Annotated in this window: 62 protein-coding genes, 1 tRNA gene and 1 other RNA gene (1 of these 64 only partly in view); 24 read left to right on the top strand and 40 right to left on the bottom strand. The window is 63.8% G+C overall.

Translation table 11 applies throughout. From position 1 onward, the window contains the following. From N5A93_RS11530 to N5A93_RS11520, 3 genes are all read left to right on the top strand, one after another. Positions 1 to 456: the final stretch of a DMT family transporter gene (locus N5A93_RS11530; protein WP_268955244.1), read on the top strand. Its footprint begins 573 nt before the window's first position; the window shows 456 of its 1,029 coding nt (coding positions 574-1,029); its start codon lies beyond the left edge, outside the window; it ends in the stop codon at positions 454 to 456. Between the two features lie 47 nt (positions 457 to 503). After that, on the top strand, positions 504 to 1,361 hold the full coding sequence (locus tag N5A93_RS11525) for a DMT family transporter (RefSeq protein ID WP_268955283.1): 858 nt from the start codon (positions 504 to 506) through the stop codon (positions 1,359 to 1,361). 82 nt (positions 1,362 to 1,443) lie between these two features. Continuing rightward, positions 1,444 to 1,716 carry a YMGG-like glycine zipper-containing protein gene (locus N5A93_RS11520; RefSeq protein WP_268955243.1) on the top strand — a complete coding sequence of 91 codons (273 nt, stop codon included), beginning with the start codon at positions 1,444 to 1,446 and terminating at the stop codon, positions 1,714 to 1,716. Between the two features lie 54 nt (positions 1,717 to 1,770). Here N5A93_RS11520 and queF read toward each other — a convergent pair whose 3' ends face one another. From queF to queC, 4 genes are read right to left on the bottom strand one after another with little or no spacing between them, the layout of a single operon-like run. Next, complete coding sequence (gene queF, locus N5A93_RS11515) at positions 1,771 to 2,235, bottom strand: preQ(1) synthase (protein WP_268955242.1); 465 nt, start codon at positions 2,233 to 2,235, stop codon at positions 1,771 to 1,773. 13 nt (positions 2,236 to 2,248) lie between these two features. After that, positions 2,249 to 2,995, bottom strand: coding sequence for a 7-carboxy-7-deazaguanine synthase QueE (gene queE, locus N5A93_RS11510; RefSeq protein ID WP_268955241.1), 747 nt, complete (start codon positions 2,993 to 2,995; stop codon positions 2,249 to 2,251). Then, positions 2,974 to 3,330 carry a 6-carboxytetrahydropterin synthase QueD gene (gene queD / locus N5A93_RS11505; protein ID WP_268955240.1) on the bottom strand — a complete coding sequence of 119 codons (357 nt, stop codon included), beginning with the start codon at positions 3,328 to 3,330 and terminating at the stop codon, positions 2,974 to 2,976. Before queD ends, queE begins: the two co-directional genes overlap by 22 nt. Then, positions 3,330 to 4,022 carry a 7-cyano-7-deazaguanine synthase QueC gene (queC, locus tag N5A93_RS11500; protein WP_268955239.1) on the bottom strand — a complete coding sequence of 231 codons (693 nt, stop codon included), beginning with the start codon at positions 4,020 to 4,022 and terminating at the stop codon, positions 3,330 to 3,332. Before queC ends, queD begins: the two co-directional genes overlap by 1 nt. Positions 4,023 to 4,179: 157 nt before the next feature. Here queC and N5A93_RS11495 point away from each other — a divergent pair, with 157 nt between their 5' ends. The 3 genes from N5A93_RS11495 (at position 4,180) to accC (ending at position 6,767) form a co-directional block, all read left to right on the top strand. Beyond that, positions 4,180 to 4,722: a LuxR C-terminal-related transcriptional regulator gene (locus N5A93_RS11495; RefSeq protein WP_268955238.1), complete on the top strand. Its 543-nt coding sequence runs from the start codon at positions 4,180 to 4,182 to the stop codon at positions 4,720 to 4,722. Between the two features lie 170 nt (positions 4,723 to 4,892). Beyond that, on the top strand, positions 4,893 to 5,405 hold the full coding sequence (gene accB, locus N5A93_RS11490; RefSeq protein ID WP_268955237.1) for an acetyl-CoA carboxylase biotin carboxyl carrier protein: 513 nt from the start codon (positions 4,893 to 4,895) through the stop codon (positions 5,403 to 5,405). Between the two features lie 12 nt (positions 5,406 to 5,417). Further along, positions 5,418 to 6,767 (top strand): acetyl-CoA carboxylase biotin carboxylase subunit, encoded by a 1,350-nt coding sequence (gene accC, locus N5A93_RS11485; protein WP_268955236.1) that lies wholly within the window; start codon positions 5,418 to 5,420, stop codon positions 6,765 to 6,767. Positions 6,768 to 6,777: 10 nt separating this feature from the next. Here the strand turns inward: accC and N5A93_RS11480 are convergent, their stop codons facing one another. Beyond that, the gene (locus N5A93_RS11480; protein WP_268955235.1) at positions 6,778 to 7,458 is read right to left on the bottom strand and encodes a class I SAM-dependent methyltransferase; all 681 of its coding nucleotides are present in this window, start codon (positions 7,456 to 7,458) and stop codon (positions 6,778 to 6,780) included. A gap of 104 nt (positions 7,459 to 7,562) precedes the next feature. On the opposite strand from N5A93_RS11480, the gene aat reads away from it, so the two are divergent. Further along, positions 7,563 to 8,213: a leucyl/phenylalanyl-tRNA--protein transferase gene (gene aat / locus N5A93_RS11475; RefSeq protein ID WP_268955234.1), complete on the top strand. Its 651-nt coding sequence runs from the start codon at positions 7,563 to 7,565 to the stop codon at positions 8,211 to 8,213. On the opposite strand, the gene N5A93_RS11470 is transcribed toward aat, so the two are convergent. The 18 genes from N5A93_RS11470 to N5A93_RS11385 all read right to left on the bottom strand — a co-directional run bounded on the left by N5A93_RS11470 (position 8,177) and on the right by N5A93_RS11385 (position 23,229). Beyond that, positions 8,177 to 8,551, bottom strand: coding sequence for a DUF2155 domain-containing protein (locus N5A93_RS11470; protein WP_268955233.1), 375 nt, complete (start codon positions 8,549 to 8,551; stop codon positions 8,177 to 8,179). The two genes, aat and N5A93_RS11470, sit on opposite strands and share 37 nt — an antisense overlap. Beyond that, positions 8,548 to 9,006, bottom strand: a complete 459-nt coding sequence (gene mlaD, locus N5A93_RS11465) for an outer membrane lipid asymmetry maintenance protein MlaD (protein ID WP_268955232.1) — start codon at positions 9,004 to 9,006, stop codon at positions 8,548 to 8,550. The genes N5A93_RS11470 and mlaD overlap by 4 nt, the downstream gene beginning before the upstream one ends. A 13-nt stretch (positions 9,007 to 9,019) precedes the next feature. Then, a complete protein-coding gene (locus N5A93_RS11460; protein ID WP_268955231.1) occupies positions 9,020 to 9,403 on the bottom strand; it encodes an NADH:ubiquinone oxidoreductase subunit NDUFA12 in 384 nt (127 codons plus the stop codon). 104 nt (positions 9,404 to 9,507) lie between these two features. After that, the gene (locus tag N5A93_RS11455; RefSeq protein WP_268955230.1) at positions 9,508 to 10,047 is read right to left on the bottom strand and encodes a GNAT family N-acetyltransferase; all 540 of its coding nucleotides are present in this window, start codon (positions 10,045 to 10,047) and stop codon (positions 9,508 to 9,510) included. Positions 10,048 to 10,189: 142 nt separating this feature from the next. Continuing rightward, the gene (gene clpX / locus N5A93_RS11450) at positions 10,190 to 11,452 is read right to left on the bottom strand and encodes an ATP-dependent Clp protease ATP-binding subunit ClpX (RefSeq protein ID WP_268955229.1); all 1,263 of its coding nucleotides are present in this window, start codon (positions 11,450 to 11,452) and stop codon (positions 10,190 to 10,192) included. 144 nt (positions 11,453 to 11,596) lie between these two features. Further along, positions 11,597 to 12,229 (bottom strand): ATP-dependent Clp protease proteolytic subunit, encoded by a 633-nt coding sequence (locus tag N5A93_RS11445; RefSeq protein ID WP_268955228.1) that lies wholly within the window; start codon positions 12,227 to 12,229, stop codon positions 11,597 to 11,599. A gap of 199 nt (positions 12,230 to 12,428) precedes the next feature. Beyond that, positions 12,429 to 13,691 (bottom strand): NAD(P)/FAD-dependent oxidoreductase, encoded by a 1,263-nt coding sequence (locus tag N5A93_RS11440; RefSeq protein WP_268955227.1) that lies wholly within the window; start codon positions 13,689 to 13,691, stop codon positions 12,429 to 12,431. Positions 13,692 to 13,728: 37 nt separating this feature from the next. Then, on the bottom strand, positions 13,729 to 14,397 hold the full coding sequence (locus tag N5A93_RS11435) for a c-type cytochrome (RefSeq protein WP_268955226.1): 669 nt from the start codon (positions 14,395 to 14,397) through the stop codon (positions 13,729 to 13,731). A 25-nt stretch (positions 14,398 to 14,422) separates the two neighbouring features. Beyond that, complete coding sequence (locus N5A93_RS11430; RefSeq protein ID WP_268955225.1) at positions 14,423 to 15,016, bottom strand: thioredoxin family protein; 594 nt, start codon at positions 15,014 to 15,016, stop codon at positions 14,423 to 14,425. Positions 15,017 to 15,117: 101 nt separating this feature from the next. Then, positions 15,118 to 16,341 (bottom strand): c-type cytochrome, encoded by a 1,224-nt coding sequence (locus N5A93_RS11425; protein WP_268955224.1) that lies wholly within the window; start codon positions 16,339 to 16,341, stop codon positions 15,118 to 15,120. Beyond that, on the bottom strand, positions 16,325 to 17,608 hold the full coding sequence (gene soxC, locus N5A93_RS11420) for a sulfite dehydrogenase (RefSeq protein WP_268955222.1): 1,284 nt from the start codon (positions 17,606 to 17,608) through the stop codon (positions 16,325 to 16,327). Before soxC ends, N5A93_RS11425 begins: the two co-directional genes overlap by 17 nt. A 96-nt stretch (positions 17,609 to 17,704) precedes the next feature. Continuing rightward, complete coding sequence (gene soxB / locus N5A93_RS11415; protein ID WP_268955220.1) at positions 17,705 to 19,402, bottom strand: thiosulfohydrolase SoxB; 1,698 nt, start codon at positions 19,400 to 19,402, stop codon at positions 17,705 to 17,707. 142 nt (positions 19,403 to 19,544) lie between these two features. Beyond that, positions 19,545 to 20,399 (bottom strand): sulfur oxidation c-type cytochrome SoxA, encoded by an 855-nt coding sequence (gene soxA, locus N5A93_RS11410; protein WP_268955219.1) that lies wholly within the window; start codon positions 20,397 to 20,399, stop codon positions 19,545 to 19,547. A 72-nt stretch (positions 20,400 to 20,471) separates the two neighbouring features. Beyond that, positions 20,472 to 20,801 carry a thiosulfate oxidation carrier complex protein SoxZ gene (soxZ, locus tag N5A93_RS11405; RefSeq protein WP_268955218.1) on the bottom strand — a complete coding sequence of 110 codons (330 nt, stop codon included), beginning with the start codon at positions 20,799 to 20,801 and terminating at the stop codon, positions 20,472 to 20,474. Positions 20,802 to 20,821: 20 nt separating this feature from the next. Continuing rightward, positions 20,822 to 21,241: a thiosulfate oxidation carrier protein SoxY gene (gene soxY, locus N5A93_RS11400; protein ID WP_268955217.1), complete on the bottom strand. Its 420-nt coding sequence runs from the start codon at positions 21,239 to 21,241 to the stop codon at positions 20,822 to 20,824. Positions 21,242 to 21,269: 28 nt separating this feature from the next. Next, positions 21,270 to 21,749, bottom strand: a complete 480-nt coding sequence (gene soxX / locus N5A93_RS11395) for a sulfur oxidation c-type cytochrome SoxX (RefSeq protein WP_268955216.1) — start codon at positions 21,747 to 21,749, stop codon at positions 21,270 to 21,272. A 133-nt stretch (positions 21,750 to 21,882) separates the two neighbouring features. Further along, positions 21,883 to 22,464 (bottom strand): thioredoxin family protein, encoded by a 582-nt coding sequence (locus N5A93_RS11390; protein ID WP_268955215.1) that lies wholly within the window; start codon positions 22,462 to 22,464, stop codon positions 21,883 to 21,885. Positions 22,465 to 22,491: 27 nt separating this feature from the next. Continuing rightward, entirely contained in the window at positions 22,492 to 23,229 is a 738-nt protein-coding gene (locus N5A93_RS11385) for a cytochrome c biogenesis CcdA family protein (protein WP_268955214.1), read from the bottom strand. 72 nt (positions 23,230 to 23,301) lie between these two features. Here N5A93_RS11385 and N5A93_RS11380 point away from each other — a divergent pair, with 72 nt between their 5' ends. From N5A93_RS11380 to N5A93_RS11360, 5 genes are all read left to right on the top strand, one after another. Continuing rightward, positions 23,302 to 23,682, top strand: a complete 381-nt coding sequence (locus tag N5A93_RS11380; RefSeq protein ID WP_268955213.1) for a thioredoxin family protein — start codon at positions 23,302 to 23,304, stop codon at positions 23,680 to 23,682. 66 nt (positions 23,683 to 23,748) lie between these two features. Next, positions 23,749 to 24,102 (top strand): ArsR/SmtB family transcription factor, encoded by a 354-nt coding sequence (locus tag N5A93_RS11375; protein ID WP_268955212.1) that lies wholly within the window; start codon positions 23,749 to 23,751, stop codon positions 24,100 to 24,102. A gap of 32 nt (positions 24,103 to 24,134) precedes the next feature. Continuing rightward, entirely contained in the window at positions 24,135 to 25,190 is a 1,056-nt protein-coding gene (locus N5A93_RS11370; protein ID WP_268955211.1) for a YeeE/YedE family protein, read from the top strand. Positions 25,191 to 25,271: 81 nt separating this feature from the next. Beyond that, positions 25,272 to 26,681, top strand: coding sequence for a pyridoxal phosphate-dependent decarboxylase family protein (locus tag N5A93_RS11365; RefSeq protein ID WP_268955210.1), 1,410 nt, complete (start codon positions 25,272 to 25,274; stop codon positions 26,679 to 26,681). A 126-nt stretch (positions 26,682 to 26,807) separates the two neighbouring features. Next, the gene (locus N5A93_RS11360; protein WP_268955209.1) at positions 26,808 to 27,161 is read left to right on the top strand and encodes a hypothetical protein; all 354 of its coding nucleotides are present in this window, start codon (positions 26,808 to 26,810) and stop codon (positions 27,159 to 27,161) included. A 52-nt stretch (positions 27,162 to 27,213) separates the two neighbouring features. Here the strand turns inward: N5A93_RS11360 and N5A93_RS11355 are convergent. Continuing rightward, a tRNA-Leu gene (locus N5A93_RS11355) sits at positions 27,214 to 27,300 on the bottom strand. Positions 27,301 to 27,861: 561 nt separating this feature from the next. Between N5A93_RS11355 and lipB the strand changes: the two genes are divergently transcribed. From lipB to folP, 5 genes are all read left to right on the top strand, one after another. Next, entirely contained in the window at positions 27,862 to 28,578 is a 717-nt protein-coding gene (gene lipB / locus N5A93_RS11350) for a lipoyl(octanoyl) transferase LipB (RefSeq protein WP_268955208.1), read from the top strand. A gap of 190 nt (positions 28,579 to 28,768) precedes the next feature. Then, positions 28,769 to 29,185, top strand: a complete 417-nt coding sequence (locus tag N5A93_RS11345; protein ID WP_268955207.1) for a c-type cytochrome — start codon at positions 28,769 to 28,771, stop codon at positions 29,183 to 29,185. A 240-nt stretch (positions 29,186 to 29,425) separates the two neighbouring features. After that, positions 29,426 to 31,099, top strand: a complete 1,674-nt coding sequence (ctaD, locus tag N5A93_RS11340) for a cytochrome c oxidase subunit I (protein WP_268955206.1) — start codon at positions 29,426 to 29,428, stop codon at positions 31,097 to 31,099. A gap of 154 nt (positions 31,100 to 31,253) precedes the next feature. Then, a complete protein-coding gene (locus N5A93_RS11335) occupies positions 31,254 to 32,183 on the top strand; it encodes a dihydroneopterin aldolase (RefSeq protein WP_268955205.1) in 930 nt (309 codons plus the stop codon). 58 nt (positions 32,184 to 32,241) lie between these two features. Then, the gene (folP, locus tag N5A93_RS11330) at positions 32,242 to 33,258 is read left to right on the top strand and encodes a dihydropteroate synthase (protein WP_268955204.1); all 1,017 of its coding nucleotides are present in this window, start codon (positions 32,242 to 32,244) and stop codon (positions 33,256 to 33,258) included. Positions 33,259 to 33,374: 116 nt separating this feature from the next. On the opposite strand, the gene N5A93_RS11325 is transcribed toward folP, so the two are convergent. Both N5A93_RS11325 and ilvC read right to left on the bottom strand, forming a co-directional pair. Then, positions 33,375 to 34,286: a DMT family transporter gene (locus N5A93_RS11325; RefSeq protein ID WP_268955203.1), complete on the bottom strand. Its 912-nt coding sequence runs from the start codon at positions 34,284 to 34,286 to the stop codon at positions 33,375 to 33,377. Between the two features lie 92 nt (positions 34,287 to 34,378). Continuing rightward, positions 34,379 to 35,401 carry a ketol-acid reductoisomerase gene (gene ilvC, locus N5A93_RS11320; protein WP_268955202.1) on the bottom strand — a complete coding sequence of 341 codons (1,023 nt, stop codon included), beginning with the start codon at positions 35,399 to 35,401 and terminating at the stop codon, positions 34,379 to 34,381. Between the two features lie 134 nt (positions 35,402 to 35,535). On the opposite strand from ilvC, the gene N5A93_RS11315 reads away from it, so the two are divergent. From N5A93_RS11315 to N5A93_RS11305, 3 genes are all read left to right on the top strand, one after another. Continuing rightward, positions 35,536 to 35,991, top strand: a complete 456-nt coding sequence (locus tag N5A93_RS11315; protein WP_268955201.1) for an Lrp/AsnC family transcriptional regulator — start codon at positions 35,536 to 35,538, stop codon at positions 35,989 to 35,991. Further along, positions 35,988 to 36,446 carry an Lrp/AsnC family transcriptional regulator gene (locus N5A93_RS11310; RefSeq protein WP_268955200.1) on the top strand — a complete coding sequence of 153 codons (459 nt, stop codon included), beginning with the start codon at positions 35,988 to 35,990 and terminating at the stop codon, positions 36,444 to 36,446. The genes N5A93_RS11315 and N5A93_RS11310 overlap by 4 nt, the downstream gene beginning before the upstream one ends. Before the next feature lie 89 nt (positions 36,447 to 36,535). Then, positions 36,536 to 37,663 carry an aminotransferase class V-fold PLP-dependent enzyme gene (locus N5A93_RS11305; protein WP_268955199.1) on the top strand — a complete coding sequence of 376 codons (1,128 nt, stop codon included), beginning with the start codon at positions 36,536 to 36,538 and terminating at the stop codon, positions 37,661 to 37,663. Between the two features lie 6 nt (positions 37,664 to 37,669). Here N5A93_RS11305 and N5A93_RS11300 read toward each other — a convergent pair whose 3' ends face one another. The 3 genes from N5A93_RS11300 to N5A93_RS11290 all read right to left on the bottom strand — a co-directional run bounded on the left by N5A93_RS11300 (position 37,670) and on the right by N5A93_RS11290 (position 39,910). Then, positions 37,670 to 38,872, bottom strand: a complete 1,203-nt coding sequence (locus tag N5A93_RS11300; protein ID WP_268955198.1) for a UbiH/UbiF family hydroxylase — start codon at positions 38,870 to 38,872, stop codon at positions 37,670 to 37,672. A 50-nt stretch (positions 38,873 to 38,922) separates the two neighbouring features. Then, positions 38,923 to 39,165 carry a hypothetical protein gene (locus N5A93_RS11295; protein WP_268955197.1) on the bottom strand — a complete coding sequence of 81 codons (243 nt, stop codon included), beginning with the start codon at positions 39,163 to 39,165 and terminating at the stop codon, positions 38,923 to 38,925. A gap of 100 nt (positions 39,166 to 39,265) precedes the next feature. Beyond that, entirely contained in the window at positions 39,266 to 39,910 is a 645-nt protein-coding gene (locus tag N5A93_RS11290) for a pyrimidine 5'-nucleotidase (protein ID WP_268955196.1), read from the bottom strand. Between the two features lie 112 nt (positions 39,911 to 40,022). On the opposite strand from N5A93_RS11290, the gene N5A93_RS11285 reads away from it, so the two are divergent. Next, positions 40,023 to 40,667 carry a GntR family transcriptional regulator gene (locus N5A93_RS11285; RefSeq protein WP_268955195.1) on the top strand — a complete coding sequence of 215 codons (645 nt, stop codon included), beginning with the start codon at positions 40,023 to 40,025 and terminating at the stop codon, positions 40,665 to 40,667. Here the strand turns inward: N5A93_RS11285 and N5A93_RS11280 are convergent. Together N5A93_RS11280 and carA are read right to left on the bottom strand one after the other, a co-directional pair. Further along, the gene (locus tag N5A93_RS11280) at positions 40,641 to 42,521 is read right to left on the bottom strand and encodes a glycosyltransferase (RefSeq protein ID WP_268955194.1); all 1,881 of its coding nucleotides are present in this window, start codon (positions 42,519 to 42,521) and stop codon (positions 40,641 to 40,643) included. The genes N5A93_RS11285 and N5A93_RS11280 overlap by 27 nt on opposite strands. A gap of 94 nt (positions 42,522 to 42,615) precedes the next feature. Beyond that, positions 42,616 to 43,764, bottom strand: coding sequence for a glutamine-hydrolyzing carbamoyl-phosphate synthase small subunit (gene carA / locus N5A93_RS11275; RefSeq protein ID WP_268955193.1), 1,149 nt, complete (start codon positions 43,762 to 43,764; stop codon positions 42,616 to 42,618). Positions 43,765 to 43,951: 187 nt separating this feature from the next. On the opposite strand from carA, the gene N5A93_RS11270 reads away from it, so the two are divergent. Continuing rightward, a complete protein-coding gene (locus N5A93_RS11270; protein ID WP_268955192.1) occupies positions 43,952 to 44,410 on the top strand; it encodes a GatB/YqeY domain-containing protein in 459 nt (152 codons plus the stop codon). Positions 44,411 to 44,419: 9 nt separating this feature from the next. On the opposite strand, the gene N5A93_RS11265 is transcribed toward N5A93_RS11270, so the two are convergent. The 7 genes from N5A93_RS11265 to N5A93_RS11235 all read right to left on the bottom strand — a co-directional run bounded on the left by N5A93_RS11265 (position 44,420) and on the right by N5A93_RS11235 (position 49,351). Next, positions 44,420 to 44,950, bottom strand: coding sequence for a DUF2244 domain-containing protein (locus N5A93_RS11265; protein ID WP_268955191.1), 531 nt, complete (start codon positions 44,948 to 44,950; stop codon positions 44,420 to 44,422). 76 nt (positions 44,951 to 45,026) lie between these two features. Beyond that, positions 45,027 to 45,418: RNase P RNA component class A (gene rnpB / locus N5A93_RS11260), an RNA gene on the bottom strand. 11 nt (positions 45,419 to 45,429) lie between these two features. Further along, positions 45,430 to 46,173 carry an N-acetylmuramoyl-L-alanine amidase gene (locus N5A93_RS11255; RefSeq protein WP_440590575.1) on the bottom strand — a complete coding sequence of 248 codons (744 nt, stop codon included), beginning with the start codon at positions 46,171 to 46,173 and terminating at the stop codon, positions 45,430 to 45,432. Continuing rightward, positions 46,124 to 46,849: a hypothetical protein gene (locus N5A93_RS11250; protein WP_268955190.1), complete on the bottom strand. Its 726-nt coding sequence runs from the start codon at positions 46,847 to 46,849 to the stop codon at positions 46,124 to 46,126. Before N5A93_RS11250 ends, N5A93_RS11255 begins: the two co-directional genes overlap by 50 nt. Before the next feature lie 37 nt (positions 46,850 to 46,886). Beyond that, the gene (gatA, locus tag N5A93_RS11245; RefSeq protein ID WP_268955189.1) at positions 46,887 to 48,368 is read right to left on the bottom strand and encodes an Asp-tRNA(Asn)/Glu-tRNA(Gln) amidotransferase subunit GatA; all 1,482 of its coding nucleotides are present in this window, start codon (positions 48,366 to 48,368) and stop codon (positions 46,887 to 46,889) included. After that, positions 48,368 to 48,655, bottom strand: a complete 288-nt coding sequence (gene gatC, locus N5A93_RS11240; protein WP_268955188.1) for an Asp-tRNA(Asn)/Glu-tRNA(Gln) amidotransferase subunit GatC — start codon at positions 48,653 to 48,655, stop codon at positions 48,368 to 48,370. Before gatC ends, gatA begins: the two co-directional genes overlap by 1 nt. A gap of 33 nt (positions 48,656 to 48,688) precedes the next feature. Continuing rightward, the gene (locus N5A93_RS11235; RefSeq protein WP_268955187.1) at positions 48,689 to 49,351 is read right to left on the bottom strand and encodes a ceramidase domain-containing protein; all 663 of its coding nucleotides are present in this window, start codon (positions 49,349 to 49,351) and stop codon (positions 48,689 to 48,691) included. A 58-nt stretch (positions 49,352 to 49,409) separates the two neighbouring features. Between N5A93_RS11235 and N5A93_RS11230 the strand changes: the two genes are divergently transcribed. Then, positions 49,410 to 50,102, top strand: a complete 693-nt coding sequence (locus N5A93_RS11230; RefSeq protein WP_268955186.1) for a metal-dependent hydrolase — start codon at positions 49,410 to 49,412, stop codon at positions 50,100 to 50,102. Here N5A93_RS11230 and N5A93_RS11225 read toward each other — a convergent pair. Next, on the bottom strand, positions 50,099 to 50,554 hold the full coding sequence (locus tag N5A93_RS11225) for a nucleoside deaminase (RefSeq protein WP_268955185.1): 456 nt from the start codon (positions 50,552 to 50,554) through the stop codon (positions 50,099 to 50,101). The genes N5A93_RS11230 and N5A93_RS11225 overlap by 4 nt on opposite strands. Positions 50,555 to 50,619: 65 nt before the next feature. Between N5A93_RS11225 and N5A93_RS11220 the strand changes: the two genes are divergently transcribed. Beyond that, the gene (locus tag N5A93_RS11220; protein ID WP_268955184.1) at positions 50,620 to 51,444 is read left to right on the top strand and encodes a pseudouridine synthase; all 825 of its coding nucleotides are present in this window, start codon (positions 50,620 to 50,622) and stop codon (positions 51,442 to 51,444) included. Between the two features lie 243 nt (positions 51,445 to 51,687). Here N5A93_RS11220 and N5A93_RS11215 read toward each other — a convergent pair whose 3' ends face one another. After that, positions 51,688 to 52,704 (bottom strand): GlxA family transcriptional regulator, encoded by a 1,017-nt coding sequence (locus N5A93_RS11215; protein WP_268955183.1) that lies wholly within the window; start codon positions 52,702 to 52,704, stop codon positions 51,688 to 51,690. Between the last annotated feature and the right edge of the window lie 186 nt (positions 52,705 to 52,890).

Below are 52,890 nucleotides of genomic sequence, written 5' to 3'. Positions count from 1 at the left end.
TACACGCTGGGTTTCTCGGGCCTGATGATCCTGCCGATGGGCTGGGCCTTCAACCAGATCGTCCCGTCGGCAGCGGGCTTCCCGCATCTTGCCTGGCCGCCCGTGCCGGTGTCGCTCGCCGATCTGCCGGGGCTCGCGTTGCTGGGGCTTCTGGGAATGGCGGGCTACATGCTCCTGTCGCGCGCCTATCAGGTGGCCAATGCCAGCCTGGTGGCGCCATTCGACTATACCTACCTTCCATTCGCGGGGCTTCTGGGCTATGCGCTCTGGGATGAACTTCCGCCCGTCAACACGCTGATCGGCATGGCGCTGATCGTCGGCAGCGGGCTTTACCTTGGCTATCGCGAATTGCGCGCCGGGCGCGACACGTCCGACCCCGCCATCGTCGCCGAAGGGGTGTTCGTTCCCGGCAGCCCCCTGCCCCAGCAAATCCCCGAGGAGGAAGACGCCCTTTGACCCATGCCGCCCTGATCCTGCCGCAGCGCGATCTGCGTGGCATCGCCATGGTCTTCTGCGCAGGGGTGCTGTGGTCGACCGTGGGCTTGGGTATCCGCCTGATGGAAGAGGCGCTCGTCTGGCAGATCCTGTTTTATCGCTCGATCAGCCTGGCGCTGCTGCTTTATGTGGTGATCCGCCTGCGCACCGGCCGCTGCCCCTTTGCGCTGGCGCGCGCAACCGGTCTGCCCGGCGTGATCGCCGGGCTTGCGCTGGTCGCGGCCTATACCGGCGGGATCTACGCGGTTCAGACCACCTCGGTCGCCAACGCGATGCTGCTCTTCGCCAGCGCGCCCTTGCTGGCAGCGGTGCTTGGCCGGGTGATCCTGCGCGAATCCGTGCGCCCCCAGACATGGGTGGCGATCGCCGTGGCCTGCGCCGGGATCGTGGTGATGGTCTGGGACAAGACCGGTGATTCGGCGCTCAGGGGGAATCTGGCCGCGCTTGGCTCGGCGACGGGCTTCGCGGTCTTCACCGTGGCGCTCAGATGGGGGCGGGCAGGCGAAATGATGCCGGCGGTTTTCCTGTCGGGACTGTTCGCCGTGCCGATCATGGGGGCGATCTGCCTCGGCGCGGGCTTGCCTCTGGTGCTTTCGCCCCATGATACCGGGCTGTCGCTGGGCATGGGGGTGTTTCAGGTCGGCGCCGGGCTTATCCTTTATACCATCGGCTCAAAGACGGTGCCGGCGGTGGAACTGACGCTGCTTTCGCTGGCCGAAGTGGTGCTTGGCCCGATCTGGGTCTGGCTGGTGCTGGGCGAAACCGCCACCACGCATACACTTCTGGGCGGTGCGATCCTGCTTGCCGCCATCGCCGGCAACGCCCTGTCGGGCGCCAAGCGCAAGCCGCCGCCACCCATTGTCTGAGCCGTCAGGGCTGCACGACCCGCGCCAGCGTGCTAAGCTGCAGTGGCCTTCGACCAAACCAATTCAAAGAGAGGTTCATGGAATGCAAAAGATTCTTCTTGCCACCGCTTGCGCCGCCAGCCTTGTGCTGACCGGCTGCATGACAGCAGAACAGGAACGCCAGGCCGCAGGCGCGGCGATCGGCGGCAGCCTGGGGCTGATCACCGCCAAGGCGCTTGGCGCAAGTGACAATTGGACAGTGGTTTCCACACTGGCAGGCGCCGGCGCGGGCGCGCTGGTGGCGCGCAACCGCGACAACAACACCTGCGCCTATGCGCGTGGCGACGGCACCTATTACCGTGCCCGCTGCCCCTGATACGACAGAATGAGACCGGGGCGTCGCGCCAAACAGCGCGGCGCCCTTTTCATGTCAGCCGCGCCCGCGATAAGGTGCAACCCCCTGATCGGGAATCCAGACCCCGTCGGGCATGTCTCCGGTCTGGTAGAATACATCAATGGGAATGCCGCCGCGCGGATACCAATATCCCCCGATCCGCAGCCATTTCGGCTCGAGGAAATCGGTCAGGCGGCGCGCGATGGTCACGGTGCAATCCTCGTGAAAGGCGCCGTGATTGCGAAAGCTGCCCAGGAACAGCTTGAGCGACTTGCTTTCCACCAGCCATTCACCCGGCACGTAATCGATCACCAGATGCGCGAAATCCGGCTGCCCTGTCATCGGACAGAGCGAAGTGAACTCGGGCGCTGTGAAACGCACGTTATAGGCCACATCCGCCTGCGGGTTCCTGACCCGCTCCAGTTCGGCCTCATCGGGGCTTTGCGGCATCGCCGCCATGCCGCCCAATTGCTTGAGATCCTTGTAGATATCGTCGCTCATATCGTCTTTCCCGTCATACGCCGCGCTTGTTGCCCCACAACATTACATGCAATTGCGGCAAGACCCGCGCCTGAAACCATCCATCCTGCGTGACCTTGTCCACCAGCCAGCGCATCCGCTCATCCACGCCCGCCTGATCGACCGATGCATGATCGTCATCCGGCGGCGGCGGCGTGTGGTTGCCCGGCTGCAAGAACAGCGGCAATTGCGGATAGCGCGCCGCCACGTTGCGCGCCCATTGGTAATCGGTCTCGTCGAAGATCACGATTTTCATCACCATATCCGCGCCGCGCCCGGCATCGACACATGCCTGAAAGGCGGCCCAATCCACCTCCATCGCGCTCGATGGCGGCTTGGGGCTCAGCACCAGCATGTCCAGATCACCGAACCATTCGCGCGCCACCGACCCTTGCGTCTCCAGCGCGAAACAATAGCCCTTTTCATGGCCCATCCCGATCAACCCGCCCAAGGGCTGGATCGCCGGGTTCCCGCCCGACAGCGACACCAGCAGGGGCCGTGCGCCCGACAGGCGCGCGACCTCCTCCATGACCGCCCCGGCGCTCATCGGTGTCCAGCTTTCGCGATAGGCGCTGTCCACCGCATGCAGGCTGTCGCACCACGAACAGCGATAATCGCACCCGCCAAGGCGCACGAAGACCGTCGGCACGCCGATCAGCGCGCCTTCGCCCTGAATCGTCGGGCCGAATATCTCGGACACGCGCAGCGGGGTTTCGTCGCTCACGGCCGATACTCCGCCCATGTCTTGGGCGTCTCGCTCACGCGCACCGCCGACACCTCGGGCCATTGCGCCTGGCACCACTGAAAGAAATGTTTCGCCATGCGCTCGGCCGTGACGCAGTCGTCACCCAGCACATCGTTGAGATGCCGGTGATCCAGCTCGTCGTCGATATAGCGCTTCAACGCCGCCAGATCGTGATAATCGCGCACGAACCCGTGCCGGTTCAATTCCTCTGCGCGCAATTCCACGACGACAATGTAGTTATGCCCGTGCAGGCGCGCGCATTGATGATCGTCGGGCAGGCCGAACAACTGGTGCGAGGCCGAGAAATGGAACTCCTTGGTGATCGTATACATCACGCCACCCCCACGGTTTCGCGCCAGAAATCCGGGTCCGCATAGGTTGTCGGATCCTCTATCCCGGCCAGGTGAAACGCCTCGCGCCGCTCGACACAGGTGCCGCAGCGCCCGCAGTGAACCTCGCCGCCCTTGTAGCAGGACCATGTCAGCGCAAACGGCGTGCCGTGGCGCGCGCCCTCACGCACGATATCGGCCTTGGATATCTGCACGAACGGCGCATGAAGCGTGACATCCGCCACGCCCTCAAGCGCCCTCGTTTCCATCGCCTGAAAGGCGTCGATGAAACCGGGACGGCAGTCGGGATAGATGAAGTGATCGCCGCCATGCACGGCCACGGCCACCGCATCCGCGCCTTCGGCCGCCGCCATGCCGAACCCTACCGCCAGCATGATCGCGTTGCGGTTGGGCACGACCGTCGCCTTCATGGTTTCCTCGGCGTAATGCCCGTCGGGCACATCCACATCATCGGTCAGCGCCGACCCCGAAAGCGCCGCCCCGACGCCGCGCAGGTCGACCACACGATGCGCCACATCCAGACGCTCGGCGCAGAGCCGGGCGAAGTCCAGCTCTTTGGCGTGGCGCTGGCCATAATCGAACGACAGCAGCCCCGCCAAATCCTGTTCGGCGGCGACCTTGTGGGCAAGCGAGACGGAGTCCAGCCCGCCAGAGCAGATGACAATGGTCTTCATGATGTCCAGTCCTTGTTTTGAGCGGGTAGGCTGCGACCGCATAAAGCGCATCTAAGCCCTTCGGACCGCGATGACAAGGATATCGCCCAAGGGCCGCGCGGCCCCCGATCTCAACGCCGCTCTTGGATCATCCCGCACCAGCAGGCATACTTGCGCGATGGAAATCGACGCCCTCGCCTTCGAACATGCCCCGGTCGGGCTGACGCTGCTGGAGAACCGCATCATCCGCCGCTGCAACCTGCAATTCGCGGCGACCTTCGGTGGCAAAGCGGCGGATTTCACCGATGTGCCACTGGCGCGCTACTACCCCTCGATCGAAGATTACAGCCGGATCGGCGAACGCGCGCTGGCCATCATGCGCGAGACCGGACGCTACAGCGACGAGCGGGTGATGAAACGCCGCGACGGCACGCTGTTCTGGTGTCGTGCGCGCGGCCAGTCCGTCACGCCCGAAGACCCGTTTCGCCGCGGCATCTGGTCCTTTACCGACCTCTCCGAGGAACGCCCCCTTGTGGAACTGACCCAGCGCGAGCGCGAGGTCGCCATCCTGACCTGCCGGGGCATGACATCCAAGGAAATCGGCCTTGAACTGGGGCTCAGCTATCGCACCATCGAAGTCTATCGCGCCCGCCTCCTCGACAAGTTCCAGGCGCGCAAACTGGCCGAACTCGTCGCCAAACTCTCGGGGATGCCGCTCTGATCTTGACGCGGGGTGCCGTTTCGGTGCTTTTCCCCTCGCAAACGCTGACAAACTGGCCCAGTTTACAGGGGAATTGACCGCTTTTCTCAGCCCTCTGCATGGCCTATAAGCGGCCAAAATCAAAAACGCGGTGGCGCGGCGGCGTCCACCGCCAACGTTCGAGGACCCAAATGTCGAACAAGACCCATGACTCAGACGTGACCTTCATCAAAGCCCTGGCCGAACTCCTGAACGAGAACGACCTCACGGAACTGCAGGTCAAGCGCGAATATGGTGATCATGACGCGCTCAGCGTGCGTGTCAGCCGCAAACAGGAAATCGTCAGCCACGTCACCGCCCCGGCACCCGGCCCCGCCGCTCTGCCGGCGCCCACGGCCCCGGCCTCTGGCCCCGTGGCACCGGGCGGCCCTTCGGGCGATGCGGGCGCGGGCGAGGATCCCGCCAGCCATCCCGGCGCCGTGACCTCACCGATGGTCGGCACGATCTACATGCAGGCCGAACCCGGTGCGCCCTCCTTCGTCAGCGTCGGCGACCAGGTGGCCGAGGGCGACACCCTCCTGATCGTCGAGGCGATGAAAACCATGAACCACATCCCCGCTCCGCGCGGCGGCACCGTCAAGCGCATCCTCGTCGAGGATGGCGCCGCCGTCGAATACGGCGCGCCCCTGATGATCATCGAATAAGGGCCCCTGCGCATGTTCGACAAGATCCTGGTAGCAAACCGCGGCGAGATCGCGCTTCGTGTGATCCGCGCCGCGCGCGAAATGGGCATTCAGACAGTCGCGGTGCATTCCACCGCCGATGCCGATGCGATGCATGTGCGCATGGCCGACGAATCCGTCTGCATCGGCCCGCCCCCAAGCACAGAAAGCTACCTGTCGATCCCCGCGATCATCGCCGCCTGCGAAGTCACCGGCGCGCAGGCGATCCATCCGGGCTACGGCTTTCTGTCCGAGAACGCCAATTTCGTGCAGATCGTCGAGGATCACGACCTGACCTTCATCGGCCCGACCGCCGAACATATCCGCGTCATGGGTGACAAGATCACCGCGAAGGACACCATGAAGGCGCTTGGCGTGCCCTGCGTGCCCGGCTCGGACGGGGGTGTCCCCACGCTCGACGAGGCCCGCCGCCTCGGCGAGGAAATCGGCTACCCCGTGATCATCAAGGCCACCGCCGGTGGTGGCGGGCGCGGCATGAAAGTGGCCGAGACCGCCGCCGACATGGAAAAGGCATTCATGACCGCGCGCTCCGAATCGAAGGCTGCGTTCGGCAATGACGAAGTCTATATCGAGAAGTACCTCCAGAAGCCGCGCCATATCGAGATCCAGGTTTTCGGCGACGGCAAGGGCCGCGCCGTGCATCTGGGCGAGCGCGACTGCTCGCTCCAGCGCCGCCATCAGAAGGTGCTTGAAGAGGCCCCCGGCCCCTGCATCACCGAAGAGGAACGCGCGCGCATCGGCAAGACCTGCGCCGATGCCGTGGCCGCGATCAACTATACCGGCGCGGGCACGATCGAATTTCTCTACGAGGACGGCGAGTTCTACTTCATCGAGATGAACACCCGCCTCCAGGTGGAACATCCCGTGACCGAGGCGATCTTCGGGGTCGATCTCGTGCAGGAACAGATCCGCGTCGCCGAAGGGCACCCGATGTCCTTCATGCAAGAGGACCTGGTGATCAACGGCCACGCCATCGAAGTGCGCATCAATGCCGAGAAACTGCCCGATTTCGCACCGCGCCCCGGTCGTATCACGCAGTTCCACGCGCCTGGCGGGCTGGGCGTGCGGATCGATTCGGCGCTTTATGACGGCTACACGATCCCCCCCTATTACGATTCGCTGATCGGCAAGCTGATCGTGCATGGCCGCGATCGCAACGCTGCCCTCACGCGCCTGAACCGCGCCTTGGGCGAGCTGATCGTGGATGGGGTCGATACCACGGTGCCTCTGTTCCACGCGCTGTTGCAGGAACCCGACATCCAGTCGGGCAATTACAACATCCACTGGCTGGAAAAGTGGCTGGCCACCAATCTTCAGGGCTGAGGCGCGCGCCTCACTCCTGCGGGATCAGCGTGAAACTTGCCCGGCACTGCGTGCCGGCCTGATAGTAATCCGATATCCCGCTGCGCGCCGCGCCCGCGATGGCACGCCAGTCGATCCAGTCGATGTCGAACCCCGAACGGCGCGCCAGCAGCGCGATCGCGCCCCGGCTCGGGACAAGGCGCAGCCCTGCATGGCCCGGCATCGGGCGGCGGGCGCCATCAAGCAGCAGCATCGGCTCCTGCGTGACCGCGAACAGCCCGTCGCCGATCACCAGCTTGGGCTCAAGCTGCGCCAGCGCCCTGAACAAGTGGTCAAGGTCGGCCCGCCCTTCCAGCACATCCATCAGCGCGATCACGTCATGGCGCCGTTCCGCCGCGGCTTCGCCCGCAGCCTCCGCCACCGGATCGGCGCAGCGCAGCTCGATCCGTTCGCGCAGGCCCAGCTCGGGCTGATTGCCGAACTGCGCCACCAGCTCCGCGTTTGGCTCGACCCCGACGACCCGCAGCGCCCCGGCCGCCGCAAAGCTGTAGCACCAGCGCCCGTCACCGGCCCCCAGCAACAGCACCGCCGAATCCGCGATCACATGGCGGAAACCATCCACCAGCATCGCATGGCGCGCCTGTGCCCGGTTCGCCATCATGACATTCCCATCGGCGAATGCCCCCGCCGGTGTGTGATCGTGAACAATCATCTTATGGTCCCTTCGCCGTGATGCTCTTGCCGGTCTAACACCGCAAAGGGTAGTGAAGGATTAACGCCACCCCCGCCGCCAACGCAGAAACGCCGCGAATTCTCATGAGTGAAACGATCCCCCCGCTAACCCCCGACCTCCTGCTTCAGGCTTATGGTGCCGGGGTGTTCCCGATGTCCGAGCATCGCGACGACCCGGAAATCTTCTGGGTCGACCCGCATCACCGCGGGATTCTGCCGCTCGGTGGAATTCACGTCTCGCGCTCGCTGGCGCGCCGGATGCGGCGCGGCGACTACGGGGTAACGCTGGATACGGATTTCGCGGGTGTGCTCGACGCCTGCGCCGACCGCGCCGAAACCTGGATCAACGCCGAAATCCGCCGGCTCTATCTGGCGCTGCACCGGATGGGGCATGCGCATTCGCTCGAGATATGGCAGGAGGGCGATCTGGCGGGCGGGGTTTACGGCGTGGTGCTGGGCAGTGCGTTCTTTGGCGAAAGCATGTTCTCGCGGCGCACGGACGCCTCGAAACTGGCGCTGGTTCACCTCTGCGATCACCTGCGCCGCTGTGGTTTCACCCTTTTTGACACGCAGTTCATCACGCCGCACCTGGCCTCGATGGGCGCGATTGAAATCACCCGCGCCCAGTATCGCGCGCATCTGCGCCACGCCCTTTCGCAGCCTGCCTCGATCCTCGGGGAACGGCTATGTGGCGACCCCTACTCGGTCCTGCAACGCAGCACCCAGACATCATAGCGCGCGTGCTCCATCGCGTTGAGCGCCGGCGACGTGGCGATCATCCAACCCTCGAAGATCGGCGTATCGCTATTGGGATCCTGCACCTCAAGAAAGGCAAAGGCGTCCGCTGCGGCGTCTTCTGACGGGTAGCGGCATTCATGCAGCGTAACCTCCAGCTTGCCCAACGACCCGGATTCCCCCGCGGCCAGCGTCAGATCGACCGATGTTCCGTTGATCTTGTCAAGACCGCGCAGCACCGCGCCTGTTCCGACCGACACGTCCTGCGCCTGCTGCTGCGCCGCCAACCCCGTCGGCAGGATCAGCATGAGGCCAAGGATGGCCGCGCGCAGGCTCATTCCGCCGTGCCCTCGTCGTCGCCGGTGACGAATTTCATCAGCAGCGACACAAGGCTTACCGAACTCTGGGTGAATTCGATCTCATCCCCAGGTTCGAAATAGAACGGCGAGCCACCGGGCAGGATCTCGACGTAATTGCCCCCCAAAAGCCCCTCGGAGCTGACCGCAACCGCACTGTCATCGGGCACCTCGATGCCTTCGGTCACGGTGAATTCCGTCATCGCGCGATAGGTGGCCGGGTCCAGCGCAATGGCGGTCACGCGACCCACCTTGACGCCCGCCATGCGCACATCGGTGCCCACATCGACACCGTCGGCGCTGCGGAAACTGGCGCTCAGCGCATACTCGCTCTGCCCGCTCGAAAACCCGGTGACCTGCCCGGCATAGACCAGAAACCCGATGGCGGCGGCCAGAACGGCCCCGCCGACGATCACTTCCGTAGTACTTTCCGACATATCAAACGCGCCCTTATTCCGGCGTCCACGCCTCGTAATCGCGCCGCTCCACCGGTTGGGCGCGGCGGATCGACCCCGCCGGGGCATAGGCCAGCGCCGTGCCCGTCAGGTTTTCCTCATGCGGCTTTTCCCAAGGCTTGTGCGCCAGCGGCGTTTCCGAGGGCGGCTCGTCATAGGTCCGGTGCAGCCAGCCATGCCAGTCGGCGCCGATCCGGCTGGCCTCGGCCTCGCCATTGAATATGACCCAGCGCCGGTCGCCCTCGCGCGAGCGGTAAAAGATGTTGCCCTGTTCGTCCTCGCCCACCTTCACGCCCTTGCGCCACGTATAGAACTGGGTATTGAGCGTCTGCCCGTTCCACCAAGTGACCGCACGCAGAAGGGTGTTGAGAATGCCCATGGGAACCTCCGATAAGTTGCCCCCTGATATGGCGCAATTGGCGGCAAAGGTCCAGTAGGCGATGCATGCGTGCGCCACGAATGCGCTGCGCCCAGGCGCAAGGCTTACCAGTAATCGCGATTGTCGAAGGCAGCGACGCATGTCGCCCGCCCCGCCATCGGCTCAAGCCCCCGGTCATTCAGCGATTGCGCCTGCCAGCCCTCCGGCTGGCTGAGCGGCAGCGGAGCCGGCACCACCTCCTGCGATACCGGCTGAAACCCTGTCCGGGCATAATAGGCTGGGTCGCCATAGGTCACCGCCACGTCCACGCCGCGACCGCGCAGCACGTCGATGCCATGCGATATCAGTGCCTGCCCGATCCCCTGGCCTTGCCACACGGTCGCCACCGCGACCGGCGCCATCAGGAACACCTCGCGCGGCTCGCCGTCGAATGTCAGACGCGTTAACATGATGCAGCCCGTGATCGCCCCGTCGCGCCAGGCCGATAGGACGAGGATGTCCTGCGGCGGGGTCCGGTCCAGCAGCGTCTCTGCCAACTGGCCGATTGCGCGCCCCTCCTCTGGGCCTTCGGACTCCGAAAACGCGCTGGTAAAAAGCCCGATGATGGCGGTGCGCTCATCCTTGAAACCGGTGCGAATCCGCATGCCCGTCTCCCTTGCCATAGAGGCCATGATGAATGGCCCGCCCCCCGGAATGCAAAAAACCTGCCGCGGGATCCGCGACAGGCTCAGGCCGTTTGTCTGTGGCGGCAGGGCGCGAACAGGCCGCGCCAGCCCTGCGAAAGGCTCAGCCCGCCGAGGCGCCTTCCTTCTTCTGGTCGGCATAGATGATCAGCGGCGCGGCGTCCGAATTCACGGCCTCTTCATTGACCACCACTTCTTCGACACCTTCCATGCCCGGCAGTTCGAACATCGTGTTCAGAAGGATATCCTCAAGGATGGAACGCAGCCCGCGCGCGCCGGTCTTGCGCGCGATGGCGCGCTTGGCGATCGCTTTCAGCGCCTCATCGGTAAAGGTCAGCTGCGAGTCCTCCAGCTCGAACAGGCGCTGGTATTGTTTGATCAGCGCGTTCTTGGGCTCTGTGAGGATGGTGACAAGCGCATCCTCGTCCAGATCCTCCAGCGTCGCGATGACCGGCAGACGGCCGACGAATTCCGGAATCAGGCCGAATTTCAACAGATCCTCGGGTTCGAGATCCTTGAACACCTCGCCGGTGTTGCGCGCATCCACGTCGCGCACATCGGCGCCAAAGCCCATGGCGCTGCCCTTGCCGCGCTGCGAGATGATCCGGTCAAGCCCGGCGAATGCGCCACCGCAGATGAACAGGATATTGGTCGTGTCGACCTGCAGGAATTCCTGCTGGGGATGCTTGCGCCCGCCTTGCGGCGGCACGGCGGCGACGGTGCCTTCCATCAGCTTCAGCAGTGCCTGCTGCACGCCCTCGCCCGACACGTCGCGCGTGATCGACGGGTTCTCGGATTTGCGGGTGATCTTGTCGACCTCGTCGATATAGACGATGCCGCGCTGCGCGCGCTCGACATTGTATTCGCTCGATTGCAGCAGCTTGAGGATGATGTTCTCGACATCCTCGCCCACATAGCCCGCCTCGGTCAGCGTGGTGGCGTCGGCCATGGTAAAGGGCACATCCAGAATCCGCGCCAGTGTCTGCGCCAGCAGAGTCTTGCCGCAGCCCGTCGGACCGATCAGCAGGATGTTGGATTTCTGCAGCTCGATATCGCTCTTGCCCGAGTGATTGAGCCGCTTGTAGTGGTTATGCACCGCGACAGACAGCACCCGCTTGGCCATCGCCTGACCGATCACGTAATCGTCCAGAACCTCGCAGATTTCCTGTGGCGTCGGCACGCCCTCGCTGGATTTCAGCCCCGCGCTCTTGGTTTCCTCGCGGATGATGTCCATGCACAGTTCGACGCATTCGTCGCAGATGAACACCGTGGGGCCAGCGATCAGCTTGCGCACCTCGTGCTGGCTTTTGCCGCAGAAGCTGCAATAGAGGGTGTTTTTGCTGTCGCCGCCAGAGTTATTCGACATTGCGTACCTTTCGGGCTGTGCCCAGCAGTTTCCCGCCCCCTCGGGGGCGGTCTCTTGATCCCTTCCACGCCAGCTTAAGACAGGTGGTGGTGCTCCACAATGTCAAAATGGCTGGCGATCGCCTGCATCTCAAAGGGCGGGCGATCAGCTGCTCTCGTCCTCGGTCTTGACCCGGTTTTCGACGATTTCATCTATCAGACCCCAGGCTTTCGCCTCCTCGGGGGACATGAAATTGTCGCGCTCCAGCGCATCCTCGACCTTCTTGAGGGTCTGACCTGTATGGCGCACATAGATCTGATTCAACCGCTTCTTGAGCTTCAGCGTCTCTTCGGCGTGGATCATGATATCCGTCGCCTGGCCTTGGTAGCCGCCCGAGGGCTGGTGCACCATGATTCGGCTGTTGGGCAACGAGAAGCGCATGCCCTTTTCACCTGCCGTCAGCAGAAGCGAACCCATCGAGGCCGCCTGCCCGATCACCAGCGTGCTGACCTTGGGCTTGATATATTGCATCGTGTCATAGATCGACAGTCCGCTCGTCACCACCCCGCCGGGGCTGTTGATATACATGCTGATCTCTTTGGACGGATTTTCCGCCTCCAGATGCAAGAGCTGTGCCACGATCAGGCTGGACATGCCGTCATGCACCGGCCCGTTGACGAAGATGATCCGCTCCTTGAGCAGGCGCGAGAAGATGTCATAGGCCCGTTCACCCCGGCTGGTCTGTTCGACCACCATGGGCACAAGCGTATTCATGAAGGTTTCGTGAGGGTCTGTCATATCTGCCTGCCTGTGAGAATGTTTCGATCTTTACCGCTCAGGTGCTAACGGAGTCTTAGTCTCGCGCCCCAGACGCTGCAAGGGGAAGCGCCATTGTTTTGCGTGCCGCGACGGCGGATGGCGCATTGCGCGGCGCCATGCAAAAGCCCCCGGCATCGCTGCCGGGGGCTTGGTGTCGCTCGCGAATGCCGCTCGGCGATCAGCCGAACATGTCCTCGGTGATCCCCGCATACCAGCCAAGGCTTTCCTCATAGGTCGCCTTGCGCAGGGCCGCGTCCTCTCCGGTCTGACTGATGAAGCCGTCCACCTTCGAGATTTTCTCCTCGGTCGCCTCGTAAGAGGCGCCGACCTTGACCCCGTCATCGGTGTCGATGAGGCTCCAGCAGGTGTTCGAGAACTTCGCCGGGAACACCTTGGACCCAAGCAGCGCCCCGCGCACCGCCATGGCCGCGACCTTGGCCTGGCTGTTGGCCGAGTAACCGGATTTGGGCATGTCACCCTGGCTGGTCGCGTCGCCCAGGACATGGATGTTCTCGTCCATGCGCGATTGCATCGTCGCGGGCACAACGGGTGCCCAGTTGCCCTCGGTGATACCGGCCATGTCGCAGATGCGCCCGGCCTTCTGCGCCGGGATCACATTGCAGACATCGACCTTTTCCACAACGCCGTCGATATCCAGCGTCATCTCGTCGGGATTGACGCTGACATTGCCGCCGCCGAAATCCGGACCGATGCGCTCGATCATGCCGCTGTAATGCTTCTGCCAGCCCTCCTCGAACAGCGCCTGCTTCGAGAATTTCTCCTTGGGGTCGGCGATCAGGATCTTGGCACTCGGATTGATCTCCTTCAGCAGGTGCGCGACCATGCTGATCCGCTCATACGGTCCCGGCGGGCAGCGAAACGGGTTGGGCGGGGCGACCATGGCATAAAGCCCGCCCTCCGGCATCGCCTCGATCTGCGCCTTCAGCAGTTCGCTCTGGCTTCCGGCCTTGTAGGCATGGGGCATCTTGTTCTGCGCCGCGACGCTCCAGCCCGGCACGGCATCATCGACAAAGTCGATGCCGGGGCTCAGGATCAGCCGGTCATAGGGCAGCACCGCGCCCCCCGCCAGCGTCACGGTCCTGGCGTCGCGGTCAATGCCCACGGCCCAGTCATGCACGACATTGACGCCATAGTCGCTGGCCAGCGTGCCATAGCTGTGCCCGATCGAGCTCAGCTCGCGGACCCCCCCGATATAGAGATTCGAGAAGAAACAGGTGTAATAAGCGCGTGTGGGCTCCACCAGCGTCACATCGATCGCGCCATCGCTGTCCTTCGCAAGGTAGCGCGCCGCCGTGGCGCCGCCTGCGCCACCGCCCACGACCACCACACGCGGCTTGCCCTGCGCACCCAGCATGGGTGCCGACAGCATCGCCGCCGCCGCAGCGCCAGTGCCGATAAAGGCTCGTCTGTTCAAGGTCATTAGAATCTCCTCCCAGTTTACGACCGGTCAGCCCGGTCTAGTCGATACTTTCAAAATATGCCGCCAGCGCGGCGATCTCTTCAGCCGACAGCCGCCCGGCCATCATCTGCATCACCGGGTGCGGGCGCAACTTGCGCTTATAGGCGTGCATGGCGACAACGAAGTCCTCCTCGGGCCAGTTCGTGATCGACGGGATACCCTCGTCATTGCCGTCCTCCTGGTGGCAGGTCTTGCATTCGCTCGAAAGATATTCACCGTATTCCGCATCCCCCACCAGCGCCAGCACCTCGGGGGCAAGTTCCACCTCTCTCGGGCGCGCCGTCGGATCGGCCTCGGGGATGTTCTGCGGGTTGTCCGAAAACCGGCGCAGATAGGCCAGGATATCGGCGCGCTCCTGGGGGTCCTCCAATCCGTCAAAGCTCATCCGCGTTGCGCTGACCAGCGCCTTGGGGTTCTCGATATAGGCATCGAGCTTGTCCAGATGCCACACCAGCCCATCTGCCCCGGCCCGCCGCAAGCCCTCGGAATAGCGGTAGCCTTCGGCGACCGAGGCCGCCTTGCGCCCGAAAATCCCGTTGAGATGCGGGCCAATGCCATTCTCGGCACCTTTTCCGACCTCGTGACAGCCCGAACACATGCCGAACAGCTCCTCGCCTTCTTCGGGATCGCCGATCGCCTCGGCCCCGACCGGCGCGCTGCTTATCATCACAACGGCCAAAGCGGCCGCGATCCTACCATACATCCGGATCAATACCCTTCTCCTCCAACTCGGCGAACTTGTCCTGCAGGTAGCGCTGGAACGGCTGCTTCCGATATTCGCCCGACTCGACATATTCCAGCGACGACAGATAGTGGAACGGCTTGAGATATCCCGGCAGGCGGAACGTCTCGGCGGCGCGCGCATCCCCGGCCCCGGCATGGGCGGCGGCGAACAGGATCGTCGTGGGCGTGTAGTTCACGCCCCATTTCTGCGCCAGCGCGCACTCCTCCAGCGCCTCGCCGTCGAAATCGACCACCTCGCGCGCACCCCAGAGGTCCAGCTGCACCACATCGAAATGCTGCCGGATGTAATCGGTGATCTCGGTGCGGGCGAAATTGACCTCGTGCATCTCGCGGCAATAGGGGCAACCCTTCTGCTCGACCAGCACCATGAGATGACGGTCCCGCTCGGCGGCATCTGCCAGATCGTCGGGCAATTCCAGGAAACTGTCCATGAACCAGGGCTGCTTGTGCAGCCCGTCATCGCCCAGTTCGGCGGCAAAGGCACAGGGCGCGGTGACAGCACTTGCCGCCAGCGTGCTCAGCAATGTTCGGCGTGTAATCATGGTGCCCTCCTCCCAAAGGTTCATCACCAGTGTACGCCAGCCTGCCCCTCGAGGGCAAAGACAACAGGGCCGGCACATGGCCGGCCCCGTTCACCTTCCCGCTATTGCGAGAAGGACTTCAGATATTCGATCACCGCGTCAATGTCCTCGTCCTTGCGCAGACCGTTGAAGGACATCTTGGTGCCTTTGACATAGCCGCGCGGATCCTCGAGGAATGCAGCCAGGTTCTCTTCGGACCAGACCATGCCCTCTTCGCCCATGCCTTCAAGCGTCTTGGAATAGCGGAAACCGTCGATGGCGCCCATGGGATGCCCGACAATACCGTTCAGCTGCGGCCCGACGCGGTTCGTGGCACCCTCGCCGACCTGGTGACAGGCCTTGCACTGCCTGAAGACGCCCTCACCCTTTTCGACCAATGCCATATCAAGTGCGGCAGGCTCGGCGGCCTCGGGTTCAGCCGCGGCTTCGCTTTCGGCCGCGGGCTCCTCGGTCTCGGTCATCGCCTCGATCTGCTCGTCGGCACTGGTGTCGGCGTTCGCCTCTTCCATCGCTTCGGCGGCGTCTGCCTCGGCCTGTTCATCGGGTGTCACATCCAGAATGGTGGCGTGCATGGTGATCTCGACACTGTCCTTGCAGTTCTCCATGCAGGGTTCTTCGCTGAAGCGCCCATATTCCGTTTCGGGGCGGTCATCCACGATGAACCCGTCGGCATTGGGCATCTCGACCTCAAGGAAATTATCCTTGGTCAGGACGAAATCATCATCCACCAGGTAGTTGGAATAAAGGATATAAGCCACGATCGCATAGGTCTCGTCCGCGCTCAGCGTCTGCGCCGCCCCGAACGGCATCGAGCGATGCACGTAATCCCAGGCAGTCGACAGGTAGGGCCAATAGGAACCAACCGTCTTCACCGGGTCTTCGTCGGCCAGGGTGTCGTCACCCCCGGCCAGCGAGGGCCAGTTGTCCACACCCTCGGCGAAATCGCCGTGGCACACGGCGCAGTAATCGACGAACAGCTCCTCGCCATCCATGACCGACCCCGAACCTTCGGGCAGGCCCGAACCGTCAGGGCGCACATCCACGTCCCAGGCCGCGATCTCCTCGGGCAGCGCTTCGCGCCCGAGTCCGATGCGCTTGGCGTCGGCCGCCTCCTGCGCGCGGGCTGCGGCGATGAACATCATGTCGGGCGATACCGACTCCGCCGACAGGCGCGGCGCATCCAGCGGCATCGGTGCGATACTGCGGTCGGCGAAATTATAGGCCCCGGTCATCAGCGCCGCCGAAGCGACCCCCAGAGCAGTGTAAAGCTTAAGAGACTTCGACATTCTCTGCCTCCCCATTCTCCTTGACCCACCAGGTCTGGATGCAGTTGTTGTGGTAGATCGAGTTCTCGCCACGGACCTCGCGCAGCGCGTCCTTGGTGGGCTGGACATAGCCCGTCTCGTCATGCGCGCGCGACTGAAGCAGCATCTCGCTGCCGTCCCAGTCGATTTCCAGGTAGAACCGCGTCAGCGCCTTGGTCTGGCCTTCCATGGCCAGTCGCGCCTGCTGCCAGTTCATGCCGCCATCGGTGGAGACATCGACACGGGTGATCTTGCCCTGGCCAGACCATGCAAGCCCGGTAATGACCAATGGGCCGGGGCCATGCGTGATCGGCGATTGCGGGCTGGGGCTGGTGACGACCGATTTGGCATCCATCACCCAGGTCCATTTGCGGCTGGTGCCGTCTTCCAGCGTGTCGGTGTATTTGCTGGTTTCCTCGCGGCTTTCCACGGGGCCGTCCATCACCTCGATGCGGCGCAGCCACTTGACCCACATGTTGCCTTCCCAGCCCGGCACGACCAGGCGCACGGGATAGCCATGTTCCTTGCGCAGCGCCTCGCCATTGGCCTTGAAGGCGACCAGAACGTCGTCCAGCGCCTTGTCCATCGGGATCGAACGCCCGTTCGAGGACGCATCCGCGCCTTCGACATAAACCCACTTGTCCGACAGGTCGCCCGTGGTCTCCATGCCCGCCTCGGTCAGAAGCGTGCGTAGCGAAACGCCGGAATATTCCATGTTGTGGATCATGCCATGGGTAAACTGCGCGCCATTGAGCTGCGCGCCCGCCCATTCCATGCCGGTATTGGCGGCGCATTCGCAGAAATAGACGTGGTTCTCGCGCGGGAAACGTTCAAGATCGGCGTAGGTGAAGATCATCGGCTTGTCGACAAGCCCGTTGATCATCAGCCGGTAATCTTCCTTCTTCAGCTCGATCGCGCCCGAATGGTGGCGCTCGAAGGCGCAGCCCTGCGGGGTGATCGTGCCGTCAAGCGCGTGGATCGGCGTGAAGTTGATCGAACTGATCGTATCCGCGGTCAGCCATTCCACGTTGCGCCGGATCACGTCGCTTTCATACTGGATCGGCATGCCATAGGGCGTGGCGTCCACGCCCTCGCCCAGGCCGCTGGCCCATTCCTGAACCTCGGTGATCAGCGGATCGGGCTCGGCGGCGCGCGCCATCCCGGCGCCGGCCACGGCCCCGCCCGCCGCCACCGCGCCCTTCAGGAACGCGCGGCGCGATGCACCCTTCTTTTCGTTATCGGCTGTCATCTGTCCAAAGCCTCCTCTTACAACATCATATTCATCTATATGCATTTGTCGGATAGATGAAGATGAAATCTCCTGTCAGTCAGGTGGCGGCCCTGTTCAGAGGCCGCTGACCTTCACACTCGTGTTCGGTTCAAGGGAAACGGTTCCCTGCTTGCGGATATGGTTTTCCACCACGTCCCAGATCTGCGGCCCTTCGGTGCCCTCGTTGACGCTGGCCCAACCGGCCACGGCATAGTTGCGCGACGGGTCGATCGCCTCGCCGGTGCTCAGCAATGTCATGTCGCTGATCCGCTCGCCCTGGGGCTTGGAGATGTCGATCGCATAGGCCATGCCGCCAATCCGCACCATGTCGCCACCCTGCTGATAATAGGGATCAGGGTTGAAGATGTTGTCGGCCACGTCCTCCAGAATCACCTTGATGAATTCGCCCGTCATCTCGCTGCGATAGGCTTCGCCATAGCTCATCGAGGTGACGTTCCAGATATCCTCGCGGGTGATGTCGTCGCCGGGGATCAGGCTCGGCCCCCAGCGCACGCCGGGGCTCATGGCGATTTCGGCATCGCGTTCGCTCAACAGCGCGTCGCAGATCAGGTCATCCCACGATCCGTTGAAATTGCCGCGACGGTAAAGCAGGCTGTCGGTCTGGCCGATCACCTCGCTCAGTTCGCTGGCAAAGGGCGCGCGCTGCTCTTCGATCAGCGCCGCGACATCCGCGTCTGATTCGATCACGTCGCTGAAGATCGGGATCAGCTTGTGGCGGAACCCCATCATCTGCCCGTCGCGCACATCAAGATCGACACGGCTCACGAACTTGCCGTTCGATCCGCTGGCGATCAGGATCGTCTCGCCCACCAGCACCGGTTCGGGCAGCGCATCATGGGTGTGACCGGTCAGGATCACGTCGATTCCCTTGACGATGCCGGCCATCTTCTTGTCCACGTCAAAGCCGTTATGACTCAGACAGACCACCAGTTCCGCGCCCTTCGCGCGCACTTCGTCGACCATCTTCTGCATGTGCGAATCGCGAATGCCGAAGCTGTAATCGGGGAACATCCAGCCGGGGTTGGCGATCGGCATATAGGGGAAGGCCTGGCCGATCACGGCGATCTTCACGCCGCCGCGCTCATAGAATTCATAGGGCTTGAACTCCGCTGCGGGCTCATCCCACTCGGCATCGAAAATGTTCTGCCCCATCGCATCGAACGGCAGCCCTTCGACCAGCTCGCGCATCCGGTCCTGACCCAGGGTGAATTCCCAGTGAAAGGTCATCGCGTCGGGCTTGAGGGCATTCATCACGTTGACCATGTCCTGGCCCTCGGTGTGATGACAGGTATAGGAACCATGCCATGTGTCGCCGCCATCCAGCAGCAGCGCATCCGGGCGCGCCGCACGGATCGCCTTGACCACGGTGGCCACGCGGTCCAGCCCGCCGACCCGGCCATATTCCTTCGCCAGCGCCGAGAAATCGTTATAGGTCAGCGCGTAGTGGCTGGGGCTGCCATCCTCGATGCCATAGAGCTTGCGGAAATCCGCGCCGGTGACATGGGGCACCTCGCCCTTGTTGGCGCCGACGCCGATATTGATCTCCGGCTCGCGGAAATAGATCGGCTTCATCTGCGCGTGAATGTCGGTGATATGGATCAGGCTGACATTGCCGAAGGTTTCGAATTCCAGCAACTGATCCTGGGTCAGCGCCTGCTGCGCGGCCAGCTTCGCCCAGTTGCCAAAGCCCGATGCACCGTAAAGCGCCGAGGCCGCCATGCTGACCTGAAGAAAATCGCGACGAGAGATCATGTCTGGCTCCGAGTGGTTAGAGTTCTGCCGCTCCGCGCCCTTGGCGCAGGAGCCGGTTCTGAGGCCACGCGGCCTCGGGTTTCGATGTCATGCAGGCAGCGGGGCGGCCGGGGCGGTTTTCGCCGCCCCGGCCGGGATCGTATCAGTTACGCACCGAGGGGCCTTCGACCGACAAGCCATTGCCACGGCTGGCGACGTAAAGCTCCAGCGCCACGAACTCGTCGCTGCCCGGATCGAAGGTATGCGCGCGGGTATCGCGGATGCAGCCCTTGAAGCGGCCATGCGCCGTGTTCAGCTTGGCGTTTTTCAGGCGGTAGGTCGGGAAACCGTTGATCTGCCCCTGGCTCAGGTGGTCGGCGCGGATCATGTTGCCGTAATTGTCCTCGTGACAATTGGCGCAGCTCAGTTCCAGCTGACCGTAACGGGTGTAATAGATTTCCTTGCCCTTTTCCCACATTTCCTGGGCGGGACCGTCGATCGCCACATCCACCGGCATGCCGCGCGACTGCAGCGCGATCAGGGCTTCCATGTTCGCCATCTCTCCGCTGGTGTAGCCATAAGGCTCGGCACCCATGTTGTTTTCGCGGCAATCGTTGATCTGCATGGCGACGGTCTGCACCTCGCCAGCCTCCTCGTCCCACTTGGGATAGACGGCGCGCACACCTTTCATGCTGGACGGATCCTCGTGGCAGGTCGCGCAGGAATTGCCCTCAGAGCCTTCGACCGCGTTCCACTGGTCGATGCCCGCATCGACGAAGATCATGCCGGGATTGTCGAAATCGTCCATCTCCAGCGCCTGGGTCTCGTCCGAGCGGAAATGCCAACCGGACATGATCTGGTCCATGTTGGCCTCTTCCATATGCGCGGGCAGTGGCGCCTTGGTGGTCATCTCCAGCTCGCCGTTGATGACCAGATTGTCATCGTCCGGGTCCGCTGCGACCGCGCCCGGCATTGCCAGCATCAGGGCTGCCACGGCTGTCATTGCATTGAATTTCATGCGTTCCTCCCTTTGGCGGCCCTGCCATTCCCCCTCGGAGGTCCGGCAGGGCACCATTATAATTATATTCGATCAGCCAACCGAGACCGATTTCGTGTCTTCGTAAACCGACCCGTCATCATCATACCAGGTGAACTGGAAGTCACCGGCTTCGGGCACCGTGGCCTCGAACTCGAAATACGGATTGGTCGAGATCGCAGGCTCCATCTTGACGTCCACGACGCTCTCGCCGTTGAACTCGCAGGTGAAGCGGTTGATGATCGAGCGCGGGATGACGTTGCCGTCACTGTCCTTGCGCTGACCGGATTCCATCTTGTGGCTGATCAGGGTCTTGATGACCACAACCTCGCCGGCATCGGCCGACTTGGGCGCCTTCACGCGGGGGCGTACACCTTCTGCCATAGTTCTCTACTCCTTCTCGCTCAGCCGCCGCAGCCGCCGATGGTTACCTTGACGTTCTTCTGCGCCTTGGCAAAGCTGCCGTCGGCCATCTTGGCGACGGCGATCACGTCCTGCGTGCCGGCCAGGCGGATACGGGTCTTTGCGCTCTGCGCCCCGGCCAGCGGGCCGAAGTTGAACGTCGCCACACCCGGTGTCGGGTTGCCTGCGGCAAGCACCATGATCGCGCTCGCGCCTTCGGCACCCACTTCGATCGGCACGGTATTGCCGTTCTCGGCGATCTCAGGTGCCTCCAGATCGACGCCGCCATCGCTCACGTCGGCACCGCCGGTGAACTCGGCGATCGCGTCATCCACGGCCGAGGCCATGGCGGGCATCGGCAGCGTCACCACCGCAGCGGTGGCGGCACCAATGACCAGGGTTTCGCGTCTTGTGAAATCCATCTTCATCTCCTTGATAAACGTGACCCGGTCACTGTTCCTTCTGGGTCATCAGAAAAGCGACCACATCTTCGATTTGCTCTGCACTCAACAGGGGATCCAGCGCGCCTTCAGGCGCCTTTCCGGTGAATGCATTACCCGGCCGGGTGAACCCGTCGACCTTGTAATAGGCTGGCATCATCGTGCCGGGATAGGTGTGCTTGGCATTGGCGACGATGCCGCGGATCTCCGCCTCGTTCCAGCGGTCGCCCACCCCGTTCAGGGACGGTCCGATATTGCCATGGAAGGCCGCATCGGAAAGCGCATCGATCTGGTGGCATGAAATGCAATTGCCGGCCGATTTGGTCTTCATCACCAGCGCACCCTTGTCCGGATCGCCCGGCTGGCCGGTCAGCGATTCGCTGACCGCGCCGTAATCGTCGAACTGCACGTCGCCCGGTGCCGCCGATTCAGCGTATGCCGAGCCGGCCGCAACCAGCGCCGCCGCCAGAATTGTCGTTGAAAGCTTCATGTTTCCTCCCATGGCTACCATGTTCTGAGTTTCGATAGCTCGGTATACAGTAGGCCACCAGCTACGGGCGACGCAACAACAAATTCACGTTCGTGAATTTCTTGGCGGCCCGCGCCGGTCGCATGGCTTCTCTTCAGTCCTGTTTGCTCTGGCGTTCCTGAATGCGGCGGGCGTGGTATCTCTGGAAATCCTCCCCGTTTTCCAACGCGTAACGCTTCTCGTTGACCCAGGTATACATATCCAGCGTCGTGCCCTCCTTGAACGCGCCTGGCATGATGGCGACCGCCGCATCCTTGGCGGAAACCCCCTCCTCCGCCGCCTCGGGCAGGAAGATCGCCGTCGGCGTGAACAGAATCCCCCATTTGCGCAGCATGTCCTTTTCGGGCATCGATTCCCCGTCCAGATCGGTGACCTCGCGGTCGCCATGCAGGTTGATCTGCACCACGAAGAAATTCTCGGAAACATACTGCGCGATGTCCGGCTGCGGATACACTTCTTCATGCATCATCTTGCAATAGATGCAGCCGCGCTGCTCGATCATCAGCGCCAGGCGCTTGCCCTCGGCATTGGCCTCGGCCAGGTCCTCTCGCAGATCAAGGAACGTCTCGCGCATCCAGGGCGCCTTGTGCAGCCCGTCATCGCCGATATTGGCGGCCAGCCCCGGCATGCTCATCGCCGCCAGCCCCAGCAGGAACGCCGCTATAAACTGTCTCATGTCTTTCCTCCCTCGAATTGAACGGCCCTAGCCCAGCGACTGGAAACTCGGGAACCACTCGATCATCATATTGGCGATGACATTCACCGCATTGGTGGCGATCAGCACCGCGAAAAGGATCAGCATCACGCCCATGGCCTTTTCCACATGGGCCATGTATTTGCGTTTGCTCTGCATCCAGCTCAGGAACGGGCGCGCGAACAGCGCCGCCACGATGAACGGCGCGGTCATCGCCAGCCCGTAGACCATCAGCAGCAACGCCCCTTCGCTCACGCTGCCCATGCCGCTTGCGACCATCAGGATCGCCGCCAGCGCCGGGCCGACGCAGGGCGTCCAGCCGAACCCGAAGGCCAGCCCCATCACATAGGCGCCCAGCACCGTGGTCGGCTCGGCCGTGCTTTCGACACGCGCTTCGCGATACAGCAGCGGAATGCGCAGCACCCCAAGGAAATGCAGCCCGAACACGAACAGGATCGCCGCCGCCACATAGCTCAGCGGCTGGCGCCACTGGGCAAAGGCCTGCCCCAGCGCCGTCGCCCCCATGCCCAGCAGCACGAAGATCGTGGTGACGCCCAGCGCAAAGAACACCGCCGAGATCACCAGACGCTTCTGCGCCCCCGGCGCGATCGCGCCATCGCTGCGCAGCTCGTTCATCGACAGACCCGCCATGTAGCAAAGATAGAAGGGAACCATCGGCAGGATGCATGGCGTGAAAAACGACAACAATCCCGCAAGAGCCGCGCCCGCATAGGAAATATCGAGCATTCGCGAAGCTCCTTGTGAAAATGACATATTCAAATTAGGTTGTATGAACACCCAACGTCAATTGGTTATCTGATGATCTCTCGTCTTCTCGTCGGCTTCTTTGCCCCGCTCTGGATCGCCATTGCCCCGGCCGCGCATGCGGTTGAACTCATCATGGTCGAACAAGCGGGCTGCCACTATTGCATTCAGTGGAAGGACGAAATCGGCCCGGTCTATCCCAAGACCGAGGTCGGCGCCTATGCGCCGCTGCGCATGATCTCGATCTCGCAGTCCCCGCCCGAGGGTGTCGATTTCGCGCGCCCGGTGCTGTTCACGCCGACATTCATATTGGTTGACGAGGATCGCGAACTCGCCCGGATCGAGGGCTATCCCGGCGAGGATTTCTTCTGGGGCCTGCTCGAAAAGCTTCTCACCGAACACACGGATTTTGCACAGCCCGCGAAAACGAACTAAACACTGCGCCAACAAGAACCCGATGCGAACCGGGAGCAATGGCCGATGGGGACGGAAACCTGAACGATGGCACTTCCTGTTTTTGACTCTTCGCTCAGCGAAGCCGAAATGGACCAGATGGTCGAGAACGCCACCAACGCCTCGAACTTCCTCAAGGCGATCAGCCACGAGGGGCGGCTCATGATTCTGTGTCACCTGGTATCGGGCGAGAAATCCGTGACCGAACTCGAAGAACTGCTCTCGGTGCGACAGGCGGCGGTGTCCCAGCAATTGTCGCGCCTGCGGCTCGAAGGGCTGGTGGTGCCGCGCCGCGAGGGCAAGACGATCTATTACCGGCTCGCCGACAATCGTCCGCGCCGTGTACTTGAACTCGTCTATGAGCTATTCTGCGTCGAGGAGACCGAGGCAGCCCGCGCCTGAGGCGCGGCTACCCAGGCGGGAGGATCGCGGAAATGCCTGAACTTCTGGGCGATAACGGCCTGGTGGCCCTGATCGGGCTGGCATCGGGCATATTCCTGGGCCTCGCAGCGCGGCTCGGGCGATTCTGCACCATGGGCGCGATCGAGGACATGCTTTATGGCGGCTCCTCTCTCAGGATGCGGATGTGGATCCTGGCGATCGGCGTCGCGGTCATGAGCACCTTCGCTCTCAGCGCCGCGGGCATGATGGCGCTTGAACGCTCCTATTACCTGTCGATCCGCTGGATGCCGCTGGCCTCGGTCCTGGGCGGGCTGATGTTCGGCTACGGCATGGCGCTGGCGGGCAATTGCGGCTATGGCTGCATCGCCCGGCTGGGGGGCGGGGATTTCCGCGCCTTCGTGATCGTGCTGGTGATGGGCGTGTCGGCCTATGTCATGCTTTACGGGCCGCTGGCTTACCTGCGCAACTGGGCCTTCATGCAAGAGGACGTGACCGGCATGCCACCCGGAATCGTGCATTTCCTCTCGGCGCAAAGCGGGCTGGGCATCGCGCCGCTGGGCATCACGATCGGCGCGCTGATCACGCTGGGCGCGCTGGCCTCGCGCGAATTGTTGACGGCGCCCCAGTCGATCTTCTGGGCCTGCGTCGTGGGGCTTGCGATCACCTCGGGCTGGGCGGGCAGCTATTGGGTCGCGACCACCGGCTTCACCGCCATGCCGGTCGTTTCGCACAGCTTCTCGGCCCCGGTCGGGGAAACGCTGCTCTATTTCATGACCGCCTCGGCGCGCGCGCCCTCCTTCGCTGTGGGCTCGGTCGCGGGCGTCGCCACCGGCGCCTTCATCGGCTCGCTGATGAAGGGGCATTTCCGCTGGGAAGCCTGCGAAGACCCGCGCGAGCTGCGCCGCCAGATGACCGGCGCGGCGATCATGGGCGCGGGCGCGGTGCTGGCCCTGGGCTGCACCGTCGGTCAGGGGCTTTCGGCCTTTTCGGTGCTCAGCTTCTCGGCGCCGGTCACATTCCTCGCGATCATCGCCGGGGCCGCGCTCGGGCTGCGCCAGCTGATCACCGGCTTCCAACCCGCCGAATGACGCGATCCGCGCGCCGCGCGCCCCTTGCAATCCGCGCCATTCCGGGCAAACCCTTGGCCAAACCCCGAGGGACGCCCGATCATGCCGCCGAAAACACCGCCCGTTGATGACCCGTTCGCCATTCCCGCCGACACATTGGGCATGGACCCGGCCGAAATGCGCCGCCTTGGCCACAAGGTGGTCGATATGGTCGTCGACCGGCTGGAACGGCGCAACAACGAGCCGGTGATCGTCACCGGCAGCGCCCCCGCGCTGGCCGACCGCCTTGGCGGGCCGCTCCCCGAAGCCCCGCAAGACCCCGACGCCTCGCTTGAACTGATGGCCGAGATCGCCTTTGGCCACATGCAACACGGCGACCACCCGCGCTATTTCGCCCGCGTGCCCGGCCCCGCCGCCTTTGCCTCCACCCTTGGCGAATGGATGGGCACCGGCTTCAACGCGATCAACTCCAGCTGGGGCGGCGCATCAGGCCCCGCCACCGTGGAAACCACCGTCTGTTCCTGGGTCGCCGAGATGCTGGGCCTGCCCGCCCATAGCGAAGGCGTGCTGCTCTCGGGCGGCTCGATGGCGAATTTCACCGGCTTTTGCGTCGCCCGCGCCGAGATCGGTGCCGGTGTCGCCTACCTGACCGACCAGACCCACGCCTCGCTGCCGCGCAACCTGCGCCAGATGGGGCTTGATGAACGGCAGATCCGCATCCTTCCCTCGGATGACGGGCTGCGCATGTGCCCCGACAGCCTCGCCGCCGCCATCGCTGCGGATATCGCCGCCGGTCAGCGCCCGATGATGGTCGTCGCCACCGCCGGCAGCACCAATACCGGCGCCACCGACCCGCTTGATGCCATCGCAGATCTCTGCGCCGCGCATGGGCTCTGGCTGCATGTGGACGGGGCCTACGGCGCGCCCGCCGCCATCACCGAACAGGGCCGCGCCACGCTCTCGGGGCTGTCTCGCGCCGATTCGGTCGTGCTCGACCCGCATAAATGGTTCTTCCAGCCCTATGACATGGGGCTTTGCCTCGTGACGCGCCCCGGCGCTCTGGAACGCTGCTTCGCCATGAACCCCGAATACCTGCGCGACGTGCAGGCCACCTCCGGCGAGGTGAATTACGGCAACCGCTCGCTGGAACTGACCCGGCGCGCGCGCGCGATGAAGCTCTGGATGTCGCTGCGCACCTATGGCGCATCCGCCTTCCGCGATGCCGTCCAGCGCGGTATCGAACTGGCGGAATTCACCGAATCCCACCTGCGCAGCCAGCCCGGCACCTGGGACATCGTCACGCCCGCGCAGCTCGGCATCGTCTGCTTCGCGCTCAAGGGGTCCGACGCCGCCGACCACGCCGCCCGCGCCGCGCGCGTGTCGCAATCGGGCTTCGCCACGCTTTCGTCGACCATGCTCAAGGATCGCTCGGCGCTCAGGCTCTGCACCATCAACCCGCTCACCACCCAAGACGACATCACCCGCACGCTCGACATGCTTGCCGACGGCTGACAGCACGCCGCCGCCCTCTGTGCGCCACCGCGTGTCCGGCTTGCGGCGCGCTGCTGATCCCGGCGCTTTGGAATTCACACGTCATGGTATAGTATCACCTGCGTAAATACGTTTCTGGAGTGTGTCATGGCAACCTTCGCCCGCGCCGCAGCCGGGGCCGTTCTCGGCCTGTCCCTGGGTGCTCTTCTGAACTGGCCCACTGCCGCAGCCGCCTGCAATGACAGCAAAGGCGATACCTGGCATCGCGAATGCGTGAAGGTGACATGGGAGAAGCCCGGCGGCTGGCGCCTGCGCAATATCTGCAACACAAAGCTTGAACTGGTCTGGTGCGTCAGAGGTGCGGATCATGCGCCCTGCAAACCCCGGCCCTGGTGGTGGGGTGCCCAATGGTCGGCGTCACCGGGCAAGACCTGGTATGTACCGGCGCGTGGCGGGACTGAAATCGAATACAACGCCTGCCACTATCACCACTGGAAATAAGTGACCCCGAACCGATCGGCACCCTTTTCGGGCAGGATGTCAACTTGGAGATTGGTGCGGTCGAGAAGACTCGAACTTCCACGGGTGTTACCCCACAGCGACCTCAACGCTGCGCGTCTACCAATTCCGCCACGACCGCACATGATCAGTGATCTGGTAGGTGGGCGGCGATATACGCAATCGCGCCGCCCATGTGAAGAGGCAATCCGGGAGCCGCGCGAAAATAATTCGCGCGCCCGAAACCTCAGCTGGCCCGCCCTTTGCGCAACAGGCCGGCCTCGATGCGCAAAGGCCCTGTTTCGCGACGGTGAAGACCGGCGCCGCCGCCATTCATCCGGCTCACCGCCGCCCGGAACAGCGTCTTGCTCAGGCTGGCGTCGCACCGTAATCGCGAGCCGCGACCGGCGGTGAAAGCAGCCCATCAGGATGTTATTCTCCTGATCGGTGTCTGCCCGGTCCTCGGCGTGCCCGGATACCCCTGATAGCGCGAGACCGCGGCGCCGGGTCGGGCCGCCCATGATGCCGCCCCGGACCCGGCATTGAAGCCGAAACAGTCGAGCGATGCCTGACTCTGGCGCCGCCCGGCACGCGCCGCCATGGTGAAAGGCTTTGAAACCCTGTTGCGCCTCCGGTAATGTTCCTCGTCAAATACATCCCCATCCAGGCACGCCCGCCTTCCTGACGCCGAGAATTCCCCGCCGTGTTGACACCCGAAACCCTCCAGAACACGGTCGCGGGCGTCGAATGGCACCGCTCGGCGGGCCTTGTCCCCTACCCGGTCGCCGTCGCCGCGATGGAGGACCGCGTTGCGCGAATCACTGCCGGCACCGCGCCCGAGGCGATCTGGCTGCTCGAACACCCGCCGCTTTATACCGCCGGAACATCGGCCAATCCGGCCGATCTGACCGCGCCAGACCGCTTCCCGGTGCATCCCACGCGGCGCGGCGGGCAATATACCTATCACGGCCCCGGCCAGCGCGTCGTTTACGTGATGCTCGACCTCAACCGGCGCGGCCGGGATGTGCGCGCCTTCGTGCAGCAACTCGAAAGCTGGGTGATCGACACGCTCGGGCGCTTCAACATCCGCGGCGAGCTGCGCGAGGGCCGGGTCGGGGTCTGGGTGCAGCGCGACGACAAACCCCTGACCGCCACCGGCCAGCCCGCCGAAGACAAGATCGCCGCCATCGGCATCCGGCTGCGCAAATGGGTCAGCTTCCACGGCATCTCGATCAATGTGGAACCCGATCTCGAGCATTTCTCGGGCATCGTGCCCTGCGGCATCGCCGATCACGGCGTCACCAGCCTGGTTGACCTGGGCCTGCCGGTCACCATGGGCGATCTCGACGTGGCGCTGCATCAAAGCTTCGCGCGGGCCTTTCCGCCGCCGCAATCCGCCATGTGCCTGCCCCAAGGCTGAACCCGCGCGCCCGGCCCCGCCCTGCGTCACGGGCCTGCGTCACGGGCGCGCAGGGCATGCGTTCCTGCACGGAATGCGCTCATATCCGCCGTTCCGGAACCTCGTGCCTGTTGCCCTGCGCGCCAGATTGGCTAACTAATGAGGTCTCAAGCGCGCAACAGCCACACAGCCATTCAGCAAAGAGGCCGACATGAAATCATTGTTCACCGCATCCACCGCCCTTCTGGCCCTCGCCGCCCCCGCGCTCGCCGCGGGCGACGCCGCCGAGGGCGAAAAGGAATTCCGCAAATGCAAGGCTTGCCACATGATCCAGTCCGATGACGGCGAGATGATCGTCAGGGGCGGGCGCACCGGCCCCAACCTCTATGGCGTGATCGGCCGCACCGCCGGCGCCGTCGAGGATTTCAAATACGGCGACAGCCTCGTCGCCGCCGGCGAGGCCGGGCTTGTCTGGGACGAGGAGAACATGGTTCCCTACCTTGAAGACCCCAAGGCATTCCTGGTCGAGCAGACCGGCGATTCCGGCGCACGCTCGCTGATGACCTTCAGGTTGCGCAAGGGCGGCGAAGACGTGGCCGCCTACCTCGCGACCTTCTCGGGCGAATAAAAGACCCGCTCTTTCAAGGGCGTGACCCTTCACCGCCGCGCCCCGACCGGGCGCGGCGGCTTGCGTTCCGGCACGCCCCTGCGGCAGGCATTCCGCAGGGGGGGGTGCGACAAAATTATTTGATCTGGGTCAACTTCTCGCATTGCCCCCCCTGCATCGGCATTCTAAAACCTGAATGGATACAAGGGCGCACGGTTACGGGAATCGTGCCCCAGGGAATTGACCAGCAGGAGGCAGACAATGGCAGACGCAGCCATTCACGGCCACGAACACGAAGATCAGCGCGGGTTCTTCACCCGGTGGTTCATGTCCACGAACCACAAGGATATCGGTATCCTTTACCTGATCACCTCGGCTGTCGTGGGCCTGATTTCGGTTCTGTTCACCGTCTACATGCGGATGGAACTGATGGAACCGGGCGTGCAATACATGTGCCTCGAGGGGGCACGCTTCACCGCGGCCGCCGCGGGCGAATGCACACCCAACGGACATCTCTGGAACGTCATGATCACCTATCATGGCGTGTTGATGATGTTCTTCGTCGTCATTCCGGCGCTGTTCGGGGGCTTTGGAAACTACTTCATGCCGCTCCAGATCGGTGCGCCCGACATGGCCTTCCCGCGGATGAACAACCTCAGCTTCTGGCTTTTCGTCGCGGGCACATCGCTTGGCGTCGCCTCGCTTCTCGCGCCGGGCGGCAACGGCCAGCTCGGGTCGGGCGTGGGCTGGGTGCTCTATCCGCCGCTCTCCTCGAACGAGACCGGCATCTCGATGGATCTCGCGATCTTCGCCGTGCACGTTTCGGGCGCCAGCTCGATCCTCGGCGCGATCAACATGATCACCACCTTCCTCAACATGCGCGCACCGGGCATGACGCTCTTCAAGGTGCCGCTGTTCGCATGGTCCATCTTCGTCACGTCCTGGCTCATTCTGCTGGCACTGCCGGTTCTGGCCGGCGCCATCACGATGCTGCTGACGGACCGCAACTTCGGGACCACCTTCTTTGATCCCGCAGGCGGCGGCGACCCGGTGCTTTACCAGCACATCCTGTGGTTCTTCGGCCATCCCGAGGTGTATATCATCATCCTTCCGGGCTTCGGCATCATCAGCCACGTGATCGCGACCTTCTCGCGCAAGCCGATCTTCGGCTACCTGCCGATGGTCTGGGCGCTGATCGCCATCGGTTTCCTGGGCTTCGTCGTCTGGGCGCACCACATGTATACCGTCGGGATGAGCGTGACGCAGCAATCCTACTTCATGATGGCCACCATGGTGATCGCGGTGCCCACCGGCGTGAAGGTGTTCAGCTGGATCGCCACCATGTGGGGCGGCTCGATCGAGTTCAAGACGCCGATGCTCTGGGCCTTCGGCTTCCTGTTCCTGTTCACCGTGGGCGGCGTCACCGGCATCGTGCTCAGCCAGGCGGGCGTGGACCGCGCCTATCACGACACCTACTATGTCGTGGCGCATTTCCACTACGTCATGAGCCTCGGGGCCGTGTTCGCGATCTTCGCGGGGATCTACTTCTACTTCCCCAAGATGACCGGGCGCATGTATCCCGAATGGGCCGGCAAGCTGCATTTCTGGGCGATGTTCATCGGCGCCAACCTGACATTCTTCCCCCAGCACTTTCTGGGCCGTCAGGGCATGCCGCGCCGCTATATCGACTATCCCGAGGCATTCGCCCTCTGGAACTACTGGTCGTCGATCGGCGCCTTCCTCAGCTTCGCGTCCTTCGTGTTCTTCTTCGGCGTGGTGTTCTACTCGCTGTTCCGTGGCGCCAAGGCCACCGAGGCGAACCCCTGGAACGAATATGCCGACACGCTGGAATGGACCCTGCCCAGCCCGCCGCCCGAACACACGTTCGAGCATCTGCCCAAGCAGGAAGAGTGGGACAAGCAGCCCGCGCACTGACCCAGTCAGGCACACAGCAACGACAGGCCCCGGATATCCTCCGGGGCCTGTTTCGTTCCGGGCATCGTTGCCCCGGCACCGCTGCCGCCCCTGCGCCCGGCGCTGTCGCTTTCACGCATTCCCCCGCGCCGCGCGCCATGCTAAGCCCCGCGCCATGAGCAACGAAATCCGCCTCGCCTTCGAACATCCCGCCGCGCGGGCCGACGCCACCGCCCCTGACGGGCCGCTGGACCGTATCTCGCTGCGCGACCATATCGTCGAGGTCGAGATCGGCGCCTTCCAGGCCGAACGCGGCGTGACGCAGCGCGTCTGCTTCAACGTCGTGGTCGAGGTCCGCCCCGTCTCGGCCCGGCTCGATGACGACGTTGACCGCATCCTCAGCTATGACCGCGTGACCGAAGCCATCGCCGCCGAACTGGCCGAGGAACGGCTTAACCTTCTTGAAACCCTGTCCGAGCGCATCGCCGAACGCATCCTGCGCGAACCCCAGGCCGTGCGCTGCTTCGTGCGCATCGAGAAACTCGATCGCGGTCCCGGCGCGCTTGGCGTCGAAATCGTGCGCTCCGTCGATGATCTCGCCACCAAGCCCGTCGGCCAGCACGCCGACACCACGCCCCACCCGCATGTGGTGTTCCTGACCAACGCCGCGATCCGCTCGCCCAACCTCGCCCGCTGGCTCGATCAGTTCGAAGCCCGCGCCGAGCCGGTGATCCTCTGCGTCGGCCACCCCGAGGCAGAGGCCCCACGCACCGGCCACAAGATGACCCAGCGGCGCGTCGACCTCCTCGCGCTCGAACAGAACGCATGGGTGCTGGCCGCGCGCGACGACCGCTGCGTCGTGGTCAATACCCGCACCGAACTGGACTGGGCGATGAAGAACGGCCAGATCAGCGTCTGGGCGCCCTCCAAGATCGTGCTTGACGCGGTTGACGGCCCGCTCAGCGGGCCGGACGACCCCGTCGCGCTGGCCGCATGGTTCGCCGGTCACATGGAAGGCTCCGACCTGCTCCTGATCGGTGAAACGCCCCCGCGCGACGCGCCGGTGCCGGTTCTGGCGCAGGACATCGCACAATCGGGGCTTTGACTCGGCGTCGTGCCGGTGTATGCGCCACGTCGAGCGCGCCCCAGCAGGACAACACCGCATGACCAGCTATTACCGCCCCGTGCCCCGCTATGACCATTGCCGCCCCGACACGGCGCTGCCGCTCGCCGGTGGCTGGCTCTGGTTCGACACGGTCGAGGAAATCCGCCGCGACGCCCCCTCGCGCCTCCTGCCCGCCGCGCAGGTGCCGCCCGAGGCGCTTGACCGCCTGACCGCGCCACGCGCACCCATCGCCGGGATCGATCTCTCGCGCCCGCAGCTCATGGGCATCCTCAACGTGACGCCAGACAGCTTTTCGGATGGGGGCGAGCATTTCGAACCTGCCGCCGCTCTCGCCCATACCCGTGACATGATCGGCGCGGGTGCGGCGATGATCGACGTGGGCGGTGAATCCACCCGCCCCGGCGCGCAGGAAATTCCCATCGACGAGGAAATCCGCCGCACCGCGCCCGTGATCTCGGCGATCCGGGGCGAGGCAGGCATCCCGATTTCCATCGACACCCGCAAGGCCCCCGTGGCCCGCGCCGCTCAGGCGGCCGGTGCGAATCTCATCAATGACGTGGCCGGTTTCACCTTCGACCCGGATTTGGCGCCCTTCGCCGCCTCCGCCGGGCTGCCGGTCTGCGTGATGCATGCCCAGGGCACGCCCGACCTCATGCAGGCCGATCCGCATTACGACAATGTCGCGCTCGACATCTACGACTACCTGCAAGAACGCGTCACCGCCCTCACCGCGCTTGGCATCCCCCAGGGGCAGATCGTGGTCGATCCCGGCATCGGCTTTGGCAAGACGCTGGAACACAACCTCACACTCCTGCAGAACCTCTCGCTGTTTCACGGGTTGGGATGTCCGGTGCTGCTCGGTGTATCGCGCAAGCGGTTCATCGGCACCATCGGCGGCACCGAAGAGGCCCGCCGCCGCGCCCCCGGCTCGATCGCCGTCGCGCTGGCCGGGGTGGCGCAGGGAATGCAGCTTTTGCGCGTCCATGACCTGCGCGAGACCGCCGAGGCGCTGCGCCTCTGGCAGGCCGCAACCCTCGGTCAGAATGCGGGCTGATTTTCCCGGCTTCATCTGTGGATAAAGTGCCGGAAAATCGGCTTTGTACAAATTCTCCGCGCGACCCCGTGAATTAGGTACAAAAGCAGCGTACAAATCGGACGTTTTGTACGCTCTCAACCGCGCCCGAACAGGCGGCTCAAGGCCCCGTATTGGCTCAATCCGACGCCGCACAGGATCAGTGACAAGGCGGTCAAAAGGCTTGGTGGCAAGGGCTCTGACAGGATAAGCGCGCCCAGCAGCACCGACCAGACCGGCACCTGGTAGTTGACCAGGCTCATGAACACCGGTCCCGCCGACCGGATTACCAACACCCTCAGCAACGACGCACCGGCAGTCGGGACAAGACCCAGAAAAAGAAGCACATACAATGTGTTACGGTCCGTTCTTGGTGGCGCGCCCTCGACCGCCCAAGCCGCCGAAACCACGATCACCGCGCCGATCATCAGGGTCACCGCGTTCAGCCCGATTGAATCCATCTTCGGCAAAAGACGCATCTGAACCGAACTCAGCGCGTAACAACTCGCCGCGCCCAGACAAGCAGCGCGCCCAAAGAATTCAAGAGATTCCCCTGTTGATTCAAAGGCTTGTCCACCAATCAAAACGACCACCCCGACAAATCCGATGATGAATCCGGCCACCTTCCGCGGCGAAAGCCGCTCGCCCGGCACCATGAAATGCGCCAGCGGCAGCACACCCAGTGCCACCGCCGCCATCGACACCCCCGCGAATCCCGAAGTGACATATTGCTGCCCCCAGCTCAGCAACATGAAGGGCACTGCGGATGATAGTGCGCCAATGGCAAGAAGCCTTATTATGTCTTGTTTTTCAATTGGCTGCGCGAATAACTTGAAACCTCTGAATCCCCATATCGCCATCATCAGAAGCGTCGCAAACCCGATCCGCGCCGCGGCCAGCCAGAACGGCGTAATCCCTTCCAGCGCGATGGCCATCACCATGAAGGTGGCGCCCCAGACCAGCCCGAGCGTCGCCACCATGAGCCAGCTTTTTCCCGTGATTTCAGGCATATACGACCCTGTTGACGTGTTTCGGCTCTGAAAGAAAAGACCCCGGCCAAAAGGCCGGGGTCGATCCGCTGTCGGTCAGACGACGTCCTGGATCAGTTCTTGTCCTGATCCACCAGCTTGCCCGCGCTGATCCACGGCATCATCCCGCGCAGCTTCGCGCCGACCTCTTCGATCTGATGCGCGTCATTCATCCGCCGCGTCCCCTTGAAGAACGGCTGCCCAACGGCATTTTCCTGCATGAAATCACGCACAAAGGCGCCGGTCTGAATGTCGTGCAGGATCGCTTTCATCTCTTTCTTGGTGCGCTCATAAGGCAGCACCCGCGGCCCGCTGACATACTCGCCATACTCGGCTGTGTTCGAGATGGAGTAGTTCATGTTGGCAATGCCGCCCTCGTAGATCAGATCGACAATCAGCTTCACCTCGTGAAGGCATTCAAAGTAAGCCATTTCAGGGGCATAGCCCGCTTCGACCAGCGTTTCGAAGCCCATCCGGATCAGCTCAACCAAACCGCCGCACAGCACCGCCTGCTCGCCGAACAGGTCGGTTTCGCATTCCTCACGGAAGCTCGTTTCGATGACGCCCGAACGACCGCCGCCGATGGCCGAGCAGTAGCTGAGTCCCAGTTCCAGCGCCTTGCCCGACGCGTCCGTATCGACCGCCACAAGGCAAGGCACGCCGCCGCCCTTGACGTATTCGCCGCGCACCGTGTGGCCCGGACCCTTGGGCGCCATCATGATGACGTCGATGCCTTCCTTGGGCTCGATCAGGCCGAAATGCACGTTCAACCCGTGTGCAAAGGCGATCGCCGCGCCGGGCTTGATGTTGTCATGCACGTATTTCTTGTAGGTTTCGGCCTGCAATTCATCGGGCATGGTGAACATCATCAGGTCGCACCATTCGGCGGCCTCAGCGATGCCTTTCACCTCCAGCCCCTCGGCCTCAGCCTTGCGGGCGCTTTTCGATCCCTCGCGCAGCGCCACGCACAGGTTCTTTGCACCCGAGTCGCGCAAATTGAGCGCATGGGCGTGACCCTGGCTGCCGTAGCCCAAGATGGCGACCTTCTTGTCCTTGATCAGATTGATGTCGCAATCGCGATCATAATAAACGCGCATGATGATCTCCTCTTTGATGCGGTGTCTTTGAGCCAGAGATTAAGCGCAACGCGGGAAAACTGTGTGCAAAAGGCGTTTTATTCCTCCTAAGTTCGGTATATCACTTCTCTATATTCGACAAATGCGAAAATTTCATGCTTGACGACACGGACAGACGCATCCTGCGCCACTACCAGCACGGCCCAGGCCTTGGCCCGGCGGACCTTGCCGATCTTGCGGGCGTGACCCCCGCGACCTGCGCCCGCCGGCTCGAGCGGCTGACGGCGGCGGGGATCATCCGGGGCAATCATGCGGTGATTGACTGGCGCGCGCTTGGCTACGAGGTCGAGGTATCGTTACGCATCACGCTCGACAAGACCCAAGCCCGCGCATTCGACGAGTTCATGGAGGGCGCCCGCGAGGTCAGCCATGTGGTTGAAATTCAGACATTTCTTGGCCGTGTCGACGTGCGCCTTTCGGTGATCGCGCGGGACATGGCGCATTATCAGCAGATCTATCGCACCGATATCCTGACCCTGCCTCATATAGCCGATATCGAGGCGCTGATGCATGTCGCGCGGATCAAGTCCGACGAGGTGCTGCCGCTATGATCGACCTTGATACAACCGACCGCAGCCTGCTGCGCGAATTGAGCCGCGACGCCACCCAAAGCGCCAGCGCCCTTGGCCGCAAGCTGGGCCTGTCGCAGCCCGCCACCTGGCGGCGCATCAAGCGCCTGCGCGAAAGCGGCGTCATCAAGGGGCAGCGCCTGGATCTGGACCGCGAAAAGCTGGGATTCGGCGTCACTGTGTTCCTGGGGATCAAGCTGGTCACCAAGGGGCGCGTCAGCCTTGAGGATTTCGAGCGCGCCGTATCGGCCATCCCCGAAGTGCAGACAGTCGAGCATATCCTGGGCCTTTATGATTATCGCCTGCGCGTGGTGGCCCGGGACATCGCCGACTTCGAACGCGTCCTGCGCCGTCGCCTGATGACCTTGCCCGGCGTCGGTGATGTCGAGGCCAATGTCATTCTGAGCGAAGAGCGGCGCTCCGGCCCCATCGGTTAGGCGCACCCGTGACAAGAACGGCATCTAGACTTTGCCTTTGACGCCGCGGCGCGCTAGCACTTGGCCAACGCCAATAAGGAGACATCGCCATGACCGCACTGCTTGACACCGTGGATCCCGACGGCCTTCTGGAATACTCGGTCGTGTTCACCGACCGCTCGCTCAATCACATGAGCGAGCAGTTTCAGCAGGTGATGCGCGACATTTCGGGGATGCTGAAAGATGTCTACAATGCCGATGCGGTGGCGCTGGTGCCCGGTGGCGGCACCTGCGCGATGGAGGCCGTCGCCCGGCAGTTCGGCAAGGATGCCCATGCGTTGATCGTGCGCAACGGCTGGTTTTCCTATCGCTGGAGCCAGATTTTCGATGCTGGCGCATTCACCGCAGAAACCACTGTCTGTATGGCCCGCCAGACAGGCAACGGGGCGCAGGCTCCCTTCGCCCCGGCCCCGATCGACGAGGTGACGGCCAGTATCCATGATGCGAACCCGGATGTGGTCTTTGCCCCTCATGTGGAGACCTCGGCGGGGATGATCCTGCCAGATGACTATATCGCCGCACTGGCAGAGGCCGCGCATGATGCAGGGGCGCTGATGGTGCTGGATTGTATCGCCTCGGGCTGTGCGTGGGTCGATATGAAGGCCACCGGCGTGGATGTGCTGATCTCGGCGCCGCAAAAGGGCTGGTCCGCCTCGCCCTCTGCCGGTCTGGTGATGCTCTCCGAGCGTGCGATTTCGCGACTTGCCAATACCAGCTCCAACAGTTTTGCGCTGGATCTGAAGAAGTGGCGCGACATCATGCAGGCCTATGAGAACGGCGGACATGCCTATCACGCCACCCTGCCCACCGACGCGCTGCGCGCCTTTCGCGACACGATGATCGAGACCCGCGATTACGGCTTCGCGCGCCTGCGCGAGGCGCAATGGGCCCTCGGCGACGGGGCGCGTTCGATGCTTGCGAAGAAAGGCATCGTGTCAGTCGCCGCCGATGGGTTCGGCGCACCGGGCGTGGTGGTCAGCTACACCGACGACCCCGATATTCAGAACGGCGGCAAATTCGCGGCCGAAGGCATGCAGATTGCCGCCGGTGTGCCGCTGGCCTGCGACGAGCCGGAGGGGTTTCGCACCTTCCGGCTGGGGCTCTTCGGGCTCGACAAGCTCTATGATGTGCCCGGCGCCCTGGCGCGGCTGAAAGCGGTTCTGGACAAGGTTCTTTAAGCGGGTTCAGCCGCGCGCGCCAAGCCCCAGTTGCATCAGCGTCTTGCGCACGGGGGCCAGCGAATAGATCGCGTCAAGCGTCATGGCGCGTGCATCCCGCAGGGGCTGCGCGTGCATCATCGACGCCCGGTTGAGAATATCGATCCCCTTGACCCTTGCCACGACCTCGAAGTGGCGGCGGCGGTGATAGCTGGCCAGCATTTGCGCATCGCCCAGCCTTTCGGGGGCGGACTCGGCCAGTTCCAGCAGCACGCGCATGTCACCAAGGCTCATGTTAAGCCCTTGCGCACCGATCGGTGGCACCACATGAGCGGCTTCGGCGACAAGCGCGACGCGCTCGGCGTTCATACGCTCGGCCAGTTGGCTGATGATCGGCCAGACCGTGCGCCGCGAGGCCAGCGTCAGCGGTCCGAACAGCATGCAGGAGCGTTCATTCATCGCCGCCTCGAACGCGGCGACAGGGAGCGCCTCGAGCCGCCGCACCTCGGGGCCTTCCTCCATCCAGACGATCGCAGAAGAGGGGCGCCCGTCATAGTCGGGCAGCGGTACGAGGGTGAAGGGGCCACCCGAGCGGTGGATCTCGGTCGAGACATTCTCGTGCGGGATCGGATGCGTTACGGTGAAGGCCAATGCCTTTTGCCCATAGCGCGTGGTCTTGACCTCCACGCCCGTTGCCTCGCGAACCGGCGAGTTGCGCCCGTCGGCGGCGATCACCAGCCGACAGCGCACGCGGGTGCCGTCGCTCAGCCCGACGCGCGCCTCAGCCTCGCGCGTGAAAAGCGAGGCAAAGCCGGTGCCGGCGAGAAAGGTGACATTGGCCATCTCTTCCAGATGCGCCACCAGCTCGCGGCGCAAAAGCCAGTTGGGCAGGTTCCACCCGAACGGCCCGGTCGAAATGTCGGCGGCGTCGAATTCCTTGGTGATGCGCGGCGCGGCGGTGGCCCCGCCCGCATCGACGATGCGCATGATCTGCAGGTCGGCGGCATAAGGGGCAAGGCGCGCCCAGAGACCGGCCTGGTGGAGCAAAGCCTGGGCAGGTTGCAGGAAGGCGGTCGTACGCAGGTCCGAGCCTTCGGCGTCACGCGCCGTCACCGGTGGTGCGGGATCGACGCAAAGGACTGAAAAGCCTGCATTTCCGAAAAGAGCCGCCGCCGTCAGCCCGGCAACGCCCCCGCCCGAGACGACTATGTCGTAATCTGTCATGCTCATCGAGTCGCCCTCCTTGAGAGCGCTTGTGGGGCGCTCGCGCGCTGTCGCGTTCAGGGCCGGGCGATCATCAGTATGGCAACCCAGATCACCGGAACGGCCGCGACCGCGGGGATATAAAGCCCCGGAATGCCCCACATCGCAATGCTTACGCCCCACGCCGCCAACAAGACCAGAACAGTCAACAGGATCGGGCCGAACAACGCATCATCCGGGTCGCGTTCTGTCGGGGTGCTGTCGGCATGGGTGGCGGCATAATCGGTCATCTTGGATTTGGTCGCGTCGGTCATTGTCATCAGGAGGGAATCCCTTTTACCCGGAGTTTGATTTCTAACCTCTAGATAGGTTCGCTCTGCCCGGATCAAAGGAGCATTTCGCCGCAGTCGCGCCGCGCGCTCAGACCAGCCGCGCCAGGAAACCGCTCAAATCGTCGGTGTGGTGCTGGATATGCGCAGCGTTGATGCGTTCGGGCGCGACAAGGACCGTGCACATGCCCATGTCATGAGGCGCGGCAAGATTACGCGGGTCGTCCTCGAACATCGCGGCGCGCGCAGGGGCGATTCCGTCGCGCGCGAAGACCGCATCGAATGCGATGCGGTCGGGCTTGGGGTGATAGGCAGCATGCTCGACGCCGTAAACAGCATCGAACACGCCCGCCAATCCGCGCCGCGCGATCACCTGCTCGGCATAGGGTGCGCTACCATTGGTATAAACGATGCGCCGTCCCGGCAGCGCGGCGATGCGGCTGCGCAGTTCGGGATCAGGCGTCAGAGCGTCGAACGAGATGTCATGCACCTCGACCAGATAGGGTTCCGGGTCGATGTCATGCTCGCGCATCAACCCCGCGAGGGTGGTCCCGTGCTCGCGCCAGTAGCGGGCGCGCAGGCTGTCGGCCTCGGCGCGGTCCAGCCCGAGCGTTGTCATGACAAAGCCCGTCATGCGCTGCCTGATCTGGTCGAACAGCGGGACATCGGGCGGGTAAAGTGTGTTGTCGAGGTCGAAAACCCAACTCTCGACATGGGTGAAACCGGACTTTGCCATGGGGCACAATCTAGAGCGCCGCGACACTGCGTGCAATCGCGCAAGGCTTGATTGATCACGTCCGGGGTGCTTACTGTCCCGCAATGACAAACGGACAGGGACAGGACCGCAGATGAAAGCCCCCCAGAAAGACGCCTATACGCTGATCCTGGAAGCGATCGACATGGGGTTGTACAAGCCGGGCGACCGCCTGGTGGAAAGTGATCTTGCCGAGCGTTTCGGCGTGTCGCGCACACCGATCCGCGAAGCACTGCAACGGCTTGAGACACAGTCCCTTCTGACACGGGACGGGCGCAGCCTGATCGTGGCGTCGCTCGATCACAACCAGCTGGCCGAGCTTTATGTCGTGCGGGCCGAACTGGAAGGGCTGGCGGCCGGGCTGGCGGCGCGCCACGCCACCGACGAGGAAGTGCGAGTGCTGCGCGACATGGTCGAGGATGACCGCAGGCTGCTGAATGACCCCCAGGCGATGGCCCGCGCCAATCGCCGCTTTCACAAGCAGATCCACCTGGCCTCGCATAACCGGTTTCTCGTGCAGCAGCTTGATCTCGTGCATCGCTCGATGGCGCTGATGGCGACCACATCGCTGGCGGCGATGGGGCGTCCCGAAGATGCGCTCAAGGAGCATGACGCGATCGTCAGCGCTATCGAGGCGCGCGATTACGCCGCTGCGGGCGATGCCTTGAAACAGCATATTTCCAAGGCTTTCGTCACCCGGCTCAAACTTGACTCAGGTGAGGTCGACAGCATTGTCTGAGCGACGGATCGCACCGGCCTTCAATGACAGTCCGTGCACTGTCTTGTCCCAGAAGAACGGCTTCAGGACCAATTCGTAAAGCGCCTTGTAGGCGGCGATCGCCGCGAGCGGAGCATAGAAATGCATCGTGGGAACCCACCACATGAGATGGCGGTGGTCGCGCCCGGAAACGGCTGCGGCATAGATAACCATGCCCAGGATCTCGACGATCAGGAACAGGCTGCACAATATTACCAGAGTGTCGCGCGCGATCATCCAATCCATCGGATGCGGCAGTGCGAAAAGCACCAGCCAGAACGACCAGAGCACCGGCGCCAGCAGAACTTGAGATAGCGCCGAGACAAAATGCGCCTGGAATCCCCAGAATTTCCAGGCACCGAGCTGCCGGTAAAGGCGGCGCGGATGGCGCATGTGCACGAGATAGGTGGTCATGTAGCCCTTGAGCCAGCGTGAGCGCTGCTTGATCCAGGGCCAGAGGTGGCAATTGGCCTCTTCACCAGTGACGGTGGCGATCATCTCGGTCCGGTAACCATGACGGGCCAGGCGAAAGCCCAGATCGGCATCCTCGGTGACGTTGTGGGCGTCCCAGCCGCCCAGCTTTTCCAGAATGTCGCGGCGAAAATACAACGTCGTGCCACCAAGCGGGATGGCGAATCCCAACCTGGCCATGCCCGGCATAATCATGCGAAACCATGCGGCGTATTCGATGGTGAAGCAACGCGCCAACCAGTTCTGGCGCGGGTTGTAGTAATCCAGAATTCCCTGCAGGCAGACCACATCCGGCGGCGCCTGCTGAAAGCGGCGGGCCACGGCGGTGATCTGATCGGGTGCCGGTGCGTCCTCGGCATCAAAGATGCCGATGATGTCCCCTTCGCAGAAATCAAGCGCATAGTTCATCGCCCGCGGCTTGGTGCGCGGCTGCCCGTCGGGCACGACGACGGCCCGCATCCAGGGCGGCAGATCGATCTGTGCAAGTGTTTGGCGGGTCAGGTCGTCTTCTTCCTCGAGCACGAGGATCACATCCAGGAGGCATTTGGGATAGGTCAGGCGTTGCAGACGCGCGATCAGGGCATGGGCGATCTCGGTCTCGCGAAACAGCGGCACCATGATCGACACCCTGGGCAGGGGTGCACCCGCGACCGGGCCGGAATTCGGCTGCGGTGGCTTGTCCTCCTGGCTGATGCGCGCAATGAAGGCCGCAAGTTTGAGGGAGATCGTGATCACCAGGGTCAATGCTGCCCAGAACGCGAAAATTGTGAAAACCATGAGCGGAAACGCGAAAGTCAGCGCGCAGACGAGGCCCAGAAGGCCCAGCGTCAGCCCCAGCCGGAGCCCGAGGCGCCCGCTCCATGTGCGGCAACTTTCGACCTCGGGCACGCGGGCCTGAGCGGTTTGTGTCAGGGCCGTGCGAAGGCGCCGCGCGATCTCGGACTGGACCTGCTTGCGCGGGGCTATGAGCATGCGCCCGGGTGGCGCCGCCGTGCTGGTGATAGGCCGGTGGGTCAAGGTGGCGGGCATCCCGTCGCGGTCGGTCACCGGCAGTGCCCCTGCGCGCAGCAGATCACCCGGAGAGGCAGCCGTGTCCCGCGTCGGCAGTCCGGCCATGTCGGCAGGCGACACGCAGCGCGTGGTCAGCCGCGCGGCATGGGCCTTGAGCAGCGTGTCCTCGTCGGTGAGCCCCTCGGCCAGAAGGATGCTTTCGAGCGGTGCATCGCAATGCTTTTGCACAAGCTGCACCAGAGCCATGTCCGAAGCCGAGATTACCCCGTTGCGCACCAGTTGCGCAGCGTAGCTTTCAGATGCCCCGAGTTTTTCCGCCGGCTTCCCGACCTGGCGCAGTTCCGAGATTCCCAATGGTTCCTCCTAGCCCGTCGCCCCCGTCAGGGAGAATGGGCAAGGAAGGTTAAGACTTCGTTCACAAGACCTTAACGAAGGGTTAACGCCGCCGTCAGCCGGCCATCGACGCCGCGAAACGCTCGAAAAGATAGAAACTGTCTTGCGGTCCCGGGCTGGCCTCGGGATGATGTTGTACGGAAAACACCGGCCTGTCGGTCATGCGAATTCCGCAGTTCGATCCGTCGAACAGCGAGACATGCGTTTCCTTCACCCCATCGGGCAACGTCTGGCTGTCCACGGCGAATCCGTGATTCATCGAGGTAATCTCGACCTTGCCGGTTTCCATATCCTTAACAGGGTGGTTCGCGCCGTGATGGCCATGGTTCATCTTGACGGTTCTGGCGCCAAGCGCCAGTGCCAGCATCTGATGGCCAAGGCAGATGCCGAACAGCGGCAGGCCCTTGTCGAGAACCCCTTTGATCATCGGCACGGCATATTCCCCGGTGGCCGCCGGGTCGCCGGGACCGTTCGAGAGGAACACGCCATCGGGCTCATGCGCAAGAACCTCTTGCGCGGTGGCGGTAGCGGGCAGGACCGTCACCTCGCAACCGGCACTGGCAAGGCAACGCAGAATGTTGCGCTTGGCCCCGTAGTCGATGGCCACCACCTTGTGACGGGCATTGGTCTGGCGGGTATACCCTTCGGGCCAGGCCCAGCGCATTTCATCCCAGCGATAGGATTGCGCACAGGTGACCCGACGCGCCAGATCGGTGCCTTCAAGGCCGGCAAAGCCGCGCGCCTTGGCGACCAGCGCGGCGGTGTCGAAATTCCCTTCGGGGTCATGAGCAAGAGCGACATGCGGCGCGCCCTGCTGGCGGATCGCACGGGTCAGGCGGCGCGTATCGACGCCGCCAATGGCAATGCGACCGCGCTTTGCGAGCCAGTCGGCCAGCGTCTCGGTGGCGCGCCAGTTGCTTGGCGTGGTGGGATCCCATTTGACGACCATGCCTTCGGCCACGGGATCGGCGGTTTCGTCATCCTCGGGATTGACGCCGACATTACCGATATGGGGAAAGGTGAAGGTTACCACCTGCCCCGCATAGGACGGGTCGGTCATGATTTCCTGATAGCCCGTCATCGCAGTGTTGAAACACAGCTCGGCGGTGGTTTCCCCGGTCGCGCCAAAGCCGCGCCCGAAGAAAAGCGTCCCGTCGGCAAGGGCCAGGCAGGCGGTCGGGCGGTCTGGGGTCGCGTGGGCCATGACGTGAGTCTCCGGATGCGGGCAAATTGGGGTATATCTATGAGCCTGCCCCGCAAGGGTCAAGGGACAAGATGGCCGCCCGCCACGCCAAGAAAACAAGGGGATTTCGTAGCGTCACCCGCGCTTGTCTCTGGTTATGGACTTCTGTATTGTCGCAGACTTCTGACATAGTACGGGATGGACCGGCATGAACTTGCGAGACCGGATCACGACGGCCCTCAAAGACGCGATGAAAGACAAGGACAAAGCGCGGCTTGCAACGCTGCGGCTGATCAATGCCGCGATCAAGGATCAGGACATTGCCCGGCGCGGTGCTGACGGGGAAGCCGGTGTCACCGATGCCGACATCCTTGCGATCCTTGCCAAGATGACCAAGCAGCGGCAGGAAAGCGTGCGCGCCTACGAGGAAGGCGGACGGCTGGATCTGGCCGAGCGCGAGGCGCAGGAGATCGCGGTGATCGAGGAATTCCTGCCACGCCAGCTGAGCGATAAGGAGGTCGAGGCCGCCGTCGATTCCGCCATCTCCGAGGTCGGCGCCAGTTCGGTGCGCGACATGGGCAAGATCATGGGCCGCCTCAAGGAACAATATGCCGGGCAGATGGATTTCGGCGCGGTCGGAGCGAAAGTGAAAGAACGGCTGGGCTGAGCCGGTCACTCAGACCGGACCGTGGCCCTGACCGTGGCCGGGATCAGGCGCGGCGGCGCAGCGCAAGGCGTCAACGACCTCGCCATAAAGCACCTTGCGTTCCTCTTCCGAGAGGAACGCGCCCAGTTCGACCTCGCGGCCCTTGCCGCGCAGCGTGATGTAATGGCCGACCGGTCCGCCGCTCACATGCATCTGCGGCTGAACCCAGTAGCTCAGGCATTCCCATTCCTGGCGCGCGCCCCCCGGATTGGTGCGCAACAGATGCACATTGTGGGGATCGATGCGCAGCTCCTCGCTCATCCTGGCATCGCGGTATGAACGCTCGAGCGCCCACCAGATCCCGGCCACCGCCAACAGCAGGAACGGCAACAGCCCCCATAGCACCACCGTACCCAGCAGCGGGTAAAGCGGAATGGTGATCATGACGAAGGTCACCAGGATGAATGCCGCGAAGCCCTTGCGCGACAAGGAGCGATGCGGCCAGAGCCGCAGATGCGTAACGGGTGCCGCGCCGGTGTCTTGGGTCCACTCATAGGGCATGAGGCTATTCTAGCGCGTCCGTCGGTGTTGAAAAGACGCCGCCGCCCGCGATCATGCGGGCGGCGGCGGAAATCTCTGGCGCGGAAAGCCTGTAAGCCGGATTCTGTCCAGGGGTTGCCCCCTTGGATGACCATTCCTCTGGATGCCGTGTTACCACGGCACCTCAAGCTGCCAACCCGGATCGCCGGGGCAAGGCGTCCCTGCGGGCGGTATCGGTTGCCCGACCGGACCCCGCATGCGATCCCTATTCGGCATTGCTCCCGGTGGGGCTTGCCATGCCGGGGCTGTTACCAGCCCCGCGGTGGGCTCTTACCCCACCGTTTCACCCTTACCGCGACGTGCGCGGCGGTCTGTTCTCTGTGGCGCTTTCCCTCGGGTTGCCCCGGCCGGGCGTTACCCGGCACCGTTGCCTTGTGGAGTCCGGACTTTCCTCGGAGGGCAAACCCCCGCGGTCATCCGGCTTTCCGCGCAGATGTCATCTAGGCGCCGTGGCGGGCGCGGTCAACGGGGAAGCGCGCGGCAAGGTCGGTCATCAGCGCGCGGTCGGTGTCGTCGAGCGCGCCCGAAGCCCATGGGCGGAACCGCTGGCGAAAAGCCGAGAGGATCGGCGCGCTGTCATCCGTATCGCCCTCTGCCAGGGGATAACCAAAGCGACGCGCCGCATCGAGGAAATCCCCTGCGGGCGCGCCGGGGTGAGGCCATATGCTGAGCCCCTCTAGGGCAAGGCGCCGCCAGTCGAAGCGCCGCCCCGGATCGGATTTGCGCATCGGGGCCAGGTCGGAATGGGCGATGACGCGTTCGGGGCGAATATGAAGGCGAGCCATGATCCCGCGCATCAGGTGCCCGAGCGTGGCCATCTGAGGCTCGGGAAAGGGATGGGCCCCGGTATTGACCAGTTCGATCCCGATCGAGCGGGAGTTCACGTCGCTGACATCGCCCCACTTGCCGGCCCCGGCATGCCAGGCGCGCATGTCCTCTTCGACCAACTGCCGGATTCGCCCGTTTTCGCAGATAAGGTAATGCGCCGAGACCTCGGCCTCAGGGTCGCAGAGCCGTTCGAGCGCGGAGTCCGCACTATCCATGCCGGTATAATGCAGCACGATCATGTCAGGCTGTGCGCCGTCGCGGCGCGGCCCGAAATTGGGCGACGGGTGCCGGATCAGCCTGGCCGGATCAGCCACCGACAGCCTTGCGGAACGGGCGCGGATCCCAGCCGCAGGCATAGCCGTCGCCATCGGGATCGAGGCCCAGACGGTCCCGCTGCGGCCCGCCCCTGGCCAGAAAGTCGATCTGCGCCTGGTCGGGCGAGGCGTAGGCCGCGCAATTGCGACGGAACTTGGCCTCCTGGTTGATGCCGACGCGCTTGTGGACGCGAGTGCCGACGGGATGCGTGGTGCTCAGGGCATATTGCACCACGTTAGGCCCGGTATCGCCACTGCGCGACGGCAGCGCCTCGGGTTCGATCACCTGATAGCGTGCGCGGTTCTGGGCGATCAGCGCGGCATCGGATTCGATCGATCGCTCGGCGCTGACCGCATCGAAATTCGTCTCGCCCGAGATACCGCCCGAATTGGTGACTGTCCGCGGCTGCGGGTTGCCTGGATCGGCATGGACCACCGGCTCGCCGGAATTGGCGGCGCGTTCGCGCAGGGCGGCCTGTGTCTCGGCGGCGATGTCTGCCGCATCGCCTTGCGACGGTGCGCCGTTCGGGCCGAGCGTCTCGCTCGAGACCGCGTCGGGTGCAGGCAAAGCGTTACCGGCCAGTTCCGCATCGCGTGCCTGGCGCTGCGCCTCGAATTCATTGTAGTCGCCAAAGCCCACGCCAGCGCCGCTGTCGGGAACAGCGGGCGCACAGGCGGTCAGGGCCGCAAGGCCTGCTGCACAAATAAGGAAACGCATCTGTTCATGTCCTGCCATCAAAGGTCTTGACGACCTTCTACCACCATTTCTCGGGCTTCGCCACAAAGCCCGCAGCCTGCTCCAGTGCATATCCTGTATTCAGCAGATCACCCTCGTCCCAGGGACGGCCGATCAGTTGCAGCCCGAGCGGCAGCCCCTGCTTGTCCAGCCCCGCAGGGACCGAGATGCCGGGTAGCCCGGCAAGGTTCACCGTGACCGTGAACACATCGTTGAGATACATCTGCACCGGATCGGCGTTCGCCATCTCGCCCAGCCCGAAAGCGGCCGAGGGCGTCGCGGGTGTCAGGATGGCATCGACCCCGGCGTCGAAAACCTGTTCGAAGTCGCGCTTGATCAGGGTGCGGACCTTGCGGGCGCGGTTGTAATAGGCGTCATAAAAGCCCGCCGACAACACGTAGGTGCCGACCATCACGCGGCGCTTCACCTCGTCACCGAAGCCTTCGGCTCGGGTCTTTTCATACATTTCGGTGATGCCGTCGCCCTGTTCCAGCCGCGCGCGGTGACCATAGCGCACCCCGTCATAGCGCGCCAGGTTCGAGGAGGCCTCGGCGGGGGCGATGACGTAATAGGCGGGCAGCGCGTATTTGGTATGGGGCAGCGAAATATCGCGGATCTCGGCACCCGCATCCTTGAGCATCGCCGTGCCGTCGGCCCAGAGGGTCTCGATTTCGTCCGGCATGCCATCCATGCGATACTCGCGCGGGATGCCGATCACCTTGCCCTTGATATCGCCGTTCAGAAGTGCCTCGAAATCCGGCACCGGAATATCGGCGCTGGTGGAATCCTTCGGATCATGACCGCACATGGCTTCCAGCATGATCGCGCAGTCGCGCACCGTGCGGGCCATAGGCCCGGCCTGATCAAGCGAACTGGCGAAAGCGACGATCCCCCAGCGCGAGCAGCGCCCATAGGTGGGCTTGATACCGGTGATGCCGGTGAAGGCCGCGGGCTGGCGGATCGAGCCGCCGGTATCCGTGCCCGTCGCGCCAAGGCAGAGATCGGCCGCAACAGCCGCAGCCGAACCACCCGAGGACCCGCCCGGCGTCAATTGCCGATCGTCCACCTTCCAGGGATTCACCACGTCGCCATAGACCGAGGTCTCGTTGCTGGACCCCATGGCGAATTCGTCCATGTTGAGCTTGCCCAGCATGACCGCGCCCGCATCGAAAAGATTCTGCGTGACGGTGGATTCATATTCCGGGCGAAACCCTTCGAGGATGCCGCTGGCCGCCTGGCTGGGCACGCCCCTGGTGCAGAACAGGTCCTTGATGCCGAGCGGGATGCCGCACAGGTCCGGCGCATCGCCCGCCTTGATCCGCGTATCGGCGGCGGCGGCCTGTTCGCGCGCGATGTCCGAGGTGTCATGCACAAAGGCATTGAGCGCCCCGGCGCCTTCGATCTGCGTCAGGCAGGCCTCGGTCAACTCGGCACTGGTTACATCACCCTTGCGCAGGGCGTCGCGGGCCTCGGCGATGGTCAGCTTGTTCAGATCGGTCATCATTCAACCACCTTCGGCACGGCAAAGAACCCTTCACGCGCATCGGGCGCGTTCGACAGGACCCGGTCGGTCATCCCGCCTTCGGTCACGACATCCTCGCGCCGCTTGAGGCGCATCGGCGTGACGCTCGTCATCGGTTCGATGCCTTCGACATCGACCTCGTTGAGTTGCTCGATGAAGCCGAGAATATCGTTGAATTCCTGCGCCAGCGCCGACAACGCGTCATCCTCGACGCGAATGCGGGCCAGCTTGGCTACCTTGGCGGCGGTGTCCTTGTCGATCGACATGCATCAATCTCCGTGTTCCAGTCGCTACCGCGTTTAGCGCCGGGGCTCGGGCGGTGCAAGCATATGGCGGCGGTAAAGCTCGATCATCCAGCCCAGCATCAGCGCATTGAGCAAATGCCAGCCGAAATGCGTTCCCATCGGGATCAGCGCGCAGGAGAGGCCGTCAATGCTGCGCATGGTCAGCGAGGCCACCAGCAGCCCAGATCCCAGCAGAAGATTGCGCGCGGTCTGTGGCGCGCGCCCGCGCAGCGCCAGCCCATAGCCCGCGATCAGCAGCGGCAGCGGCAGATACCCCGCCGAGGCTCCGGCCACGGGAATGAGCGCCAGGAGCGGCACCAGCGCCGCCGACAGCGCCACCGCGACCACAGTGCCAAACAGCGCGGCCACCCGCCCCATCCGCCAGAATCCGCGATTGGCCGCGTAGATATAGATCAGCACGAAGCAGAGGATCGGCACCACATCCGCCATCGCCGCCCAGGCCTGCGCATGGGTGTGAAACAGGAACGACCCCACTCCGATCGCCGCCAGCACCCCCACCAGCAGCCGCGCCAGCGGCAGCCGCGCATCGTCCAGGCGGCGCCACATCACGAATGCCGCCAGCATGAAAGCCGCGTTGGTGACGGCATTCACCGGCTCGGCCCAGTACCCGGCGTCAAGCCGCTCGCAATAGGCATCAATCGGGCGTGTCCAGTCCACGGGGCTTTTCTCCTGCGATCGGGTTGATACTGTGAAGGGGAAACATAGGGAGATGACAATGAAAATCACGTGGCTTGGACATTCATCCTTCCGGATTGAGATTGGCGGGCTGGTCCTGTTGGTCGATCCCTGGCTGACCGGCAACCCCATGCTGGAGCCAGATCAGCACAAGGCCGCCACGCAGGGCGCGACACATATTCTTCTGACCCATGCCCATTTCGATCATGCGGGCGACCTGCCGAAGCTGGCGCAGGACCTGGGGGTTCCGGTGGTCGGACAGTTCGACCTGATGTCGCATTGGGAGGAACATGAGGGCATCGAGACCGTCGGCTTCAACAAGGGTGGCACGGTGGATCTCGATGGCGTCATGGTGACGATGGTGCATGCGGTGCATTCCACCTCGATCGGAACCGAAAACGGGCCGCATGTGACCGGGACCGAATGCGGCTACATGATCGCGGGGGAAGGCCATACGATCTATGTCTCGGGCGACACCGACGTGATGGCCGACATGAAGATATTCAATGACCTTCACGCCCCAGATATCGGCATTCTATGTGCGGGCGGCCATTTCACCATGGACATGAAACGCGCGGCCTATGCAGCCAAAAGTTTCTTTGATTTCAAGACGGTCATTCCCTGCCACTACAAGACCTTCCCGATCCTCGAGCAATCTGCAGAGGCGCTGATCGCTGCCCTTCCGGGCGTCGATGTGATCGAGCCCGAGGTCATGACGGCGATCGAGATCTAGGGCGCGCGGCGCTCCTGGAAGAACCGCTTCAGGAGGGCCTCGGATTCGGCGGCGGCGATGCCGTCATAAATCTCGGGAACATGGTGGCATTGCGAATGCGTGAAGACCCGCGCGCCATGCGCCAGCCCGCCGGATTTGGGATCGGAGGCCCCGTAGTAAAGCCGCGCGATACGGGCGGCGGCGATGGCGGTGGCGCACATCGCGCAGGGCTCGAGCGTGACGTAAAGCGCATGGCCCGGCAGGCGCTCGCTGCCGGCGGCCGCACAGGCCTCGCGGATCGCCAGGATCTCGGCATGGGCGGTGGGATCGCTCAATTCGCGCGTGCGGTTACCGGCCCGCGCCACCACATGCCCGGCAGCGTCGATCAGCACGGCGCCGACCGGCACCTCGCCCCGCCCTGCCGCCTGTCGCGCCTCGTCAAGCGCTGCGTCCATATGGCTGTTGAATGTCATGACGACCCCTCTTGCCGCGCACTCGGCGCTTTCGCAAGCCCCCGCTTTGCGCTAAGCCCTGCGCCATGAACACCACTCCACATAAGGGCGACCGGATCGCCAAGGTCATCGCGCGGGCCGGGCTGGCCAGCCGGCGCGAGGCGGAGCGGATGATCGAGGCGGGGCGCGTTGCGGTCAATGGCAAGGTGATCGACCGGGCCGCGCTCAATGTCACGCCCGCGGACCGGATCAGCGTCGACGGGCGCGACCTCAAGGCGCCCGAACCGGCGCGGCTCTGGCTCTATCACAAGCCCTCGGGCCTCGTGACCACCACCAGCGACGAACAGGGACGCCCGACGATCTTCGACGAGCTGCCCGAGGACCTGCCGCGGGTGATGAGCGTCGGGCGGCTCGACATCACCTCCGAAGGGCTGTTGCTGCTGACCAATGACGGCGCCATCAAGCGCAAGCTGGAGCTGCCCTCGACCGGCTGGCTGCGCCGCTACCGGGTGCGCATCAAGGGCCGCCCGACCGATGCGACCTTCGCGCCGCTTCGCCAAGGGCTTGAAATCGAAGGCGAAAAATTCCAACCCATGATCGTCTCGCTGGATCGCCAGCAAGGCGCGAACGCCTGGGCCACGGTCGGTATCCGCGAGGGGCGCAACCGCGAGGTGCGCCGCGCGATGGAAGCGGTAGGGCTGACGGTGAACCGGCTGATCCGCATCTCCTACGGGCCGTTCCAGCTGGGCAACCTCAAACCCGGCGCGGTCGAGGAAATCCGGCCCCGCATCCTGCGCGAACAACTGGGCATGGAAGAGCAGACAGAGGCGGCGAAACCCGGCAAACCGGCGCGGCCCGGCAAATCTGGCAAACCCAAACCGACGCTGAAACGCACACGGCGCCGGAACTGACGGCGAATCACCCGCAAGCCACTGATTAACAACCAAAAACACCGACCTGCATCGCATCGGGGTCACGTCGGTATCGCGTCGGTGCGCCCCACCGAAACCCCGCGCCTTAACGGGGCGCGCGCCTGATAAAGGTACAAAAGCCGCGCCGTTTCGTACCAAATTCCCGCGCCTTCTTCTGTTCGGAAATATCCCGGGGGAGTCGCGCATTGCGCGACGGGGGCAGCGCCCCCGCCCTGTGCCGCCCTAGCCGCCCGCGCCACGCCAGCTCTTGCGATAGGCGCGCGGCGACATGCCGAAACGCTTGCGGAAACGCGCGGCCATCTGCGAGGTGCTGTTGAACCCGGTGGCGGCGGCGATCTCGGCCACGCCGAGCTCGGTCTCGTTCAAGAGCGCATGCGCGCGCGATATGCGCAGGTCCATGTAGAACTGCGCCGGGGTGATGCCGACATGCGCGCCGAACAGCCGTTCAAGCTGGCGGCGCGAGATGCCGACGCGCGCCGCCAGGTCCGAAATCTCGAGCGGCGACTCGAGCGTCTCGTTCATCAGCCGCATTGCCGCGATCAGGTGGGGATTGCGGCTGCCAAGCGCAAAGGAATAGGCCGATCTCTGCCGGCTGTGTTGAAGGTTCGAGCGAAAATGCAGGCACATGTCGGCGACCATCGTGGCGAGGTCCGCGCCGTGGTCGCGCTCGATGAGGTCGAGCATCATGTCGGTGGCCGCGCTGCCACCGCCGCAGGTGATCAGGCCGCGGTCGTTTTCATAAAGCGCGCCGGTCGGTTCCAGCCCGAAATAGCGCTCGACGAAAGCGGGCTGGTTTTCCCAGTGCAGGGTGAATCGGCGCCCTTCCAGCAGGCCCGCCTCGGCCAGCGCGAAAGCGCCGGTGCAGATTCCGCCGACCCGCGCCCCGAAAGCGCGCTGTCGCCGCGCCCATTGGGTGACGCGGGGCGAGAGCGTATCGGCGGGTTCGATCCCCGCGCAGACAAAGGCCAGTGCCTCGCGCGGGATGTCGGCAAGCCCGCCGTCGGGTGTGATGTTCACCCCGCACGAACAGACCACGGGCGCGCCGTCCTCGGTCATCACGAACCAGCGATAGAGCGCGCGCCCCGCCACCTGGTTGGCGACCCTCAGGGGTTCGAGCGCCGAGGTGAAGGCCAGGAGCGTCAGTTTGGGCAGCAACAGGAAATGCACGTCCCGTGGCGGTCCGTCATAAGCCACCTGAAAGCTGGCGGCGCCGCGTGGTACGAAAATGCGCGTCGTCATGCGCCCGTCATAGCACCAAGCCGGTCCGGCGGTAAGGCTGTGCGCTCTGCTTGATGGTCCTTCCCGTGCGGTGGCGGGTCGGCCGCGCGATCTGGCGGCAAGGGGACCATCTTCCCCCTAGAATGCTTGGCCCGCATCGCCTAAGTTCAAACTGTCTTTTGGGGGTAAGCGTGCCTATGTCCGATA

Source organism: Roseovarius salincola, assembly GCF_026891095.1.
In the GTDB taxonomy this organism is placed as follows: domain Bacteria; phylum Pseudomonadota; class Alphaproteobacteria; order Rhodobacterales; family Rhodobacteraceae; genus Roseovarius; species Roseovarius salincola.
This window is presented reverse-complemented; position numbering and strand designations above follow the sequence as displayed.

What these genes read in the sequence shown, in the direction of transcription:
- N5A93_RS11390 (WP_268955215.1), bottom strand. Translation starts at nt 22,464, where the DNA reads ATGAGACAGTTTATAGCGGCGTTCCTGCTGGGGCTGGCGGCGATGAGC.
- N5A93_RS11295 (WP_268955197.1), bottom strand. Translation starts at nt 39,165, where the DNA reads ATGACAATGACCGACGCGACCAAATCCAAGATGACCGATTATGCCGCC.
- N5A93_RS11440 (WP_268955227.1), bottom strand. Translation starts at nt 13,691, where the DNA reads ATGACCTTGAACAGACGAGCCTTTATCGGCACTGGCGCTGCGGCGGCG.
- N5A93_RS11255 (WP_440590575.1), bottom strand. Translation starts at nt 46,173, where the DNA reads ATGCCTGCGGCTGGGATCCGCGCCCGTTCCGCAAGGCTGTCGGTGGCT.
- N5A93_RS11270 (WP_268955192.1), top strand. Translation starts at nt 43,952, where the DNA reads ATGAACTTGCGAGACCGGATCACGACGGCCCTCAAAGACGCGATGAAA.
- mlaD (WP_268955232.1), bottom strand. Translation starts at nt 9,006, where the DNA reads ATGTCGGAAAGTACTACGGAAGTGATCGTCGGCGGGGCCGTTCTGGCC.
- N5A93_RS11435 (WP_268955226.1), bottom strand. Translation starts at nt 14,397, where the DNA reads ATGATAAGCAGCGCGCCGGTCGGGGCCGAGGCGATCGGCGATCCCGAA.
- N5A93_RS11365 (WP_268955210.1), top strand. Translation starts at nt 25,272, where the DNA reads ATGCCGCCGAAAACACCGCCCGTTGATGACCCGTTCGCCATTCCCGCC.
- N5A93_RS11385 (WP_268955214.1), bottom strand. Translation starts at nt 23,229, where the DNA reads ATGCTCGATATTTCCTATGCGGGCGCGGCTCTTGCGGGATTGTTGTCG.
- N5A93_RS11455 (WP_268955230.1), bottom strand. Translation starts at nt 10,047, where the DNA reads ATGCGGATTCGCACCGGTTTCAAGGATGAGCGCACCGCCATCATCGGG.
- N5A93_RS11425 (WP_268955224.1), bottom strand. Translation starts at nt 16,341, where the DNA reads ATGTCGAAGTCTCTTAAGCTTTACACTGCTCTGGGGGTCGCTTCGGCG.
- soxX (WP_268955216.1), bottom strand. Translation starts at nt 21,749, where the DNA reads ATGAAGCTTTCAACGACAATTCTGGCGGCGGCGCTGGTTGCGGCCGGC.
- N5A93_RS11300 (WP_268955198.1), bottom strand. Translation starts at nt 38,872, where the DNA reads ATGAGCATGACAGATTACGACATAGTCGTCTCGGGCGGGGGCGTTGCC.
- N5A93_RS11335 (WP_268955205.1), top strand. Translation starts at nt 31,254, where the DNA reads ATGAGCAACGAAATCCGCCTCGCCTTCGAACATCCCGCCGCGCGGGCC.
- N5A93_RS11370 (WP_268955211.1), top strand. Translation starts at nt 24,135, where the DNA reads ATGCCTGAACTTCTGGGCGATAACGGCCTGGTGGCCCTGATCGGGCTG.
- N5A93_RS11470 (WP_268955233.1), bottom strand. Translation starts at nt 8,551, where the DNA reads ATGAGCCTGCGCGCGGCCATCCTTGGCCTCATGCTGATCCTGCCGACG.
- accC (WP_268955236.1), top strand. Translation starts at nt 5,418, where the DNA reads ATGTTCGACAAGATCCTGGTAGCAAACCGCGGCGAGATCGCGCTTCGT.
- N5A93_RS11445 (WP_268955228.1), bottom strand. Translation starts at nt 12,229, where the DNA reads ATGACAGACCCTCACGAAACCTTCATGAATACGCTTGTGCCCATGGTG.
- N5A93_RS11230 (WP_268955186.1), top strand. Translation starts at nt 49,410, where the DNA reads ATGAAAATCACGTGGCTTGGACATTCATCCTTCCGGATTGAGATTGGC.
- N5A93_RS11380 (WP_268955213.1), top strand. Translation starts at nt 23,302, where the DNA reads ATGATCTCTCGTCTTCTCGTCGGCTTCTTTGCCCCGCTCTGGATCGCC.
- N5A93_RS11460 (WP_268955231.1), bottom strand. Translation starts at nt 9,403, where the DNA reads ATGGGCATTCTCAACACCCTTCTGCGTGCGGTCACTTGGTGGAACGGG.
- N5A93_RS11520 (WP_268955243.1), top strand. Translation starts at nt 1,444, where the DNA reads ATGCAAAAGATTCTTCTTGCCACCGCTTGCGCCGCCAGCCTTGTGCTG.
- N5A93_RS11495 (WP_268955238.1), top strand. Translation starts at nt 4,180, where the DNA reads ATGGAAATCGACGCCCTCGCCTTCGAACATGCCCCGGTCGGGCTGACG.
- N5A93_RS11220 (WP_268955184.1), top strand. Translation starts at nt 50,620, where the DNA reads ATGAACACCACTCCACATAAGGGCGACCGGATCGCCAAGGTCATCGCG.
- soxB (WP_268955220.1), bottom strand. Translation starts at nt 19,402, where the DNA reads ATGATCTCTCGTCGCGATTTTCTTCAGGTCAGCATGGCGGCCTCGGCG.
- ctaD (WP_268955206.1), top strand. Translation starts at nt 29,426, where the DNA reads ATGGCAGACGCAGCCATTCACGGCCACGAACACGAAGATCAGCGCGGG.
- N5A93_RS11345 (WP_268955207.1), top strand. Translation starts at nt 28,769, where the DNA reads ATGAAATCATTGTTCACCGCATCCACCGCCCTTCTGGCCCTCGCCGCC.
- N5A93_RS11285 (WP_268955195.1), top strand. Translation starts at nt 40,023, where the DNA reads ATGAAAGCCCCCCAGAAAGACGCCTATACGCTGATCCTGGAAGCGATC.
- queD (WP_268955240.1), bottom strand. Translation starts at nt 3,330, where the DNA reads ATGTATACGATCACCAAGGAGTTCCATTTCTCGGCCTCGCACCAGTTG.
- queE (WP_268955241.1), bottom strand. Translation starts at nt 2,995, where the DNA reads ATGGGCGGAGTATCGGCCGTGAGCGACGAAACCCCGCTGCGCGTGTCC.
- accB (WP_268955237.1), top strand. Translation starts at nt 4,893, where the DNA reads ATGTCGAACAAGACCCATGACTCAGACGTGACCTTCATCAAAGCCCTG.
- gatA (WP_268955189.1), bottom strand. Translation starts at nt 48,368, where the DNA reads ATGACCGATCTGAACAAGCTGACCATCGCCGAGGCCCGCGACGCCCTG.
- gatC (WP_268955188.1), bottom strand. Translation starts at nt 48,655, where the DNA reads ATGTCGATCGACAAGGACACCGCCGCCAAGGTAGCCAAGCTGGCCCGC.
- N5A93_RS11325 (WP_268955203.1), bottom strand. Translation starts at nt 34,286, where the DNA reads ATGCCTGAAATCACGGGAAAAAGCTGGCTCATGGTGGCGACGCTCGGG.
- soxA (WP_268955219.1), bottom strand. Translation starts at nt 20,399, where the DNA reads ATGAAATTCAATGCAATGACAGCCGTGGCAGCCCTGATGCTGGCAATG.
- N5A93_RS11310 (WP_268955200.1), top strand. Translation starts at nt 35,988, where the DNA reads ATGATCGACCTTGATACAACCGACCGCAGCCTGCTGCGCGAATTGAGC.
- soxY (WP_268955217.1), bottom strand. Translation starts at nt 21,241, where the DNA reads ATGGATTTCACAAGACGCGAAACCCTGGTCATTGGTGCCGCCACCGCT.
- soxZ (WP_268955218.1), bottom strand. Translation starts at nt 20,801, where the DNA reads ATGGCAGAAGGTGTACGCCCCCGCGTGAAGGCGCCCAAGTCGGCCGAT.
- N5A93_RS11215 (WP_268955183.1), bottom strand. Translation starts at nt 52,704, where the DNA reads ATGACGACGCGCATTTTCGTACCACGCGGCGCCGCCAGCTTTCAGGTG.
- queC (WP_268955239.1), bottom strand. Translation starts at nt 4,022, where the DNA reads ATGAAGACCATTGTCATCTGCTCTGGCGGGCTGGACTCCGTCTCGCTT.
- N5A93_RS11430 (WP_268955225.1), bottom strand. Translation starts at nt 15,016, where the DNA reads ATGATTACACGCCGAACATTGCTGAGCACGCTGGCGGCAAGTGCTGTC.
- N5A93_RS11265 (WP_268955191.1), bottom strand. Translation starts at nt 44,950, where the DNA reads ATGCCCTATGAGTGGACCCAAGACACCGGCGCGGCACCCGTTACGCAT.
- carA (WP_268955193.1), bottom strand. Translation starts at nt 43,764, where the DNA reads ATGGCCCACGCGACCCCAGACCGCCCGACCGCCTGCCTGGCCCTTGCC.
- ilvC (WP_268955202.1), bottom strand. Translation starts at nt 35,401, where the DNA reads ATGCGCGTTTATTATGATCGCGATTGCGACATCAATCTGATCAAGGAC.
- N5A93_RS11525 (WP_268955283.1), top strand. Translation starts at nt 504, where the DNA reads ATGGTCTTCTGCGCAGGGGTGCTGTGGTCGACCGTGGGCTTGGGTATC.
- N5A93_RS11225 (WP_268955185.1), bottom strand. Translation starts at nt 50,554, where the DNA reads ATGACATTCAACAGCCATATGGACGCAGCGCTTGACGAGGCGCGACAG.
- queF (WP_268955242.1), bottom strand. Translation starts at nt 2,235, where the DNA reads ATGAGCGACGATATCTACAAGGATCTCAAGCAATTGGGCGGCATGGCG.
- N5A93_RS11480 (WP_268955235.1), bottom strand. Translation starts at nt 7,458, where the DNA reads ATGATTGTTCACGATCACACACCGGCGGGGGCATTCGCCGATGGGAAT.
- N5A93_RS11290 (WP_268955196.1), bottom strand. Translation starts at nt 39,910, where the DNA reads ATGGCAAAGTCCGGTTTCACCCATGTCGAGAGTTGGGTTTTCGACCTC.
- N5A93_RS11360 (WP_268955209.1), top strand. Translation starts at nt 26,808, where the DNA reads ATGGCAACCTTCGCCCGCGCCGCAGCCGGGGCCGTTCTCGGCCTGTCC.
- N5A93_RS11250 (WP_268955190.1), bottom strand. Translation starts at nt 46,849, where the DNA reads ATGCGTTTCCTTATTTGTGCAGCAGGCCTTGCGGCCCTGACCGCCTGT.
- N5A93_RS11375 (WP_268955212.1), top strand. Translation starts at nt 23,749, where the DNA reads ATGGCACTTCCTGTTTTTGACTCTTCGCTCAGCGAAGCCGAAATGGAC.
- N5A93_RS11305 (WP_268955199.1), top strand. Translation starts at nt 36,536, where the DNA reads ATGACCGCACTGCTTGACACCGTGGATCCCGACGGCCTTCTGGAATAC.
- N5A93_RS11315 (WP_268955201.1), top strand. Translation starts at nt 35,536, where the DNA reads ATGCTTGACGACACGGACAGACGCATCCTGCGCCACTACCAGCACGGC.
- clpX (WP_268955229.1), bottom strand. Translation starts at nt 11,452, where the DNA reads ATGTCGAATAACTCTGGCGGCGACAGCAAAAACACCCTCTATTGCAGC.
- aat (WP_268955234.1), top strand. Translation starts at nt 7,563, where the DNA reads ATGAGTGAAACGATCCCCCCGCTAACCCCCGACCTCCTGCTTCAGGCT.
- folP (WP_268955204.1), top strand. Translation starts at nt 32,242, where the DNA reads ATGACCAGCTATTACCGCCCCGTGCCCCGCTATGACCATTGCCGCCCC.
- soxC (WP_268955222.1), bottom strand. Translation starts at nt 17,608, where the DNA reads ATGACAGCCGATAACGAAAAGAAGGGTGCATCGCGCCGCGCGTTCCTG.